Here is a 57671-nt window from a genome sequence, read left to right as displayed (position 1 = left end):
TGCGTCTGCATTCACAGCTTAAACAGAAGCAGATTAAACTGAAGCGGCTATACATTCACGACTATGCATTCACGGCTATGCATTAAGCACTTGCTGAACTTTCCTCAACCAGACACAGTTTTCACACTCGCAATTACGACGAGACAAGTGATGCGGTGTTAAACTCGAATCAATAAAATCTACCGCAACCAGAAGTTGCTGCTTCAGCTCTTCAGCTGATTTCTTCTCGACCGCAACGGTTTCGTCATTGTGGTTCATCCAGGTACATTCCATACCTTGGTGACAATTAATGCACTCCATATCCGTCGGGTTAAAAAAGCCTGCATGAGGGCAATAATTTAGCTCCATCGACTGTAAAATACGTCGACGTGGGTATTCAAGCAATTCAATTAGCTGGGATTTATCTAGTCCTGACATAAAGCCACCTTTAGTTGATATCTAAGCCTTTTCTTTGGCTTATACCATTTATACTAGTACTGACTTCAAGATTACCTTTCTCTTATTCCCGTAGATTTGATATGCATCAATATCTAACCCGAAAATATTGGTTAGGTGTGATTCAGATAACCTTTTTACAAGCTCGACATAAGTGCGATAATTCAATGAGCTTGGACTTTATTACAGCTTATTGATTTAATGGAACTCACTGAAGAAGGGGACGCCATTGCAAACACCAGAACTGCAACACTTTTACATCTCAGAAGAGCAATCTGTTTATCTGCTTGGTGCCAATGACGCCCGTAAACACAGAGCCTGGATCCGCCTGTGTAAACAGCAGTTAAGTAAGTTGGGATATAAAGATTTAGAACTCGTGGGTAAAGGCGCCTATGGTTTTGTGTTTGCAGGCGTTAATAAGCAGGGCGAGGCTCATGTGTTTAAGTTCTCTCGGTTAACTCTGCCTCAGCATATTCAAGATAGGCTTGAAGAAGAAGCCTTTATGCTTTCTCAGGTCATCCATCCTAACGTGCCACCAGCCATAAAGTTTGAACACGTAGGTAAGCAAGGGATTTTGGTCATGGCCCGTGCTCCAGGTGAGGACCTTGAACAACTTTGTGTAAGAGTAGGCGCATTACCGGTTGCCATGGTGATGAATATAGCCCGCCAACTCGCGGCTATCTTACAATATCTACACCATGGTAGACCGCTCATTCATGGCGATATCAAACCGTCAAATCTCGTCTATGACATTCATACTCAACATCTATCGCTGATTGACTGGGGCTCTGCTGTATTTGCACAGCGTGACACTCAAGGTAATCCCGTTAACGGCAATGTGATGGACTTAATGTCCAGCGATCAACAACATACCAATGCCCGTATGGGAGACGTGTATTTTATTGGCGAAGAGCAACTTAACGGCGCCCTCTCTAGCCCGAGGTTTGATGAACAAGGCGTTGCAGCCACCCTCTACGCTTTAGCGTCGGGCCAGGCCAGTCGCTTTGGTAGTAAAGTCATCCCCGCTACCAGTATCGGCTTGCCAGTAGAGCTAGCGCGCACCTTAGATGGCATGCTCAGCGATGACCCACTGCAACGAAAAAAAGCCGGTGACTACTTTTTAAAAAGCATGGCTCACAGTCACCGTATGCACTTACCAGAAATTGACACCACGCCGCTCGTTGCCGAGATCCCTGTCTGGATCCTCCCCAGAGACAAAGAAGTTGAGACCGTTAGCTACAGCTCGCGTAAGTCATTCTTGAAGGAGCATAATGGCGACGATCCAATAGCCAAAATGGATGACCTACAGTTAGAGAAATACTACCGTAATTTTATGGCTGGAATGGGCGATACCGAAAAAGGCTTTATTGCGGCAGTTGGCCGCTTAAGCCAATATGCCATTGTAGGTGGCTTAGCCATCCATTGGCGTGAAACCGGCGTATTTATCGACTCCAATTTGGCTATTTATAAGGCCGAGCAAAAACATGCCATTACGGTTGCCGTCAACAATATGGTGACACTCGCTCGTGGCATTCGTCGCATTGGCGTATTTAAAGCCTGCTTCTTTAATGCCCGCGACACCTTGCACATTGAACGCCAAGACAGCACGCAACCATTTGTGACGGGTTGCGATCAACAGCTCCCCTTTGAGGTGGGTAATGTGCCATCGCTTGAAGACAAATCACGGCTGCATTCTTATTTTGAAGATGGTCGCGATCCAGAAGAAAATTTAGAGTTGCCCAAAGAAATCATGACCGAACTTGGCTGGATAAATCAGATCCACCATACCGGCTGTATTATTTTTGAGGTGCTGCCTAATCATATGAAGATCCACAGCTACTTGCGATTACTTAATCCGAGAAAACAGGCAGCGTTTCGTGCCAGCTTGGATAGGATCTTAGCCCATGTGGATAAAATTCAGGGCAAAGGGGTGTCAGGCTTTATGAAGCTGCCCTATAAAAACACCCGTAAATTTAACCTAATAGAACGCCGCGGTGACCGCTTTTACCCCCGTAATCCTAAGCAGTTAGATCACTAGTAACTCACTAGCGTTCAATAACAATCTATGCCTTACTTATTAAGGTTTTGGCTGTGCTTTATCGTCAGATTCTTTATCACTGTCACTGGTAACCGTTTCACCTTCAAAGGTCGTTCCTTTTACTTGATGGCTTTCAGGTCGCTTATCACTTGGGTCGGTTTTACGTTCAAAGTCACCGTCGAAGGTATTACCTTGATCAAAAGGCGACTGACCGCCCTTATTTTCAAATGGATGTTCAAATGGGTTTTGCCCTTGAGGCCCCATTCCAGCACCAAATCCGGGGCCAAAACCTGACTGGAAGCCACCATTCGCCTGCACTTTGAGCTGCATACGTTTATAGAAGAACCTAGCGACAGGAATTCGCATAAATGGTGTGAGCAGTACTAGTCCAAGAAAGTCAGTTACAAAACCTGGGATCAGCAAGAGTAAACCAGCTACCGCTAACATCATGCCTTCAACAATTTCTTGACCTGGCGCCTCGCCACGGGCCAGCTTTTGCTGCACTTGCATCAAGGTGCTAATACCTTGACTGCGCACCAAAGACACCCCAACGACGGCTGTAAAAATAACTAATGCAACCGTTGTCCAACTACCTAACACCTCACCCACGCGGATCAGTACTGATAGCTCCATCACAGGAACTAAAACAAAAATTAATAACAAAATAAAAAACACACTGACCTCACATTTTTTGCTGGTGATGAAAACTAAATTGGGGTTACTCGGTCTATTTTCAAGTAGCTAGCTGTTGGGAGACCGTGATCACCTATTGTTAGTCTGTAATTAACGACCGTTAAACTGCTATATAGAGAGTATAAATCCTAACTGGTGCCGCAATTAGGCGAGTAATTGTAAGCAAAAACTACTGGCATCACTATTTTAGCGATGCCTTAATGCAAGCCTAAGGTAAAACACGTAAAGTATCGATTCGCTTTTTAAAGCCATTCGCCATATTGATAGCCAATGAACCTTGATTGGCATTATACAATAGTTGGCTTAATACAATTTTAATCTGTTGGACAATAGAAATAGTTTAATGCAAAACGAATTTTTGTTAGTGATCACCAGCTGCCCCAGCGAGGAGCAAGCAAAAACCCTTGCCCGTGAGCTGGTTAAAAATAAGCTTGCTGCCTGTGTACAGATCTCTCAAGGGATCACCTCCGTATATGAGTGGCAAGGAGACTTGTGTGAAGAGCAAGAGTTCAGTTTGCAAATTAAATGCTTAGCGCAGCATTACAATGCGATAGAGCACACACTCTCTAAGCTGCATCCCTATGATGTACCCGAGCTAATTGCAGTTCCTGTAACCCAAGGACTGCCAGCCTATTTTGATTGGATAAAAGAAACTACACAGCCATGAAAAGAATTATCAACCTGTTTTTAGCCTCACTACTACTGCTCACGCCATTGGCACACGCCGACGGTATTTTCAGTAGCAATAAGTTTGACTTTTTAAAGGGTGAGCCTGAGCTCATGCCTGTCGATCAAGCATTCGTGTTCGACTTTAAACAGCAAGGCGACAAAGTAAAAATTAGCTGGGTCATTGCCGACGGTTACTATATGTACCGTGACAAACTTAAATTTGAAACCGCTGACGGTGCCGTTTTAGGCGAAGTCGTGCTACCTCAGGGCAAACCCCACACCGATGAATACTTTGGCGAGCAAGAGGTTTACTACTCTTACGTCGAGATGCCTGTCGCGATTAAAGAAGCCACAGCTGGCAGTAAACTCAATGTCACTTTTATGGGCTGCGCCGAAGGTAAACTCTGTTTTCCGCCAACTAAAAAAACGGCTGAGCTAACTGAAGTCGCCGCTAATGACGGCTTGCTTAGTGATACAGATAAAGCACTTGGTGCCGCGCCATCAGCCAATGAAAGCGTAAAAGCCCCAATTACTCAACAAGATACCTTAAGCGCTATGCTGTCAGGTGATAGCCTTATGTGGACCTTAGTGATCTTCTTTGGTTTAGGTATCGGCCTTGCGCTTACGCCTTGCGTTTTTCCTATGTACCCCATTTTGTCGGGCATTATCGTTGGCCAAGGTAAGAAGCTTTCTACCGCAAAAGCCTTCAGCCTCTCTATGGTTTATGTTCAAGGTATGGCAATCACCTACTCGCTAGTAGGCCTTATCGTTGCCTCTGCGGGCATGAAGTATCAAGCAGCATTGCAGCACCCTGCAGTGCTAATTGTGTTAGCAATACTCTTCTTTGTTTTAAGTTTATCTATGTTTGGTCTATATGACCTGAAACTGCCTGCTAAGTGGCAGGAAAAGATGAACTCATTCTCTAACAACCAAAAAGGTGGCAATGTCATAGGCGTGTTCGTCATGGGCATTATTTCTGGCCTTGTGGCATCACCTTGTACCACGGCGCCACTGTCTGGTGCGCTTATTTATGTGGCGCAAACGGGCGATCTACTACAAGGCTTCTTAGCCCTGTACGTGTTGAGTATGGGTATGGGTCTGCCATTGCTGATTATTGGTACCTCTGGCGGAAAACTTCTACCAAGAGCTGGTCGCTGGATGGACATCATCAAGACTTTCTTTGGTTTCCTACTCATCGCGGTATCGATTGTAATGCTAGGTCGAATTTGGCCAGGCTTTATCTCAGATCTACTCTGGTCAATCTGGGGAATTACTTTAGTCGGTTATCTTATGCACCAGAACAAACTTACCGAGTTTAACTGGAAGCAAACCACTCGCTCAGTACTACTGATGTTAGCGCTACTAGCTAGCTTCTCATATGGCATGCAAGCGGTAATGACCAAGCTGGGTTTTAGCAGCAACACCAATGTTGCCACTAATAGCACAGCTGAAAATCACGGTTTTACCCGCATAAAGTCACTCCTAGACCTGCATACTGAAGTTGCTGCTGCAACAGCACAAGGCAAGACGGTAATGGTCGATTTCTATGCTGACTGGTGCGTGGCCTGTAAAGAGTTTGAAGCGATCACTTTTAAAGATCCACTCGTCATTGAACGCATGGATCAAATGGTATTGCTACAAGCTGATGTCACCAAAAACGATGCGGTTGATATTGAGCTGCTGGAGTACTACGACATACTCGGTTTACCGACTTTGTTAATGTTTGACGAAAACGGCGTAATTCGTGACGACCTGCGAGTTACAGGCTTTATGCGACCGAAAGCATTTGCAGAGCATTTAGATCACTTAGTTAACTAAGCCGTTAGCGCAAATTAAACCTTATCTTTAGAAGCCCCGTTTATCTTTAATAATCGGGGCTTCTTTTTAAGCTTCCCTAGCTCACAACACCGCAAATAACCATTAAATTTATTCACAATTTTCAGCTCAACTTCATAAATTTCTTATACAATGGTGCATCATTGTATCCAATGGCTTGGGTACATATTATAAAGAAAGGAGCATCATGGAACCCGCTATACTCATTATCACCTTAGCCTGCGGTATGTTAGTTAGCCGCGTGGGACTGCCCCCCTTAATTGGCTATCTTGTTGCGGGATTTGTGCTGTTTCTGTTTGGTATTGAAGAGTCCAGCTTGCCTATGTTGGAGCAACTTGCCAATCTAGGTGTCACCCTTCTACTGTTTGCCATTGGTCTTAAGTTAGATCTACGCAGCTTATTTAAAGCGGAGGTTTGGGCCGGCTCCAGCCTGCATCTAATCGGCTCTATGCTATTCTTTATCCCACTACTGAAACTGCTCGGCCTATTAGGGCTTGAGCAGCTCACAGGATTAGAGATAGAACAATTTGCGTTACTTGCCTTTGCATTAAGTTTTTCTAGTACCATTTTTGCGGTAAAAATATTGGAAGATAAAGGTGATATGCAGTCGCTTTATGGCCGAGTGGCTATTGGTATCTTGATTATGCAAGACATCTTCGCGGTTGCTTTCTTAACCATATCTAAAGGGGATATCCCCTCATATTGGGCGCTAGGTTTACTGTTACTGCCGCTGGCAAAACCCCTCATATATAAAGCATTCGATCGTGTTGGACACGGTGAACTACTAGTCCTATTTGGCTTGGTGATGGCACTCGTCATGGGCGCTGGCCTATTTGAGCTCGTCGGGTTAAAGCCAGATCTGGGTGCGCTGGTCATTGGTATTTTACTGGCGGGGCACCCTAAATCATCAGAGCTAGCTAAATCACTGTTTTACTTTAAAGAGTTATTCTTAGTCGCGTTCTTCTTAACGGTAGGCCTAAATGGTTTACCCACCTTTTCCGACATCGGTTTGGCCGCAATTTTAGTCCTTGTCGTGCCGATTAAAGTCGTCCTATTTATGTACTTGCTAACCCACTTTAAACTGCGTTCTCGTACCGCACTAATGAGCTCATTTACCTTAGGTAACTACAGCGAATTTGGTTTAATTGTCGCAGCGGTTGCGACCTCAAAGGGATGGCTACCGCCACAATGGATGGTTATTCTCGCCGTTGCACTCAGCTTTAGCTTCCTGTTTGCCGCGCCGCTCAATACCGCTTCTAGCCGTTTATATCAGAAGTTTCAAAGCAGGCTCAAGCCGTTAGAAAAACACCCTCTACACCCGGAAGATAGACCTATTCCTGTCGGCAATCCACGCTTTTTAATTTTAGGTATGGGGCGGATTGGTTCAGGTGCTTATGATGAGCTTCGAGCCCGTTACGATGGCGAAATATTAGGGGTTGAGCACAAACAAGAACTGGTAGACTTCCACATAAATGAAGGCCGAAACGTGGTGCAAGGTGATGCCTCTGATACTGACTTCTGGGAAAAATTAGACAGAGCGCCTAATCTCGAATTAGTCTTGCTAACCATGCCTCATCACGTGGGTAACCTGTTTGCGGTGGAGCAATTAAAGCTACATGATTACCAAGGTAAACTAAGCGCCATCGTTAAGTATAAAGAAGATGCTCAATCACTTAGCGAGTCTGGCGTACATAGCGTATATAACCTCTATGAGGCGGCAGGTGCGGGTTTAGTTGAACACCTGGTCAAAGAGCTACTCACTCCTGGCGGCGCAGCACCAGATAATCCAGATGCCATCAATCGTAAAAATGAAGCTGATAACCCTGATGCGGGAGATATTATTAAGCATGAAAACCAGGCTGAGTCAGTGGAAATGTCGCAAAAGAGCTGATTGTATACATTATCCGCATTATAGCGTATGTTATTTGTTATCGAGTATAAGATGACCACTAACATACAATGCCAAAAAATAATAATACTACTCTGGCGGGTTATGGGTTTTTAACAGCCCTACTTCTTGTCCCCAGCAGCGCCTTTGCCGCTGGGTTTGATATCTGGATCTACAAACTTAATTACCAAGATAATCAACAAGGGTGGACAGTATCAGAAGGTCGCCCAGTCACTGCGCGAGACGGTTACGATAATCAGCCAAGCTTTACACCAGATAGCTCACAGCTATTCTTCACCTCAGACAGGCAAGCCGCACCAAGTGAGGGCCCGCAAGCCTCTGCTCGCCACAATGATATTTATCAGTTCCAAATAGCCGACAATCGTATAACGCAGCTCACATTTACCCCGGAGCAAAGCGAGTTCTCTCCCCAAGCCTTTAAAACAGCTGCGGAAAACAACCAAGTTAATTATGTGGTCGAGCAAGGCGTGCCCCATCAAAGTGTATGGCAACAAACAGGCAGTACCCCACGCCAACGTGCTATCAACAGTTTAATTCCAGCTGGTTACTACGCAATTAAGCAAGATCTTGGCACGCTAATTTGGGCTCGATACGCCTACAGTCTCTACTTTGAACCCAATGGCGAAACCGCCGATGAACGTCATTTTGTGGTCGCAAATGTTGGCAGAAGTATCCATGCCATTCCTAATGATGAAGCCTTTAGTTATCTACATAAACAGCTAGATGGCGACCGAGTCATTAAGCGCTTCTCACCAAAAGATAACAGCCACACCCAATTGATCCCACTCTCGAATACTGCCAGTGAAGACTATGCCTGGAGTCAGAATAACTGGCTGTTTAACATCGATAATGGCCAGTTAGTTGCTTGGGATAAATCGAGCAATAAAAGCTGGCAATTGATTAGCCCAATCCCGCAACCCAATGCTGATTACCTAAGCGCCTCAAGGATAGCCATTAGCCCCGACAATCAGCATTTAGCGATAGTTTGGCAGCGAAAATAGCCTGCACATAACAAGAAAGACCCAAATACAAATACAATAACGACAATAGAATAATAAATAATGAAAAATCATCCCTTTATAAAGCCCTTACCATCGCCCCGTAATAACGCTGCAGCCCGCTCGCTATTGACCGCTCTGCTTGCGCTTTTAGTTTGCCCTGTGAGCTATGCCAGCGCGCCCCCTGAGCGCTGGCAAAACCATCAGATTTTTGAGCAAAACAAACAAGCAGCGCATGCCAGTTTTTTTGGTTATTCGAGCTTAGCCAACGCGCTAAAAGATCAGCCTAAAGACAGCAGTAACTTTTTCGATCTTAATGGTCGGTGGCAGTTCCATTACGCTAAAAATCCTTTTAGTGTTCCCAAGGATTTTGCTCAAGCTGATACTAATCTTGAGGGCTGGCAGAGCATTCAAGTGCCCGGTAACTGGGAGACCCAAGGATTTGGCCATGCCATCTATTTAGATGAGCGCTATCCATTTACTACGACTTGGCCCGATGCGCCAGAAGACCATAACCCGACGGGAAGCTATCGTCGTGAAATAAGCCTGCCTAACGGCTGGCAAGATAAGCAAGTATTCTTGCACATTGGCGCAGCGCGGTCGGCACTGACTGCGTTTGTTAACGGCACAGAAGTGGGTTATAGCCAAGGCGCCAAAACGCCAGCCGAATTTGATATCACTCCTTATTTGACCCAAGGAAAAAACTTACTGGCCTTACAAATTATCCGCTGGAGTGATGCGAGCTACTTAGAAAGCCAGGATATGCTCAGAGTCAGTGGTATTGAGCGCGATGTATACCTTTATGCCACCGAAAAGCAGCGTATAAGCGATATTGACGCGCAGTATCAACTTTCAAACGCTTTAGATAACGCCGAGGTTAACCTTAAGCTAACACTTGAAAACCATGCAAAAGCCAAAGATGTCAGCCTCAGCTATCGACTACTTTCCCCTCAAGGCGTTGAAGTCAGCAGCGGTGAACAAGATATCACTAAACTTAATAAACAGCAGCGCCAACAGTTCGACTTCTCCCTCAAGTCTCCCAAACTTTGGAGCGCAGAAACCCCAAACCTGTATCAGCTGATTGTTAGCCTTAACGACAGCCAGGGAAAACTGCTTCAAGCCAGCAGTCAACAGATAGGCTTTCGCCGTGTCGAGATAAAAGCGGGTCAGCTATTAGTCAACAACAAGGCCATTACTATTCGCGGCGTCGATAGGCACGAAACCGACCCCGATACCGGCCATGTAGTGAGCCGGGCAAGCATGGAAACCGATATCCGCTTGATGAAGCAAAACAACATCAACGCGGTGCGTTCAAGTCACTACCCAAACGATCCCTACTGGTTAAGTCTCACCGATAAATATGGTCTATATGTGATAGATGAGGCCAATATTGAGTCTCATCCATTAGCGATAGATAAGGAGACTCAACTTGGTAACGAGATGAGCTGGCTTCCCGCCCACAAGGCTCGCGTCGAACGCATGGTTGAGCGTGATAAAAACCATCCTTCTATCATCATCTGGTCACTCGGTAATGAAGCCGGAGAAGGCAAACTTTTTGCCGCCCTCTATGACTGGATAAAACAGCGCGATCCGAGCCGCCCAGTGCAATATGAACCCGCAGGGCAACATGCTTATACCGATATCGTTGCCCCGATGTACCCATCGATTGAGCGCATTGAAAAGTATGCGAAGGCGCATACGGATAGACCACTTATCATGATTGAATATGCTCACGCGATGGGCAACTCTGTCGGTAACCTACAAGACTACTGGGACGTGATAGACCAATATCCTCAGCTGCAAGGTGGCTTTATTTGGGATTGGGTCGACCAGTCTCTGGCCTTTACCAATGACAATGGCCAGCGCTATTGGGCTTACGGCAAAGACTACCACCCGGACATGCCTACCGACGGTAACTTTCTTAATAATGGCTTAGTGGATCCAGACAGAAATCCACACCCCCACCTATCTGAGGTAAAAAAAGTCTATCAGTCATTTAAGCTGACAGGATTGAGTACTAAGCAGCAAAACGTCGAATTCACCCTGAAAAATCGCTATGACTTTATCGACACGCAAGGGTTAAACTTAGTCTGGACAGTGCAGCAAGATGGTCAATCTGTGGCTGACGGCTTATTAGCACTTCCACACATCAAAGCCGACACCAGTAAAGCGATTCGTTTTAGCTTATCTAAGACCGCGATTGAGCTCATGCAGCAAAAACCAGAGTTCGAGTATCAGCTTTTACTAGAGGTAAAAGTCGATACACCGCAACCTATGTTGCCCACCGATCACCTTGTAGCCTTTGAGCAGTTTGAGCTGCACACGCCTAAAGCTGTGAGCGTAAAAACGATTGATGCTATTGAAGAGTCGGACGACAGCTGGGTATTAGGAAACGGTGACAGCCAGTATTTCATCGCTAAAAGCTATGGTTGGCTGAGCAAAGTTAAAGCCAATGATACAGTACTACTTGATAGCCCTCTCATGCCTAACTTCTGGCGCGCCCCAACAGATAACGACTTGGGTAACCAAATGCCTAAATGGGCCGATATGTGGCAAGATGCGGCTGCAGAGTTAACTCTAGCCTCCATCAACTATATCAGTGGCAACGCACCGGCTCTGGATGTTAGCCACCAGCACCCTACACTGGGTTTTACTTTAAAAACCCGTTATCGCGTGAGCCAGCAAGGTAAACTGTTAGTCAATAGTCAGTTTACCCCCGGTGATATAGAGCTTGCCGACCTGCCTCGATTTGGCTTCTCAGCTAAGCTGCCATTTGAGATGCGCTTTATGCACTACTTTGGCCGCGGCCCTGAAGAGACTTACGCCGATAGAAAAACGGGGAACCCTGTTGCTTGGTATGTTCTACCCATAGAGAAAACCTTCCATCGTTACTCTAGACCACAAGAAACAGGACAACGCACCGACGTACGTTATGTGGCAGTGACAAACAGTAAAGGTACAGGCTTGCTTGCCCAAACCACTATGGAAAAAGAATTACTGCAAACCAGCCTATGGCCATTTTCTCAAGCCGATATCGACTTTAGAGACGGCGATGCCGAAGGGTCAGCATCAGGACTCGTGCCAGTCACTGCCAACCATGGTGCAGAGATCCCCACACGCAACTTTGTCACCTGGAATATCGATTACAAGCAGATGGGAGTGGGGGGAGATACATCATGGGGGCGCCCCGTGCATACCCCCTATCGTATCGCGCCAGAGGCTATGTCTTTTGGCTTTAGCCTCGCGCCGACTCACGCTCAAAGCACGATAACCAAACAAGCCAGAGCTCAACCCTAAAGCAATGAGTTACACACGGATATTAAAACTAAAATAGCAGTGAAGGATCATCATGGAACAGACTATTCAACTCGTTATATTTTTTGGCTTAACCGCCTTGGTAGGCTTAATCACCTACCTAAAGTGCCGAAATATCACTCGCGACACCAGTGATAGCAAAGACTATTTTCTTGCTGGCGGCGGCTTAAGCTGGGTTGTCGTGGCAGGCTCATTGATGATGACCAACATCAGTGCCGAGCAGATTGTGGGAATGAATGGGGCGCAAACCTTAATCGTTGCTTGGTGGGAGATTGCTGCAGCAGTGGGTCTGATAATCCTAGCTAAGTGGTTAATCCCTATCTATTACAAATACAACTGCACCACAACCACTGAGCTGCTTGAGCGCAAATATCAAGACAAAGGGATCCGTGCCATGGTGTCGGTGCTGTTTATGCTTGGCTACGCCTTCATCTTACTCCCTGTAGTACTGTATACCGGCTCACTATTTATGAAGTCAATGTTTGGCTTATCTATTTCAGTGACAGTGTTGGCCGTGATCTTTGCTGTAGTCGGCGCTATCTATGCCATTTTTGGTGGCCTAAGAGCCATCGCGATTTCAGATAGCCTCAATGGTATTGGCTTATTATTCATGGGGGTCGTGGTCTCTTATCTAGCGCTTAATGCCGTCAACTGGGATCTATCAGGGATCCCGATTGAACGCCTTACCTTGATTGGTGACGCCCAATCAGATATTCCCTGGCCCACTTTACTAACAGGCATGATCTTTATTCAGATCTTCTACTGGGGAACCAATATGGTTATCACCCAAAGAGCCTTGGCTGCAAAGTCAGTTGAAGAAGCGCAAAAAGGCCTTTATGCCGCAGTCGTCATGAAGCTTATCATTCCTATTATCGTGGTATTGCCCGGACTTGTTGCCTATAAGCTGTATGGTGATGTGGGTGATGTGGCCTACGGAAAATTAGTCGGTGACATCTTACCAAGTTGGATGTCTGGCGCATTTGCTGCGGTGATGGCGGGGGCAGTATTAAGCTCATTTAACTCATGCTTAAACTCAGCAGCTGCACTTTATACCTGTGATATTCATCAAAACTACATCAACCCGAATGCTGATGTGCGTAAGATTGGTACCCGTGTGGCATTAGTCTTCACCCTTATTTCATTATGCTTAGTTCCAGTATTTGCCCAGTCAGCCAGCATCATCTCACTACTACAGCAATTAAACGGCCTCTATTCTATGCCGGTATTGGCAGCCTTTATCTGCGCGCTTGCCTTTAAAGATGTCAATGCAAAAGCGATTAAGATAGGTCTGGTATTTGGTGTGTTGGTATATGCCGTGTTTACGTTTGTATGGAGCCCGCTGCACTTCATCCACATGATGGCGATCACTCTTGCCGCCACCATATTGGTGACCCTAGCACTGAGCAAGTTTGTTTTTGGGCCGCAAAGCCTAAATAGCCAATTGGTAACCGACTAAAGGTTAGCGGAAACGTAATGGCCCTGCGTAACCGTAGGGCATTAGGGGCCTTTGCCTGCTGAGTTTTTGTGCTATAAAAAAACTCAGTTACACAATCTACAAAGTCATGATATAAAACTAGAGATAGATATTGAGCAAGGCAATATGACACCAGTATAAAAACCTGACGTCACTAAAAAAACAGGCCTCATTGCCGCTCAATAAAATGTAACTCATTAAGATTAAATTTTAATGTATGCCGCTGTTATTAAATTGGTCACCAGAATCAAACTCAGCAAACTAAACAGTTTATTGCAATGTTTTGTACTGAACGTAAATATTAACATTCGGAAATTTTGATTATGTCCAATCCCGCTCAGCGAGCAAACAAACTGTTTGTGCAAACTTTTGGCACCCAAGCTGATGAGCTTTATTGTGCCCCTGGACGCGTTAACCTCATTGGTGAACATACCGACTATAACGATGGATTTGTGCTACCCGCCGCCATCAACTTTCATACCGCCATAGTAGTCAAGCGCCGTGATGACCTTCGCTTTCGCGCCGTATCTGACGCCTTTCCCGGTGAAATTGAAGAGTGGGTATTTGGTGAAGAAGGAGTGCCAGTTAAAAACCATTGGTCGAACTACTTAAAAGGTTTCACTGCCGCTATGGCCACCTCGGGTCTTGCACCCAAAGGGCTCGATCTAGCCGTTGTCAGTAATGTGCCAATGGGCGCAGGCCTGTCGTCTTCTGCTGCCCTTGAGGTTGCTTTTGGCACCGCGGTTAACGACTGTAGTCAAATCAAGCTCTCACCTCTTGCCATCGCTCAGTTAGCACAACGCGGCGAAAACCAATTTGTTGGCTGCGCCTGCGGTATCATGGATCAGATGATCAGCGCGCTAGGTGAGCAGGACCATGCACTGCTTATCGACTGCCTCGATTTAGACAGTGAGGCGGTCAGTATTCCTGACAGTTTAAGCTTGATTATTATCAACTCTAATGTTCAACGCGGCCTCGTCGATTCGGAGTATAACCTTCGACGTGAGCAGTGTGAGCAAGCTGCTGCCCACTTTGGTCTTGAATCACTACGAGATCTGGATTTAGCCAGCCTTGAAGCGGGTAAATCTGAATTAACTGAAGCTTGTTATAAACGCGCAAAGCACGTGATCACTGAAAATCGACGCACCCAAAATGCAGCATGGGCACTAGAGTCTGCTGACATAGCGAAGGTCAGCCGTTTAATGGCAGAGTCCCATGCATCAATGCGGGATGATTTTGAAATCACCACAACAGAAATCGATTACCTCGTTGAAATCATCGCTAATGTTATTGGTGAGCATGGCGGCGTTCGCATGACTGGCGGAGGCTTTGGCGGCTGTGTTGTCGCCTTGGTCGATCACGCGCTCACCGACGCTGTTGTAGAAATTGTTGAACAGAAATATGCTGAAAAAACAGGTTTAGAAGCCGATATTTATCTGTGCAACGCTTGCGATGGCGCCAAGCGTATCGACGACTAGCTTAACCATTAACAGGACCTAATTATGGTACGTATTCGCCCCCTCGAGCCTTGGACTGATCCACGTGGTGGACAAATTGAGCGACTGCTCATCGACAACGGTACTATCGCCATTGAGGTGTTAAGCCTAGGCGGGATAATTCGCTCTTTATGGGCACCAGATCGAGATGGCGAGCGTGCCAATTTAGTTTTAGGCTGTGATAGCGCCGAAGATTATCTAGCACAAAATGCCTATCTGGGTGCCGTTGCAGGGCGGTATGCAAACCGCATCGCTAACGGCCAATTTAGTATTGGTCACAACCTGTATCAACTCGATGTCAATCAAGAGACTAACTGCTTACACGGTGGCAGCGAGGGATTTCATAAAAAAAACTGGCAGCTAGGCCCTTTACCAGACGGTGTGCGTCTCAGTCTAAGAAGCCCTGATGGAGATATGGGATTTCCGGGAAACTGCAATGTGCAGTTAGATTATCGTCTTGTTGGCAACAATCTTTATATCGAAATCTTAGCCAACTCAGATAAACCCTGCCCCATCAGCTTGACTCAACACAGTTATTTCAACTTAGATGCCAGCGACTCAAGTCTAGCGCACCAACTGCAAATCGATGCCACTGAGTATCTCGAAATGAATAATGTAGGAGTGCCTAGTGGGATCTGCGAAACCCGTGGCAGCGGTTTAGACTTATCTGTACCGACTCAACTGCAGTCGCTGATTGGTCGTGAGGAGTTAACTGCAACATCAGGTTTAGATCATTGCTTTTTATTACCGCAAAGTGAGTCGACATTACAGCGGTTTGGTAGGCTGAGCTCAGCCTACAGCGGTCGAAGCTTGACCCTATATACCAATCAGCCAGGCGTGCAGGTTTACGGTGCTAACCATTTACAAGGCATTACAGGTAAAAATCAAAAGACACTAAAACAGTACCAAGGTGTGTGCTTGGAGCCTCAGCAGATCCCCGATGCACCAAACCAAGCGGATATTGCAGGTGATGCTGTCATAGCTGCTGGTGAGATTTATCATCATATTAGCCGCTATCAATTTGAAAATGATGTTGCAGCTAATTAGTCACTTCTAATTACATTAAGCAAAAAAAAACAGCGCTAGCGCTGTTTTTTCATTAATTAATCATCGTAATCGTCTGACCAGTCATCATCATAGTCATCGTCACCGCCTGCCGACTCTAGTTCAGGCTCATCATCATCGACTGGTGCAGCCTTTGCCTTTTTAGGTGCAGCAGCAGCCTTAGGATTATTAGCCTCTACCCAGCCTTGATGTTTAGCCATAAACTCTTCTCTTGCTGCAAACCAAGCGGCGCCATAAGTTTTATCAACTTCAGCTATCGCCTGCTCATCAAGCTCATGTAAGTTAGGCTTAACGATATCTTCTGCATACTCAATAATTGACTCTCGAGTCGCGTTATAGAAGTAAACACGTCCAGCAGAAGCATCAGGAAACTGTTTATCATGAATTAGAATGGTATTGCCACGAGCTGTTCTTAGTTCGCCGTACCATACTGGTTTTTTTGTCGTCTTATACATATATGTTAATGCCCTTAAATCAACACATACAAAAATCAATAAGAGGCAAATTGCGCTAACATTTACCTCCGTTTTCCCTGTATTTCGTCATCAGGGACAGAAGCGGTATTTTTACAGATTTTTGCCGAATATCAATAGTTGTAAATACAAAATATCACTCTCAAAGATGAAATAAATCACATAAATTATTCAGCTCTTATCGAATTTAGTTCAAAGCAGCGGTTATTCAAGTTTTTCGTTATCAATAAATTCAAAAAACTATGAACTAGGTTAAGAACCCTCACAACATCAACCGTTTAAACAACAATCATCGACAAATAACAACAAGCGACTTTTATGACATAAAACAGCTACCACTATAGTGTAAGTACAATATGACAAGAGCATGTCAACCCGCTCATAAAGGAGTACCGCCTAAAAGAGAAATACTATTTTTCCCGCCCCCAATGACAAGCTTAGACCACTAAATAAGCTAAATATCCCCCTTTATCGGCATACTTTTGATAGACTAGTCTCGCCTTATAGAGTGACTAACAATAGGATTGTTTTGAAGTGTAGATTACTAATCGTATTAGCCGTAAGCTTCTCCTCCCACGCAGACGAGATCATCGTTGCATCAGATATATGGTGCCCCTATATCTGCACTGATGATTCAGGTTATGTGGTCGAGTTAACCCAACAAGCCTTTGCCTCGGTGAATATCAACGTCAAGTTTGAGCTCATCCCCTTTCAGCGCGCATTGAAGCTTGCAAGTCAGCATAAGATTGATGCTGTGCTGGCTGTCACGAGTGAGCATGTGGCCGCTTTTGAACTTTATAATAATCACCTTGTTATTGGGCAATATACCAATGACTTCTTTACCCACAGCAATGACGACTGGCAATTTACTGATCTCCCTAGCCTAGATGATAAACACCTAGCCTCTATCTTAGGGTATGACTATGGCAACGCATTGAACCAATACCTTAAACAACACCCAACTCATTTTCGAACTTCAGGGGAAACCCCGCTAAAAACGAACCTTCACTTAGTGATCAAAAACCGCGTAGATGTCATATTAGGCAATCGCTATGTTATCGATTACTCAGCCAAACAAAACGGTTATAGCGACCTTATTCGCTTTGCGGGCAGCGAAGGAGAAGCTACTCCACTCTATGTAGGCTTTAGCCACAATGTGCAAGGCCTGCAATATGCTGAAAAATTTGCAGAAGGCGTTAAAAACTTAAAACGCTCTGGTGCCTATCAAGCCATTCTCGATAAATACCACGTTAACTTTTAAACCTATGTGCTTAAAGCTGTAGCCCTCAAAATACAGACATAAAAAAAGCGACCATAAGGTCGCTTCATATAACTAAATAACAGTATTACTCACTAAGTAAACTTAGAAAGCTGCTGTTATCACATCAGAACAAAGACTGCTTGATGCTTCACATACCTTGTATTCTACCGATGCTGCAGCACCAGAGAAACGGTCACGGTAACGGCCATCATTGCTTGTAGTTGCTATCGCATTGCCATCACGATAAATCACCACGTTATCACCTGATGCACCATCCCAAGTTAAGTCGACCAGTGCACTGCCACGACGTGATAGCTTAGCGCGTGCGACACCCGCTGTAATGCTATGCTCAAAGACCTCTACATTCATCGTCGCGGTATCACTATTACCTTCAGCATCTGTAACCGTCATAGATACAGTGTAAGTTCCAGCAGCCGCGTAACTATGAGCTGGGCTCATCTCTGTCGATACACCACCATCACCCAGATCCCAGCTATAACCAACAATATCATCGTTCACATCACTACTTGAGTTAGTAAAGGCAACATTGAGACCATCTACAGCATAGCTAAAGCCAGCGACAGGTGCAGCTGGAGCCGCCTCACCCACACCAGAGATAATCATCCCCCAGCTATTGAGTGTTCCCGTATCCGAACCAACATTGTCATCAACTGACAATGTCCAAGTACCGGTTGCCATTTCACCATTAAAGGCACTCAAGTCCCAGCTCTTAACGATATCGTCTGCACTGCCACCTTCACGGTTATGTAGCACAACTTCAGTGCCAGCTGGCGAAGTTAAGGTGACGGCGAGATCGCCGCTCCAAGTATGAGAGATATCCACATTAGCGTTAACACCAAATACCTGAACATCATCGGCAATCACGATAGTGCTAACAATACCTGCCGGATCATTATCAGGGATCGCTGCAGAATCAGTATTTGAGTAAGTAAAGTCCTGAATACCTTCAGGTAGCACTGTGAGTGAAACCGCTTTGCTCTTAACAATGCTGCCGTCATCACCCGAAACCGTTATGGTGTAATCTCCCCAAGCAGCTGCAGCATCAGTTGCAACATCAACAGTAAAGCTATCACCTGCCATTACGCTGCTACTCGATAACGTTACACCAGCAAGAGTTGGCGTAACATCGACAGTTAATGCCACTGTACCGTCCCACCCCGCGACACTGCCGACACTAAAGTCATAACGAGTTGAGCTACCGGCTTCTACAGTTTGTGAAGTTGGCGTTACCGTAAAGCGATAAGCAGGATCGGGATCGGCAAGATCAAGCGCGTTGGCTACGTTCAATCGCGTCCCCGCAACGGTCTTACCTGCAAGTGCAGTATTGGCATCACCAGAATCCATCAGCAACTGCTTCATCTCTAACGGTGTTAAGTCTGGATTAATAGACCATACTAGCGCTGCAGCACCTGTCATATGAGGTGTCGCCATTGATGTACCAGAGTATGTCGAGTACGTGTTGCCCGGTGTAGTTGAAAGAATAGCTGAACCCGGCGCCCCCATATCAACGCTGGTTAAGCCCCACTGAGAAAAGCTAGACATGTCATCATTTCGATCTGTGCTGGCAATCGACATAACCGCATCAGAATCATAACTTGATGGATAGTGCGGATTCGCATCATTATCGACCGCACTGTTACCCGCTGCAGCAAAGAACAAAATCCCAGCATCACCACCGGCATCGATAGAGTCTTTCAACGCTTGGCTAAAGCCACCGCCGCCCCAAGAGTTATTCGTCGCCTTAATTTCTACGCCATGATTTAACTTTAAATCTGTCATATAGTCGATACAAGCAATCGCATTAGCCGTAGAGCCTGAGCCACTCGAATCTAAGAACTGACAACCCACAATACTCACGTCCCAGTTAACACCTACAACGCCAACACCATTGTTACCCGACGCACCAATCGTCCCTGCTACGTGAGTACCATGCCCGTTGCCGTCCATAGGATCGCCACTGTTATTCACAGCGTTAAAACCATGAATATCATCGATTACACCGTTACCATCATCATCGATGCCGTTACCAGCAATTTCATTCGGGTTGGTCCACATATTTGCCTGTAGATCTGGGTGGTTATAATCAACACCGGTATCAATTACACCAACCACAATAGCGCTATCACCAGTGGTGACATCCCAAGCTTCTACTGCATCAATATCGGCATCAGCTACACCGCCATCTTGGCCCGTGTTATTCATGCCCCATAAAGACACAAAGTCTGGATCATCAGGCGTACCAATCGCCTTAATCACATAGTTAGGTTCTGCATATTTTACTGCAGGATGACGACTGATCATCTTGATCGCCTGCCCAACATCTGAACCTGGACGAAGTGATAATCTAGCCAGCTTACCCTCAAGCAAGTTAGCAAAACGGTCATCAACACCATCGGCATTAACATCACGCATAGAAGCCCTAACCAGACGTTGAGCCGACGCGCGCTCGCTCTGAGTGGCATTGTCTTTATAAACAACGATTAGCGAGTCTTTAATATATTCGTGTTGAGTTACTACTTTCGCCTGCACTGGAGCAGACGAAACCGCGATAATTCCAGCGATAGCAGAGGCTAACGGTGTCAGTTTCTTAAACATAAACAGGTTCCCTATTAATCCTTTAAATTTCCCGAACCGGTACCCCAAACACTCCATTATCCAGCCCATAACAACGCTTGGCTTGTTGAAAACAAAAGTGAACATCCGGCATTTTTAACCCATCAAATTGTTGCCACAGCGCCTCAGCATTTGAAAGAGCTTGCCGACCAATTAGGACTAAACTACTAATCCCATTGCATTATAAAAAGTGATCCAAAAACAGTTAAAAAAACCAAAACCTCTTAGCATTCAACAGTAAAAAGATAATCTATCGTCAGATTGGTAGAATTTTCATCTACTCAAATAAGTAGACCTTTTTCTTATTGCAGCAAAAAAACAACAGGGTAACTTGAGGAACTTATCTGGCGAGCAACTTCTAGTAAAGAGACCTCACCAGCAAGCACAAAGTGAAGTGTGCTTCACCTTGTAATCTTAATGAAGGAGCGTTAAGTGTCGGTTTTTAAAACAGTTGGAGTCATCCTTGCCCTCTCACTCTATTCAGCCTCTAGCCTTGGCAATGAATCAGAGTTAGTTGCCAATGAACTCCCCATAACACTGCAAACACTTCTCGAAAGTTCAGGGCGAGACAACATTATTAACCTTGTGCAAGTCGGCGTACTTAACCAAGCCAGTCTGAGCCAGTCTGGCGAGGGAAATATCACTGACTTAATCCAAGTTGGCAGTAGTAATCAAGCAGAAGTCATTCAATTTGGACAAGATAATGAAGTTGATCTTTTACAAGCTGGGACGGATAACCAAGCCTATATCACCCAGATTGGCAATGACAATTTAGTACAAATAAATCAGCTGGGAAGTGCCAGTTTTTCAATTGAACAGATTGCAGACGGTGCCGCAATCACAATTACTCAATATTAAGCAGGGAGCCTCTAATGAGATCGCAAACAACTAAAACTATGATTGCGCTAGCGATTACAGCAAGTTTAGGCCTAAGCAGCAATGCATTAGCCGATTCAGCAAACAGTGCCACAATTATTCAAACCACTATCGCATCGGGTGACGTTGTTGGTCAGGACGCTACCATTCGCCAAACCGGTGATCTACATATTGCTAGCGTTAAACAGACCGGTGATGACCAAGCAGCGACTGTCACACAAGATGGCGAGTGGATTGAGGCCTACGTTGAGTCAACGGGTGAAGGCAATGTGATTGATATTAATCAAACTGAAGATTGGCACATTACAGATGCAAACATTGAAGGTGACGGCAACGAAGTGAATGTCAATCAATCAGGCTTTTTTAGCCAAATTGATATTGATGTGACGGGTAATAGCAACATGGTTGATGTCATGCAGACTGGTGAGCAAAACGAAGCTGTTGTTGAACTCGTGGGGGCTGAAAACACGAGCTATGTTGAGCAAGATGGTAACGGTAACTTTGCCACGTTCCGTGTTGAAGGTAACGGCAACGACGGTGATATCACTCAGTACGGCGACAACAACGTTGCAGGTATGGTATCACTGGATATTAGCGCCAATGTTGGTGACAACAACGACGTTGAGGTTTACCAAGAAGGCAATGATAACCTAGGTGCAGTTAAAGGCGTTGAGGGCGATAACAATAATTTTGTTGTCTCTCAAGCAGGCGATAGCAACACAGGTTTTGTATATGCGCTGGCCGGTTCTGATAATGAAATTGAAATTGAACAAGTTGGTACCAGTAACACGGCTTACTTAGCCTTTACCGCTGGTGACGACAATGACATCGAGATTGAGCAAGATGGTAGCTCGAACACCATTGGCGATACATTAGTTGCCGAAATTCAAGGTGGTGATAATACGATTCGTATTGAGCAAGATGGTGATAATAATGGCGCTGAGTTTCAAGTATTTGGTGACGAAAACAGTGTGAATCTAGATCAAGAAGGCAATGGTAACTTTGCGACATTCGCTCAGTATGGTGACGACAATGATATCTCAATCATATCTGACGGTGACGCCAATACTGCAGTAGCCTTCACTGAACTCGACGATAACAGCATCGAAATCGCTCAAGAAGGTAATGAGAACTTCGGTTATGCCGACGTACTAGGCTTCGGTAATGATGTTGATATCGAGCAAGATGGCAACCAAAATGAAGCCCTTGTTACAGTCGTCGGTTTTGATAACACTGAAGTAGAAATGACGCAAGAAGGTGATCTTAACCTGATTGACCTCATTATTGTAGGCGATGAAAATATCGCGACTATCTATCAAACAGGCAATGGCAACTGGGTTGGCGCTGAAGATGACGGTGGCTTTATGGTTGAAGGCGTAGAAAACACGCTGACTATTGCCCAAACTGGTAACGATAACCTCGTAATGGGTTCTCAGTCAGGTTCTGGTAACGCTATTTCAGTTACGCAAACTGGTGACTTTAATACAGCAACGGTAATGCAAAACTAAAATATAACTTCAAAGTGAGATCAAAAAAGGGAGCTTAGGCTCCCTTTCTTTTTATATATTACTTCAGTGTTAATTTAAGCCAGAAGTAACATTCCACTATCTAAGCATTAAGAGCAGAGTTCGAATTGGCTTTGGTAGGTTTGCGCCCAACGTAATAACTCAACCCTATTGCGTGACTGAGTCTTTCTAAAAATCGATGAAATATGTGCCTTAACCGTATGCTCACTAATGCAAAGCTGATGAGCAATCTCTTTATTACGTGCTCCACTTGATACGAGCTGAATAATGGTTCTTTCACGCCCAGTTAGCATTTGTAGCATTACCACCGTGTCTTGCAAAGATTCAGAGCCACTATCTAAACGCTTAACTAAGTGATTAAACATTTCACTGAGTAATTTTCTGTCGTACCACAGCTCATTGGCGACCATTTTGCGCAAGCCAGTTAATAGTAGATCCATTCCCTGATCCGCATACAACAAGCCCTTAATTCCCAACAGCATTGCAGCTTTAGGATCTAATGAGTCGCGCTCAACTTGGTATAAAGCGATGGGATACTGAGATACGAGCCTAGCAGCAACTAAAGGGATCCCTTTACTATCAAGGGCTGTACCTTTTTGAGCAACAAGATAGAAGCGATTACATTCTTTAGCCACCACAAGATCTGACGGCTTTTTGATTACTCTGGTTTTTAAACCAATCGATTCGGCTAAAATAGCCAAGTGACAGGGCGATGCGACCTGATGAATAAATACTAACTCATCGATTTTACTCATTGAATTCTCTCCGTGAATTTGCCAGTTCCCTGCACTATAGACAGTCAGTAAAGTAGACCCCTAACATGACCAACCCCTATATCAGCAACAAGATTGCAACATTAATACCGCACAACGAAATAAATAGCCACAAAAACAGGTACGCACAAGCATTTAGCCTGTAAATAAAATCATACACGGAAGATTAAACTGAATATTGGATATTAAATATGAAATATGAAATATGAAATATGAAATATTGATAGGCAAGATGAGCAAGAAAAATGTTTTCTTGCTCACTTAGCAGTGCATTTATTAACAAAATATAAAATACTTATGCGGCCGTCCAGTAGCCCATCTTAACGCCTTTATCAACAAGCTCCGATACCGCTAATTCAATCGCTTGTAGCACACAAAATTGTACCGGCTCATTGGTTGTAAAGCCGACTTCCGCTTCAGCTAAGCGGTTAAGGCTGGTAAAGCGGATCAATCCTGCACGCATTTCCTGAGAAAAGACTCGTTTTGTTGTCGACACTGACATCATGACTTTACCCGTATGTACATCAACAGCACGTAGATAAATGGTCACTTGATCTTCACGATACATTTCTGATGCGCCAATCCCGTAATACTCGACTCCAGCACCACCAGTACTGATATTAGTTTCATAACTAATAATGCCGCCCTCTAATAAAAGTCGAGCATTGGTTAGCTGAGGCACCTCGTCTTTTTTCGTCTTTACAGGTTGTTTTTTAGTAATTTTTCTCTCGGTTAATAGGTTTTGTAGCCCCTCTCTTTCAACCGGAGTGAACCACTTTGAATCAAGCAATGTTTGCACCAGCATAGACGTGGCACCTTGGGTGACAGCTGTCGAGAATGAGCTGACATTTTGCTGAGGCTTATACTGACCCGTTTGATCCCTAAAAGAATAGACCGCAACCGGGATTGGATACTTTGGCCCAGGCTTTGCCATTAAAGCCTGCATGGTTTCGCTAGTTGGATTAAGTTTAGCTTCGGTAATATTCAGTTCAGGCTTTGGAATAAGACTACAGCCCACCAAACCGAGTGCAACAATCAACGTGGTTAACGACTTCATCAGTTACCCTCCATATGTCGGCATTTCAATAACGGTCACTTCACCCGTAAGCAAGTTAGTTATCGTCAACATAACGCCACCACCAATTGATGCAACTTCAATTCTAAAATCGCCCGTGTCATAGGTGCCATCTGTGATTTCACCACTGGCCACACCACGCGTGATGGTGTTCATGATGTTACGTTCAAGGGACTCCTTAAAGCGGGTGACAAAATCTTTTTCGCTCGTACCGGCCGTATGGTCATTTTGCGCATTGGCCTTGTTGAGTAGATAAGAACCGTTCAGCGCAGAGCCACCAAAACTGGGATTAATTGGTGTATAAACCAGCTCTGTTGCTTGGCTAGGGCTCGCTAATAGCAGCCCTATGAGAATTAACATCCTGTTATTCATTATCGTTATCCTAGTATCCGTCAGAACCGTCTGCCAACTCTCCTGTAATCGCATTTGCCCTAACCCGAGCTAAATGATCGATTGTGAGTAAAATAGCCTGCTCTGCTCTTTCTTTTATTGGACTCGCTCTACGTCCAAAATGGGTTTTGTAGATGGTTATCCCATTCACCTCTAGAGTGAGTAAGGTACCCGCTTGTGGGAAGACCGTTTCATATAAAGTGACGTTAAAACCTTGAGTAAAAGGCAGGTCTCGCCAATAGCTTGAATAATAGAAGCTAAAATCTTTCCCAAAACGGGTGAGCGTTCTATCGATAACTAAGCCACTAATTTCAATATCGTTATCTTCAGCAGCGACAGGGAAAGTACAGCAGAAAATCAGTATAAGAATTGAAATTGTTTTCCGCATAACCAGTGCAACCCTTGGGTAGAATTTCTCATTTGAAAACCTGATAACAACACTTAGTCGTACTTAGTCGTCGCCATCCCGCTGCTATAATTTTGAGTTTTCTACACTAGCAGCTATTCCATCTATTTTGATGCCCAAAACGAGACTGTTTGCCACTGGAATATCAAAGGTAGAAAAAAGGCGTAGTACTTTTAGGTACGTTTGTAGAAACGCGAGGTATTAAATCAATGATAAAGGTTCAAAAAAAAGCCCAGCATTTCTGCTGGGCTCAGGGATATTTATCTATATAAAAGCGTCTATTTTTACACTTTTAAAAAATAAGGGATCTAGAACGGGATATCGTCGTCCCAGCCATCATCCAAATCTGGAGTGAAGTTCTGCTGTGGCTGCGGTGCTGGGCGCTGTTGTGGCGCTTGCTGAGGAGCCGGAGTAGACTGTGGCTTAGGTGCATAACCACCTTGCTGTGGAGCTTGTTGTTGCGGCGCAGCCTGCTGGTAACCACTCTGCTGAACAGGTGCTTGTTGTGGCTTAGGTGCATAACCGCCCTGCTGTGGAGCTTGTTGTTGCGGCGCAGGTGCGTATCCACCTTGCTGCTGTGATTGCTGCTGGCCATAACCAGAGTTACCACCTTGTGCCGGAGCGCCACCGCTTTGGTTGCGACTACCTAGCATCTGCATGCTACCACTTTGATCGACAACAACTTCAGTGCTGTAACGATCTTGTCCGCTTTGGTCTTTCCACTTACGTGTTTGTAGCTTGCCTTCAAGATAAACTTGAGAGCCTTTACGTAAATATTCACCAGTGATTTCAGCTAACTTGCCGAACATCACAACACGGTGCCATTCAGTACGCTCCTGCTGTTGACCTTGTTGGTCTTTCCAAGACTCACTTGTCGCCACGGTAATATTGGCTACGGCATTGCCATTCGGCATATAACGTACTTCAGGATCTTGTCCTAAATTGCCCACCAAAATTACTTTATTGACACCACGACTAGCCATTGAAATCTCCTGCGACATTCATTAAATTTTTACTAATTGACAGAGCCTAACACAGCTCTGGCTTCTCTCAAATCGAAATGGTCATCTACTTTTAAATAAGCCACTTTCTCTTCGAGTACAACGATAGCTTCTGACACACCGGCCAATGCCGACAGCTCAGTAGCCATCACCACTGCACTCTGTTTATCGCTCACATTGGCTTCTAATGTGTAACTCTTGAGTAGCACTGGATTTTTCATTCCGAAGGTCAACAAAAACCACAGGCACATTAAGCCTAATGCGACCGCAAATACTCCAGATGCACCGACCAGCTGATAGGCGCCGCCGCCTAATAAACCACCACAAAATGCACCTAAGAATTGACTCGTCGAATAAACCCCCATTGCAGAGCCTTTATCACCAACAGGACAAAACTTGGCAATTAAACTAGGTAGCGATGCCTCAAGGTAGTTAAAACCAGTAAAGAACAACACCACAGCAATGCTTAATACCACTAAATTATTGGCAAACATCGCCATAGAGCCCAGTGCAACCATCATGATAATGAGGGCGACTTGGAACATGCCTTTAGTATTATTGCGCTTAACCCCAATAATAATCAGCGGCACCATCAAGAAAAATGCCCCCATAAAGGCTGGAAAATAGAGCATCCAGTGCTCTTCTTTGGCTAAGCCCGCATCAACCAAGTCTAGCGGCAGCGCCACAAACACAGCGGTTAATACCAGGTGCAAAATAAAAATACCGGCATCGAGTCTAAATAACTGCGGATCAAATAGCATACGCTTCAGCTTTTCAGGCGCGGCAACCGTATCCCCTTTTGGGGCCTGCGAAATCGGGTTAGGCACTAAAAGCTGCACGATAAGCATACCTAACAGCGCAAGCCCAGCCGTCATAAAGAATAAGCCTGACAAGCCTAAATGCTGCGCCACAATGGGCCCAACTAATAAAGACAAGGCAAACGAGAAGCCGATACACATGCCGATAATCGCCATCACCTTGGTGCGTTGCTCATCTCGGGTTAAATCTGCAGCCAAGGCTAAAACAGCGGCGGCAATCGCCCCCATGCCTTGCAAGGCTCGCCCGGCCACTACGCCATAGATAGTGTCGGCATTGGCTGCCACTAGACTGCCAAGAGCAAAGATCAGTAGTCCGATTAAAATAATCGGTTTACGACCAAATTTATCAGATAAGATCCCCATCGGGATTTGCAAAATCGCTTGTGTTAAACCGTATGCGCCAATGGCAATACCCACCCATAAAGGCGAAAAACCTTCTAAGTGTTGTCCATAAAGTGCAAATACAGGCATGATCATAAACAAGCCCATCATTCGCAATCCAAACACACTGGCTAAAGAAAACGCGACTTTTTTCTCTGTTTTGGAAAGTCCGTTGTTGGCCATGGCCCCGCCCTGATCAGTGACTTTAAATTGGTCGCGCAGTTTATCACGAAGTTTTTCAATAGCCCAAAAGTAAAAAGCAAAGATGCAAAGTCAAACCATCTTTTAAACACAGACTTCAGAAAGCTTTGATACCTAATGCCTTTATCTCGGTTTCTTAGAGAGATCTTGGTTCACTCCTACAATTGATAGCCAGTTCTGTCTATTTCCTGTGGCAATTTTGTGAGATACTTAACCACTTTTTTCGGCTTTGAGATCTGAACGCTAGATGGAAAATATTGAAGTACGTGGTGCTCGTACCCACAATCTTAAAAACATCAACCTAACTATTCCTCGCGACAAACTAATTGTCATCACGGGGTTGTCAGGTTCGGGCAAATCTTCTCTTGCTTTTGACACGCTTTATGCAGAAGGCCAACGACGTTATGTCGAGTCATTATCAGCCTATGCACGTCAATTCTTGAGCTTGATGGAAAAGCCTGATGTTGATCATATTGAAGGCTTAAGCCCTGCCATTTCCATCGAACAAAAATCAACGTCTCATAACCCACGCTCAACGGTGGGTACCATTACCGAAATCTACGATTATTTAAGACTGTTGTTTGCCCGCGTAGGTGAACCGCGCTGCCCAACTCATGGCAAGCCTCTAGCGGCTCAAACCGTTAGCCAGATGGTTGATAAAGTGCTTGAGTTACCTGAAGACAGCCGTCAAATGCTGCTTGCGCCGGTAATTAATAACCGCAAGGGTGAACACGTAAAGCTATTAGAGAGCCTATCAGCACAAGGTTATATTCGCGCTCGCATCGACGGCGAAGTCTGTGACTTAAGCGATCCACCAGAGCTTGATCTTCATGTTAAGCACACCATCGAAGTGGTCGTTGACCGCTTTAAAGTCCGCGGTGATATTAAGCAACGTTTAGCCGAGTCGTTTGAAACGGCACTTGAGTTATCTGGTGGCATAGCAAAAATTGCCTGCATGGATCCTGTTGAAGGTAAAGCTAAGCCTGAAGAGCAAGTTTTCTCGGCTAACTTCGCCTGCCCAGTATGTGGTTACTCAATGGCCGAGCTTGAGCCAAGGATCTTCTCGTTTAATAATCCCGCAGGCGCCTGCCAAACATGTGATGGCCTTGGGGTACAACAGTTCTTCGATCCTGAACGCGTGATCACCAACACTGAACTGTCACTTGCTGGCGGAGCGATTAGAGGCTGGGATAGACGTAATTTCTATTACTTCCAAATGCTCACCTCATTAGCCGACCATTATAAGTTTGATATCGAAAAGCCGTTTGAGCAGCTCAGCGATGATGTGCGTAAAATCGTGCTTTATGGTTCAGGTAATCAGAGCATTGCTTTTAGGTACATTAACGATCGCGGCGATGTTGTTGTTAGAAATCATCCTTTCGAAGGGATTTTAAACAATATGGACAGGCGCTACCGTGAGACTGAGTCAAACGCGGTTCGCGATGAACTAACCAAGTTCATTAATACTCAATCGTGCCAAAGTTGTGGTGGTTCACGCCTGCGTGAAGAAGCGCGTAACGTGTTTATTGAAGACTTGAATTTACCGGTGTTAACTCAATGGTCTATTGGCGAAGCCATGAACTATTTTGAAAACCTAGAACTTACCGGTCAGCGCGCACAGATTGCCGATAAAATCTTAAAAGAAGTCCGTGACCGCTTAGGCTTCTTGGTCAATGTGGGCTTGAATTACTTAAGCCTTTCACGCTCTGCCGATACACTTTCAGGTGGTGAAGCGCAGCGTATTCGTCTGGCTAGCCAAATTGGTGCAGGCCTTGTGGGCGTAATGTACGTACTCGATGAACCTTCGATTGGCTTACATCAGCGTGATAACGAGCGTCTATTGCAAACCCTTATTCACCTGCGTGATTTAGGTAATACCGTTATCGTGGTTGAGCATGATGAAGATGCGATTCGTATGGCTGACCATGTTATTGATATCGGCCCAGGTGCTGGTGTGCATGGCGGCCAGGTGATTGGCGAAGGTACGCTGCAAGATCTGCTCAACTGTAAAGAATCTATCACTGGTCAGTACCTTTCTGGTGAAAAGACGATTCACATAAAGACCGAACGCACTCAATACGATCCTGAAAAATTGATTGAGCTATTTGGTGCATCGGGTAACAACCTTAAAGATGTCGATCTGCAAATTCCAGTCGGCTTGTTTACCTGTATCACTGGCGTGTCAGGTTCGGGTAAGTCGACTCTGATTAATGATACTTTTTATAAGATTGCGCACATGCAACTTAATGGTGCAACGGTCGATGAGCCCGCTCCCTATAAAAGCATTGTCGGCATGGATCACTGCGATAAAGTCGTCGATATCGACCAAAGCCCTATCGGCCGCACACCGCGCTCAAATCCTGCCACTTACACGGGTATTTTCACCCCTATTCGTGAACTGTTTGCTGCAACACAGGAATCACGTACTCGCGGTTACCAACCGGGTCGATTCTCTTTCAACGTCAAAGGTGGTCGCTGTGAAGCTTGCCAGGGTGACGGCTTAATTAAAGTTGAAATGCACTTCTTACCCGATGTGTATGTGCCATGTGACAACTGTAAGGGGCAGCGTTATAACCGCGAAACCTTAGATGTGCGCTTTAAAGGTAAAAACATTCACGAAGTGCTGCAGATGACAGTTGAAGAGGCGCGTCCGTTCTTCGATGCGATCCCAGCCGTAGCCCGTAAATTACAAACCTTGATGGATGTGGGCTTGTCTTATATTCGTCTTGGCCAAAGCGCCACCACCCTGTCAGGTGGTGAGGCTCAGCGCGTTAAACTCGCCAAAGAGTTATCTAAACGTGATACCGGTAAAACCTTGTACATTCTTGATGAACCCACTACAGGACTGCACTTTGCCGACATCCAACTTTTATTGGATGTTTTGCATAGACTCAAATCTCATGGCAACACTATCGTGGTGATTGAGCATAATCTCGATGTGATTAAAACTGCAGACTGGATTATCGATCTTGGCCCCGAAGGCGGCTCTGGCGGTGGTACCATCTTAGTTGCCGGTACACCTGAAGAGGTTGCTGAACATACAGAGTCCCATACCGCGCGCTTTTTGAAGCCATTGCTTCAAAAGTCATAAGAACTACAGACTCGCTAAATGCATTTTAGACTTGTTTTTTTAAGCTTAGGCCTAGTGTTTACACTTGGCCTACTGCTTATCGCGGTTATTGATCCCCTATTTGGTAACTGCACTTTACATAAGGCACGAGTGATAAGTAGCGATCAAGAATCCAGTACTATAGCACTGCCGGACGGCAGCGTTGCTCGTGTGCCCGTAGGTAACCTAAAAGAGGAGTCTCTGGTTAACGTTGGCGCAAAACATCGCTTGTTCTCCCAAGTACCTGTTTACAAAATTAAAGCTATCGACCTACCTCAAACCAATAATAATGTCGTCCAGCAACTAAAAATCTAGTCGCTAGTTGCGCCCTTAAAAGCTAATCTCAATATATTGGTTTAATACTTAAGGGCAAATGGATGTTGCGTTTACTGTTATTAATAGCGATTTCAATCACGCTTATCTCTTGTGCTAACCAGCCAAGTTGCAATAAAGCACCAATAATCGATTGGGCCGATACCGCAACGATTTCCGCCGATATCAACACTCTGACCAGCTCAGCGATGTCTGGGCGTAAAACCGGAACACAAGGCGCGGCATTAAGCAGAGCCTTTATTCAAAACCGCTACCAACAGATTGGCCTTAGCCCCTGGCAAGGTCAGTATCAACATCCATTTCACTACCGCCGCTCCTTCAGCGATAAATTAGGTATCAACATGATAGGCTTCGTTGCGGCCAATAATGGCAGTAAGCAATGGCGGATTATTATTGCTCATTACGATCACTTAGGTGGCGATGCTAATCGCTATCACCCTGGCGCCGATGACAATGCATCAGGTGTTGCAGGCTTACTACAGCTTGCACAACAAGCAAAGAGCCAAGGCAGTGAGGTGAACTTGCTATTTGTCGCAACAGATGCAGAAGAGCCAGGGCTTTATGGTGGCTATGCCTTGGTCGAAGCGCTAAAATTGCCCGATACCACACCACAAATTAATCAGATTGAGCTAGCAATTAATTTGGATATGATAGGTCGTCCAAACAGGCATGATGCCATCTATATTGAAGGCTCTCGCCGCTTCGAATCATTCTCTAAGATGCGTAGCGCAATTACACAATATAACCAGATGTGCATTAGAACCCAGCACCCGAGAGCCTTCGACGGTTCGACTATTGCCTTCGACTTCTTAAGAGCCTCTGATCATTACCCACTGCATAAAGCTGGAATACCTTGGCTATATTTTGGTGTACCGGCACACCGCGATTACCATCAAACCACCGATACTGCCGATAATTTAGATGTTAACTTTATTGCATCTGTTAGTGAATCAGCCTACCAACTGCTAAAAATTGATAGCTTACTGCTAAGAAATGCTCACTAATGTGAACAAAGAATGATTTATTGGTTAACACAAGTACTTAATTGGCCTACTATTTGCTATGGAATTAGATAAAGAACTAAGGATTAATTGGTATTACCAATTGTAGCCTGCTATACTAGTCGGCTTACTGATACGTTTTCAGTGCGGGAAGTCGACACGGGGTTGATTTTCTGTCTTAAACATCGGCACATTCCAAGTGCTCTGCTATTCCACAAGGCTACAACCCATGTCATCCAATGAAAAAACTTTCCGCGAACTCGGTCTAAACGAGTCTTTAGTGCGTGCTCTTGACGATCTTGGTTATGAAAAACCAACACCGATCCAAGCCGCAAGTATCGAGCCTCTTATGGCGAGTAAAGATATTTTAGGTCAAGCGCAAACTGGTACTGGTAAAACAGGTGCTTTCGCACTTCCTTTGCTAAACAGCATTGATCCAAATACTAATGCACCACAAATTCTAGTGCTAGCACCAACACGTGAACTTGCCGTTCAGGTTGCTGAAGCATTCGCTAGCTACGCAAAATACATGAAAGGCCTACACGTTCTGCCAATTTACGGTGGACAAAGCATGCAACAGCAGTTAAATGCATTGCGTCGTGGCCCTCAAATCATCGTTGGTACTCCAGGCCGTGTTATGGACCATATGCGTCGTGGCACACTAAAGCTTGATACATTAAAAGCAATGGTACTTGACGAAGCTGACGAAATGTTAAAAATGGGCTTCATCGATGATATCGAATGGATCCTTGAGCACACGCCTAAGACTCGCCAACTAGCGCTATTCTCGGCAACTATGCCTGAGCAAATTAAGCGTGTTGCGAACAAATATTTAGATAACCCTGTTCACGTTAAAATCGCGGCAACAACTTCTACAGTTGAAACCATCGAGCAACGTTTTGTTCAGGTTTCTCAACACAACAAACTTGAAGCACTAGTACGTGTTTTAGAAGTTGAAAAAACTGAAGGTATTATTATCTTCGTACGTACTCGTAATAGCTGTGTTGAACTAGCTGAAAAGTTAGAAGCACGCGGTTATGCATCTTCACCACTACACGGTGACATGAATCAGCAAGCACGTGAGCGAGCTATTGACCAACTTAAACGTGGCCAACTAGACATCATTATTGCTACTGACGTTGCTGCACGTGGTCTTGACGTTGAGCGTATTGGACACGTAGTTAACTACGACATCCCATATGATACTGAAGCTTATGTTCACCGTATTGGCCGTACTGGCCGTGCTGGTCGTACAGGTATGGCGATTCTTTTTGTTACACACCGTGAAATGCGTATGCTACGCACTATCGAGCGTGCAACTAACAGCCGTATCGCTCCAATGGACGTACCAAGCCCTGAGACAGTAACTGAGCGTCGTCTTTCTCGCCTAGGTGAGCAAGTAGCTGAAATTATCTCTCAAGATTTAGAGTTCATGAAAGGCGCAGTGGCAACACTTTGTCAGCAATTAGAAGTCGATACAGACATACTTGCTGCAGCACTACTTAAGCAAGTGCAAAAAGATCGTCCATTGCAACTCCATACAATGAACGAGCGTCAACGTGATAGCCGTGATGACCGTAATTCACGTGACCGTGATGACCGTGGTTCTCGTGATCGCAATGACCGTGGTCCACGTGATCGCAGTGACCGTCCACGTCGTGAGTCTCGCCCAACACCTTCAAACCTAGGTGCAGCGGATTCATTGAAGGACAACCCAGATGTTAAGATGTGTCGTTACATCATCGATGTGGGTCGTGACAATGGTGTTGGTGTAGGTAACATTGTTGGCGCTGTTGCTAACGAAGCGAACATCGACAGCCGTTACATTGGTCAAATCCAATTGTTCGACCAAGTGACTGCAATTGACTTGCCAGATGGCATGCCAAAAGAAGTGTTACAGCACCTTAAGAAAGTGCGTGTTTGTGGTCGTCCACTAAACATCCGTGAAGCTGCTGGTGAGAAGTTTGAAAACACTTCAGGTGGCGATAGCCGTCCACCACGTCGCCCACGTACTTCATCAAGCGACCGTCGTCCTTCTGGTGACAGAAAGCCGCACCGTAAAGGTCCAAAAGACGCTGAATAAGTCTAACGAGCTGCAACCTCTGTTGCAGCCAAACTAGACATAAAGAAAAGGAGCCATTAGGCTCCTTTTTTGTTTTTAAACCCTAACGTCTCTAGGTAGCACAAATAACCCAAGCCCGTTATAAAGAGCAAAAAAAGCCACACCCATTAAATTAGCTTAATTATTTCAATAACTTAAGCTCTTGCTTGAACTTGCCTTAACGCCCTGTGTTTTTGCCAGATGGGAGACAGCTGCACCGCAATCACCGATACGACAATCATGACTATCCCAGTAAACGATAACGGGTCGATAAATGCCCCTTTTATCAAATCGCTCCACCAACCTAAACTCACTACCACCGCCGTTAAGCCTAAGCTGAGTACTGGAGTTAGTGCCAACATGGCGCTCACCTGCCCTGTAGGCCAGTACTTCATCGATTGCCCAAAACAGCCATAGGCTATCAAAGTGTTGATGGCACAGAAGATGGCTATCGCCCATTCGCTAGAGTTCATGCGAGCAAACTGGCTTAAGTCACTAAAAGGAGCCATGGCAAAAATACCAAAGAGGTAGATAAACAAGAGAATGTTATTCGGCGATAAGCGTTTAATCATCGACTTTTGAATTAGCGCATAGCTAGCCCAAGACAGCACTGAAAACTGAACAATCAATACCCCTTTCCATACTTCTGACGACCCAGATCCTGACAAGTCAGAGTTTGAAAAGCCTAAATAGGGATGAAAGAACATCAACATGCCTAAAGCCAGTGTGGCAAAGCAGCTAAGTTGTATCGCATTTAGGCGCTCTTTAAAAAATAACACACCACCAAATGCGAGAAAGAAAGGCGCAGTTTGAAAGTTAAGTTGAGCTGAACCAGGCGCCAGATACTTAAGCGAGTAAACAAAAGAGACGTAGTTAAAAATTAACAACACACCAGCCAGAACCAGCTTGAGCCAAGACCGCTTATCGAGCCCCTTAAATTGTTTGATGCTGCCACTGAAGTATTGAATGGCAAAACTGACCACTAGGGCAACCAAAAAGCGGAACCACGTTAAGGTAACGGCATCAATAAATTGACCAGATAACTTAAGTGCTATCGGCAAAATGCCCCAAAAAAGTACGGCGACTGAAATAAAGATAAAACCGAGTTTAAACTCTGAGCGCTGAGTTAGCGGATCCATGGGATATGGCTCGTTGCAGGAATAGAAGATCGCAAATAGTGCCTCATTGATCCCTATCGGTCTAGTGGGCTAATCGATTCTCTTATAGAGATGACTGTCTTTGTCTTGCAGCGCTTTAAGCTTCAGCAGACAAGACTCACAAATACAATCAGTTCCAGTTAAACTTGCCAGCTCATCCGCGGCTAAAATATGCGTTAATAAACGCTTATCTGGAAACTCTTGTTTACTGCACCAACATTGCTCTATACCTGTACCAGTTTGCGCAGCACAATGATTAAATCCCTGACATAGAGGGCAGCGGTTATCGCTATCGAGTGGGGCTTGATGACTCATTGAGGTGAACTCACTAGTGTTAACGGTCTGCAGGATGGTTAATTCCATCCATTAGCGGGATATCGCCAAGATTATAGGGGTTAATCCCCTCAATACAAGCCACGTTCACACCAAATTGCTTAGGGTTTGAGCGGCGTTGGTGATGAGTATAGATCCCACAGATCCGACAAAAATAATGCTTCGCCGTTAACGTATTAAACTGGTAGAGCGATAATTTCTCAGCCCCCTTAATAATCGTTATACCGTCGAGTGATGCTGACGTAACCACCGCTCCCCTTCTGCGGCACATAGAACAATCACAACGGCGCAAGTCTACAAGGCCATCCGGTAAATTCAGTTCTAGTTCTACTTCGCCGCAATGGCAACTGACTTTATATTGCATCGTGCTCTCCCTATAATACAAAGTCAAAGCGGGCTCAAATCTCGAGCCCTGCAATGCTGAAGGTGAGTATTATTCGCCTTTTTTAGGGTTATTGATAAAAGATTTGCTACCTAGTACCGCTTGCCCATCAACACTCTGACCATAGTAACCTTGGTGCATATGGTACTCTTGTTTCAGCTTGCCAATATCGCCTTTAAAACGTGGATCTTGTGGCCGCTCATGAGAGTTAATATAGGCCGCGACATCCCAGGCTTGTTGATTGGTGAGCTGAATACTCTTACCAAACGGCATATTTTCGTAGATGAAGTAAGCCGCAGTATTTACTCTATGCATGCCAGCGCCCCAATTAAAGCTCTGCGGCCCCCATATTGGCGGTAGAGAATACACTCCTGCAGTCTCATAGCCTTGACCATCTACATTGTGGCAAGACTGACAGTGAGCCTGGTAAACCGCTTTTCCACGCTCGGGCGAGTAAGCTTGCTCTGGTGCCGGAATTTTAGGATAGGCTCTGCCTGGCAAATTGGCGCGCTGCTCAAGTGTCATCGCATTTTTGACCGCCGCAGGGAATGGAAAATCATCGCGCTTACCTCCCTTTAATAGCTCAGCATCACTTAACTCTGGTACCTTAGCAGAAAGACCCGCCATATCCATTAGCCCCCCCATCCCCAACCAATAAGAATACGCAGACAAGGCAACTAAGTCTTCGCTGCCCGAAGCTGGCGGCTTGCCATTCATAGAATAAGTAAAGCAGCCTTGGAGACGATCTTGATAGGTTTTCACTTTGTCGTTTTTCTTACGATAGGCAGGATAGGCAAAGTAAGCTGCCCATATGGGAGCGGCGTTCGCTTTACGACCCGCATCCATATGACAGTTTGAGCAATTAAGCTCATTACCTACATATTGGCCGCGCATCTGTTGTGAATTAACAAAAAGCTGATAACCTCGGCGAACTTTGTCGCCAAATGCGCCTTGTGGAATACTCGTCAAAGGACGTGGAACCAGGTATTGCTGGCCCTCTTTTTTGGCTGAGGCATCAAGCTCTGCTTGCTTATCGGGTAAAGTTTCAGCTTGAGCAGCAAAATTAAAGGCGAGTAAAAGCAAACTTAATTGAGCTATTTTCATGGTTTGCTCCTATTTCAATGTGGCAAAATATTGTGCTAATGCGTCAATTTCGGCAGCTGTGAGCTTATCAGCAACGGTGCCCATCACGTTATCCTGATCGCCACTACGCGTACCATTTTGCCAGGCTAACAGCTGACTTTTAAGGTAAGAAGCCTGTTGACCAGCTAAACGTGGAAACTCAGCAATGCCTAGACCTGATGGCCCATGACAAGTCACGCAAGCTGGAATAGTACGACTCCAATCCCCTTGGTAAACGAGCCTCTCGGTAGGGTCCGTATAACTCACTATCTCCCCTCTAATGTGCGGAGTTACTACAGGAGCATCTTGCGCTGCAAAGTAATCGGCAACCTCTTTAATCGCTGGGCCTTGAACTGTCATCGCCATCGGTGCCATAGTCGTATTTTGTCTTTTACCAGATTGAAACAGTACTATTTGGTTCACAATATAGTCTGCTGAAAGGCCGGCTAGCCTCGGCCCTAGTGGCTCAACGCCTTGACCTTGCGGGCCGTGGCAGCTACCACATAACGCTGCCGAAGGCGGCATAGCAGCGTAAGTTGATGAGCTCAGCATCAGTAAAGATGCCATTATTAATCCACTTTTCATTATCATACCTCACTGTTTTTTATATAAATAACAGTAGCAGCTTTAGCTAAGATTACTCACTGTAGATTGAAAAATATCATAATAATATGACAGCGAGGCTCTAGAGTGCGGCAATATGCTGCGCCACCGCCTCTTATCACCAGTAAGTGATAGCGAGCAGACAGCTTTCATATGCATGAATAACAAAGCTCAGAGAAAGCTTGCTGTAAAACTTAACGCTCTAATACCATCCATAAACAGCATAAAAAAACCAACAGCCTAGGCTATTGGTTCAGTTTATTGCTCTAATTAATTATCTGTTTATTGACCTGGACGAACCCCTAACGTGTGGCAAATTGCGTAGGTGAGTTCGGCACGGTTTAATGTATAGAAGTGGAAGTCTTTAACGCCTTCACGAGATAAGACTTTAACCATATCAATCGCCACGTTAGCACCAACCATCTGACGAGTGGTTGCATCATCTTCTAGGCCTTCAAACTGACGGTGTAACCAGCTTGGAATTGAAACGTTAGTCATCGCCGCAAAGCGTTTAGTTTGATTGAAATTAGTGACAGGTAATATGCCTGGGACGATTTCAGCGTCGATGCCTGCCGCCGCGCAGCGGTCACGAAAACGCAAATATGACTCTACATCGAAGAAAAACTGAGTAATGGCACGGTTAGCTCCGGCATCAATTTTCTTTTTCAAGTGGATCAAGTCGGCTTGAGCATTGCTCGCATCAGGGTGCACCTCAGGGTACGCAGCAACTGAAATATCAAAGTCAGCAACTGAGCGCAGTAAGCGAACAAGATCGTTAGCAAAGCGCGTTGGCTTTGCGCTTCCCTCTGGCAAGTCACCGCGAAGGGCTACAATGTCACGAATACCGCTGTTCCAGTAATGCTTAGCCAGTTCTTTTAACTCTTCGTCACTCGCGTCAACTAACGTTAAATGCGGTGCAGCCACTAAGTCGGTTTCTTTTTGAATACGTTCTATCACGCCGTGGGTTCTATCACGAACGCCAGAGTTGGCACCGTAAGTTACAGAAACAAACTTAGGGTTTAATGGCTCTAAACGACGAATAGAGTTCCAAAGTAACTTTTCCATCTCTGGAGTTGAAGGCGGGAAAAATTCAAAAGAAACGTTAATGTCACCATTTAGCTCAGATAGGCTCTGGTTTAATGATGTTGCATGTTGTGCGTGATGAAAACCCATTTCTACTTCCTCAACTTCAGCATTAGATTGCAATCCGAAACAGACGTTTGGACGTCTATATGTCCATATACTAGAGAAACTGAGAGTGAAGTCAAGCGCAAAAAGCAGGCAAGTGAGTTTTTTTCTTGAGACAGTAAAAAATCCGCCTTTTGAACAAGATGGTTTAGAGCTGAAAATAAAAAAGGACTCAAACGAGTCCTTTGTAACAGCAAAAATGTGAACATTATTCTTGCAGCAAATCTCTGCAAATATGCGCTAGGTCCGACTGCACGGCAGCAGCTGTGACTAAGCGACCCGCACCCGGCCCACGAATTATCAATGGGTTATCTTGGTAGAACTCGCTACGGATCACGAACACGTTATCGCCTGGTGTTAGGTTAGCGTAAGGGTGACTATTATCAACCCATTGTAAGCTCACCTCAGCCTTTAGCTTGCCATCCACCTTATCTAAAGAAGCCACATATCTCAGAACTTTATCTTGCTCTGCTGCAGCCTCAAACTGTTGCTGCATATCTTCATCTAACTCGCAAATTCGCGACAAAAACTGCTCTAGCGGCAATTCAGCCAAGTTAGCAGGTACCAAAGACTTAAGTTCGATATCTTCTAGCTCAATCTCAAAGCCTATTTCACGGGCTAAGATCAGTAGTTTACGTTGCATATCACGGCCAGATAAATCATCCCTAGGGTCTGGTTCAGTGATCCCTAAGCCCCTCGCCTCAATAACCAATTCCGAGAAAGGTTTCTTCGCATCAAAGTTTTCAAATAACCAACAAAGTGTGCCAGAGAAGATCCCACCAACCGCCTCTATGCTGTCACCACTATTATGCAGATCGTTTAAGGCATGTTGCACAGGTAAACCTGCACCACAACTGGCGTTATAACGCCAAAACAGGCGACGATTATCCAGTTGCTGCTTAAGCTCTCGGTAAAAAGGTAATGGACCTGATCCTGCAAGTTTATTAGCACTTACAACATGTATTCCGCGGGCAAAAAACTCTGGATATTGCAGAGTTAAATCAGCGCTGGCACTAATATCGAGCGCAATAACTTCATCACACTCCAGCTCATGTACCTCATCAAATAAGTGACTATATTGCCAAGGCGTCGCATGCTCTTCAAAAACCTGTTTCCAAGTATCAAGCTCAATACCTTCATCGCTAATTAGTGCCTTGCGTGAGCTCACTAAACCAACAAGCTCAACACTGGCTTCTAACTCTTTATTAAGCGCCGCCTGGGCATTGCTAAACAGATCGACCCAAGCTTCACCAATATTGCCCACCCCTAGCAATAGCACACCAATGCGCTTACGTGGACCGGCGCAGCGACGATGAACTTTTTGCGTTAGCAGGTTAACTTGCCCTTGCGGCACTAATGTCACGAGACTCATGCCATCGTTAAATAGTGGTCTGGCGTTACGGCTCAATAATCTGGCAAATCCACGACGGTAAAGGTTTGCATCGGCGCTGACTAACGCAACTAGGCCTAAGTCTTCGGTGATCTTAATATTACTCACAGCTAATGCTTCACGATTAACATCAAGCAAAGCTAACACTTGCTTCTGGTTTTCAAGCGTTACGGTCAACTCAATTCGGTTTTGCCCAAGCTCCCAATGAGCAAGTGGGCTCAAGCCTGTTTCTTCAAGCAAGGCGATAAACTGTTTAAAATCGCTCTTCAGCTCAAGATTAAACGAGGCAACGCTACTTAAGTTTGTCACCACTGGCGCACTTGCCGAAGAACTCTTAGGTGCAATCAAGGTAAAGTCTGTGTGGGAGGCGTAACTTGAACGCACAGCCAGACTCACTTGGGTATCAAATAGTGGCTGCAAAGTACGATTATGCAGTACCGGTGAGCCTAAATGGGCTAAACGGTTTGCCTCAGCAAGTGAAAGACTACTCAGCAACTTTGCATCGTTGATCTTATTCGGATCGGCGTTAAATACCCCTTCAACGTCGGTCCAAATCGTGACCCGCTCAATATCCGCTAAGCTAGCAATCAAGGTGGCACTAAAATCAGAGCCATTACGCCCTAACAGTAAGGTATCACCACGCTCATTAGCGCAGATAAACCCCGTAATAATTAGCCGCTCATTTGGGTGTGCTTCGGTCATCAGATGCACACGCTCGCGAGACTCTTGCAAGCGAATTTGCGGCACTGCGCCCTCATCAGCAATCAGTAAGGTGCGAGCATCGACATCCGACGCCGCAACCCCTGACTCGCGCAGCAATGCAGCTAATAGGCGCGCTGACCAACGCTCACCAAAGCTGACTACCTGGCTGCTCTGATAGTCATTAATTGACTCTATCGACAATAGACTGATCAGCTGAGATTTATCGGTAGATAAACGCTCTCTTAAAGAACGTGCCTGCTCATTTGAGAGCAATTGCTCAATCAAATTTTGCTGGAAGCTAATGAGTGTCTGCAGCTCTTCTTGCCACAACTGTTTAGTGCTACTTAATTCGAGCAACTTATACAGGAAATTAGTACTTTTACCGGCAGCTGACACCACAACTAAATCGTCGCTGTGGCCATGCGTCAGCAAAATATGAGCAACGCGACGGTAACAGTCTGCATCCGCTAGACTTGAGCCACCAAATTTATGTAAGTGACAGCGTGCCATCGTATACCCCTTTAATTAACAAGCGGCTGCAGCATTAAGCGCAGCTTCAATATCGGCAACAAGATCGTCAGCATCTTCGATACCAACAGAAAGACGGATAAGCGTATCTTTTACGCCAGCTTCAGCGCGAGCCTCTGGCTCCATCGCCCTATGTGTCATGGTCGCAGGAACGGCCACTAAACTTTCAACGCCGCCAAGACTTTCTGCAACTGAAAAATAATTAAGATTTTTTAAGAACTCCACCAACTGGGGCTCCCCACCTTGGAGCTCAAAGCTCAACATGGCGCCAAAACCTTTTTGCTGCTTGGCCGCAATCTCATGCCCCGGGTGATCTTTAAGCCCTGGGTAATAAATTTTGGATACAGCTTTATGATTGACTAGGGTATCAAGAATTCGTTGCGCATTCGCCTGATGTTCGCGAATTCGTACTGCAAGTGTGCGAATTCCGCGCAAAGTGAGATAACTATCAAATGCTGAACCCGTTAGCCCTAATGTATTTGACCACCAATGCAGCAACTCTCCGACTTCAGGATCTTTAGCCACAACAGCGCCGCCCACCACATCACTATGACCATTAATATATTTTGTCGTAGAATGGATCACGATATCGGCGCCAAGTAATAACGGCTGTTGCAAAATAGGTGACAGAAAAGTGTTATCGACGACGACTAACGCGCCGACTTCATGGCTAGCCGAACTGATAGCTTCAATATCGACCACGCGAAGTAAGGGGTTCGACGGTGTTTCTAACCATACCATCTTAGGTTTTTGCGCTATCGCCTGATTAAGTGCCTGTGAGTCAGTCTGATCCACTACTAGCAACTTAAACTGACCTTTCTTGGCAAGGTTAGTAAATAAACGGTAACTGCCGCCATAACAGTCATGTGGCACGACAAGTAAATCATCTGGCCCGAGTAGATTTGTCGCCAAGGTGATTGCCGCCATACCAGTGCAAGTCACCACTCCCGTCGCACCTTTTTCAAGTTCGGCAATCGCATCGCCAAGAATGGAGCGAGTTGGGTTACCCGAGCGGCTATAATCGAAGTCTCTTGGATTTTTATGACCATCAAAAGAGTAGTTAGTTGACAGGTATATTGGCGGTACAACAGCGCCATGTTGGCTATCGGACTCAATGCCTTGACGCACTGCCGCGGTGGCAAGTTTACGCTCGGTCATGTACTACTCCTTAGTTACTGATTTTCTTATTAGAGATGTCTGGACGTCTAAATGTACCTAAGCACATCCTCCTCGTCAACCACTTTAGACGTTTAGACGTCCATGCATATAGAAATCTATTTGCATTTATCATAAATAAGAGGCAATAATTTGACTGCACAATTTAAAGGGTTAAAATCTGCCCCGAATTTTGAAATTACAGGTGAGTCAATGACTGAGTGGAATGGCGATTATATCAGCCCATATGCTGAACACGGCAAAAAGAATGAACAAGTGAAAAAAATTACTGTGTCCATTCCTTTGAAAGTACTTAAAGTACTTACCGATGAACGCACACGCCGCCAGGTGAATAACTTGCGTCACGCCACAAACAGTGAACTGTTGTGCGAAGCATTCCTGCATGCATACACAGGCCAGCCACTGCCAAACGATGCCGATCTAACTAAAGATAAACCCGACAGCATGCCTGCAGAGGTTAAACGTCTAATGGATGAAATGGGCATTGAGTGGGAAGAACTTGAATAATCTTCATTGATTATCGACAAACATGATCTCCAGATAAGGACTGCTTAGCAGTCCTTATCTGCTTCTATACCACTATAAACGTGTAGCAGACTGATAGTTTGCCTGTAAATCGATTCACGCCATCGTCACTGATAGGCCAACCTATATTCGTTCCCATATAAGCCGTCTTGGCTGGATAAACAGATGATCGAACCCATTACATTACTACTTGCCTCACTGATTATCTTTTGTGGCGCACTAACCCAAAGTCTTATCGGCTTTGGCCTAGCCGTCGTTGCAAGCCCCTTGCTGTATATCGTCGATCCGAGCCTAGTACCTGCACCTGTTATCATGATGGGATTCTCTATTGCACTGCTGACCCTATTTAGAGAGCGAGGTCAGCTTGAGTTTAATGGCCTGCAATATGCACTCTTAGGTCGTATTCCTGGCGGCATACTCGGCGCGACGTTGATTTTAATTGCGCCGCAACCGATTTTAGGTCTGGCGATAGCCGCGATTGTGGCATTGGCGGTTGGTTTAAGCTTGATGAAGTTTAGTATTCCAGTGAATCGATTTAGCTTATTTATCGCAGGCATTTTATCCGGTATTTTTGGCAACATAGCCGCAATTGGCGGTCCGCCACTGGCCATCTTGCTTTCAGGTAAAGATGCAGGCCAATTTCGCGCCGCTCTATCGGCCTTTTTTATCTTTAGCTCGATGATTGCTTTGATCATTTTGGCATTTGCAGGCTTGCTGACCTTGCATCACTTTTATATCTCTTTAATGCTATTACCCTCTGTGATTTTGGGATATATCGTGGCAGGGCGATTAGTAGGACGAGTCGACAAACAAAAAACCAGAGCGTTAACTCTGGCTTTATGTGGCGGCAGTGCGCTTATCCTAACCATTAAATCAACGATAGAGTTAATGGGTTAACGTTACTCGTTAGAAATGGTAGGAGGTTTGCAGCACGCCTCCTACCGCATTGTCATCACCAAACATACCGGTGAAGTCTAAGAAAAAAGAATCACCGAAGGCAAAGCCTGAACCCAATGAATAGAGATTAGCTGTAGAGTCTTTCATATCATGGCGATAACCCACTCGTAGCGACATCCAATCAAAGGCTCTAACTTCCCCCCCTAAGCGCCAATATTGAGTACCATCGAGCTCTTTAAACTTCTTATTTTCAATCAGATCGATATCTGTGGTTACCGATAAAATACTCCAGTCATAAGCCACTCCAGCGGTTACTAAGGGCTCTACGCGGTAGGTAAACTTTTGCCCTTCAACTTCTATGGTATCCACATCTTGGCTAATCAAGTTTCTCCCCGACAGACCTAGCGTCAGCCCTTCAAATGGTTGCAAGGCGACACCGATATCGAGGTTAAAGTTAGTCTCATCATTACGGTACTTAACGTCGTCAAAATCACTGGCATCAAAGTTATTCGCATTGGCAATATAGTTATAGGTGTCAACGCGCTGAAACTTTGGCGATATACCCACTGCAATCGGCATATTGACGATAGAAAGTGGAAAACTCAATGCAATACCTAAATCTGATACTGCGCCGCCTACTACTTGCCCTTGAGAGTCTAAATCAGAAATTTGTGGTGGATTATTAGGATCTAAATTATTGAGGGTATTGATATCTGACTGCGCGATATTAGCAACGCCGACGGCGTTGACATAAGTCTTATAGAAGATTGCCATCGGCATTCTTTGATGTGGAATGGCCACGCTGAAACCAAGCCCTGCACTCGCATAGGTTGAAGTGCCCTTTAACGACTCTAAATCAGCTACTAAATCATCACGAAATTGATTAATATCACCACTATTGCCCGTATCAATCGCATCAGCTAAGCCATCGTATGCGTCAATCAGCGAATCAAACTTATCTATCATGTCATCGCTATCAGCCATATCGATTCCAAGAACAGGCATCAGCAGTACTGCAGAATTGTCTTTATGCGCATTAATCGCGAGTAAGGCAGGATTAACAAAAGCCGCCCCCTCTTTATTTGAAGCTGCAACGCCCGCTCCCCCCATAGCATCGCTTCGAGCCTCATAATATTCTTGCCCTGCATAGGCTGAAAAGCAATGTAACAAGGCACAAGCTAGTGCTATTTTCTTTAGGTTCATCCATTCCACCTTTTAATGTCCTTAACGCTCTAAGCAGCAATACGACTCAAATCGAAAAAAGGTTATTTTTGTTCTTAAGATATTCTAAGACAAAATCGACTAAAATGGATGACAAATTTAACTTTAAATAAACATTTATATAGCAAAATGTTTGCCACCCCAATCATCAGTAACAAACCGATTAAAGGGGGCTCAACCTTATTTCAATTCAATTTTTTGGCAACGCCACATATTCCATAAAGTGCTGTGTAGTGAAATCAATAAACTGCCTTAATCGAGCTGGTTGAAACTGATCTTTGTTATAAAGCAGATAAAGCGGTGTATCCGATATGGTCCAATCTTCAAATACATGCACTAATTCACCGCTATCTAACTCCGTGCTACAGTAAATTTCAGGTAATCTGACAATACCATTTCCTGCCAACGCACTACTTTTCATCACGCGGCCATTTTTACATAAGAAAGTGCCAGCAATCGTGACCTCTGCCTTTTGGTTTTTATCGCTACGAGAGTGATAATTCCAGTGGTATACCGACCCGGTAATACAGGCATGGCTCTTCAACTCTTTTGGATGTTGAGGACGACCGCGCTTAGCAATATAAGCCGGCGATGCCAGTGTACAATTGGCAATGTCCATCAACTTTCTCGCCACCAAGCCTGAGTCTTCAAGCTCTCCCATTCTGAAGACCAAATCAAACTCATCAAGCACTAAGTCTACTCGCTGGCTACTAAAATCAAGATGGATCTGAATGTTCGGATGTTGGCTCATAAAGTCGTTCACCAGTTGGTTGACGATCTCTTCACCGATATAACCACCAACGCAGTTAATATTGATTTTTCCCTGCAAGTTATGGGCGTTATCAACCGTCTTGGCGACGGCTTGCTCCATAACATCTAAGGCATGTTGGCAGCGCTCATAAAAAAAGCTGCCCTGCTCTGTTAATCGCTGCGCCCTTGTTGTGCGAGTAATTAGGGTCACTCCCAGGTAGCGTTCTAATTGCGTTAACTGCTTTGAAAGGTGAGAACGAGAGCAACCTAGCTTTTCAGCCGCAAGGGTAAAACTGCCTTTCTCTGCAATCACGGTAAAGGCGCGAACATCTGCTAAATTTAGGTCTTGATACATGAACGGCAATCCATTTTATCTCGGTATGTTGACGAGCATTAGAAGTCATATGTAAACAATCATATTCTCTATAGATTATATATCAACAATATTGGTTTATATAAAATACTCATCAATCGAGATCCTACCCCCTTATTGAGGCTGATATGAAACAATTAATCGTTATTACAGGTGCATCTTCTGGTATTGGTGCGGCAATGGCTAGAGCCTTTAGCGCTAAGGGTCACCCACTGCTTTTACTGGCACGCCGCATTGAACCTATGCAAGCTCTGGCACTTGAAAATAGCTTATGCGTCAGTGTTGACGTAACTGATGCAGATGCAATGAAAAGCGCTATTGCTGCAGTCGAAGCCAAGTTTGGCCCTGTAGGTTGCTTAATCAATAACGCTGGAGTCATGCTACTGGGCGCAGCGGATGTTCAAGATCCTGCCGAATGGAGCCGTATGCTTAACATCAACGTGATGGGTGTACTCAATGGTATTCACGCGGTTCTTGCCGATATGAAAGCGCGCAAAACAGGCACCATCATCAACGTGAGCTCAATAGCAGGCCGCAAAACATTCCCGAACCATGCGGCATACTGTGCCACTAAGTTTGCTGTACATGCACTCACAGAAAATATCCGTGAAGAAGTCGCCTTAGATGATGTGCGTATGGTGACGATTGCGCCTGGGGCAGTTGAAACCGAATTATTAAGCCACACCACCAGCGAAGAGATCAAAGCGGGTTACAACGAGTGGAAAGAGTTCATGGGCGGAGTGATTGAGCCAACAGCGGTTGCTGATGCAGCCGTGTTCGCCTTCGAGCAACCACAAAATGTATGTGTGCGTGAAATCGTATTAGCACCTACGCGTCAACAGCCTTAATCTTCCCTCACACAAGTTAATGCCCTTCCAGTCTTTCTGCTAGGGCTTTTTATTAACAGCAAGTCAACCTAGTTATCACTTTAGGGATAGCTAAAACCCAAAAACGTGACACAGACCTCGCACCAAAAACACTCCGCAAGACAAAAACAGATAATCAAAATCACACTCAAAACCATAAAATCCTTTAAAAACAAAAGCAAGCACACACACGCCAACCTCCATTAGATTTTATTCAATGATCTTTTTATCAATTAGATTTTTATCATGAACATGATCAAGCTCAATATTTAACCCAACAACACCCGCTAAATTTAGTAACAACACGGAAGCATTTTTAAAGCATTTAATTAACCACGCAAAGGACGGCATCAAACCTATAAAAAAGTAAGGAATTGATGATGAAAACAATCTCAAAAATCGGAATAGGCCTTGTCCTTGCGCTGTCTTTGGGGCTTCAAGCCCAGGCTGCAGACGGCGGTAACCCTAAAAAGGGTAAGCACCTTTATAAAAAAGAGTGTAAAGCCTGCCATAGCAAAGGTGATGTGGGGGGAGAGATCACTCCAATGACAAAAACCATGAGCCAGTGGGATCGCTTCTTTAAACGTATGAAGCACAAAGGTGATCAAGAAGCCTTTAATGCGCTATCTGAAAAGGACTTAAAAGATATTCAACAGTTCCTTTATGACCATGCGGCTGACTCAGATCAACCGCAAACCTGTGGCTAAGACGCGGTAAGCCGACTTACCACCATTCTTAGATTCTCAGAGTAACCAACAGATAAATTAAAAATGGGGAAAGCCTCAGGGCCTCGTGCTGCCAAAAATCAGCCAAGTCCAGGTTGCCCCTCAACATCAATCGAGACAAGACAACAGCAAGATAAGTCAAACCTCGAAAGGAGAGATGTTATGCGTACCCTTATATCACTACTCGTTGCCAATGCTATCGCCTTATCTGGCAGTGTATATGCCAATGAAAACGACGCTCAAAAAATTTCAGATCTAAAGCAACAGCTAGAGGACATCACCAGCGAGATTGACGATCTCAATGATCGCGTCGATAACAATGAGCGCCACTCCGCCCTCGACAGAATTTTGATCACTGGCGACTTTCGTACCAAAGCTCACTCACTTCACTATCAAAACGTGACCTGGAACCCTGCAATAAAGGTCAATTTTAGTGACTTTGGTGCCAAAGCGATGTCCGGCGTATTTGGCATGCCAAATGATCCAAGCTCACCTTTAGGCAAGATGATGGCAGCAGATCCGAATTTAGCGGCGGCATTCCAAAGTGGTCAGCTTCAGGGGATCATGCCTTATGTTTTAGCTCAAAAAACCACTCAAGATATCGATAACGATATTTTTTACACCACAAGGTTACGCCTCAATTTAAAAGCCAAAGTCTGGGACAACGTCAGTTTTGCGGGCCGGCTCTCTATGTATAAAAACTGGGGCGACTCTACCGGAGTGCAAGTATTCGATTCTTGGCGCTCATTTACCATGGATGGCACCAGCAGCGGTAACACCAGTGGCGACTGGCTAAGAGTCGAGCGCGCTTATTTCGACTGGAAGAACATCAACGGTTCACCATTCTATCTCTCCATTGGACGTCGGCCTTCAACCTATGGCCCCCCAACCCAATATCGTGAAAATGAGCAACGAGGCGGAACGCCATCAGGTCACTTAGTCAACTTTAACTTCGATGGTGCCACATTAGGATACAAGCTCGGAGAATTGACCGGAGTCGATGGCCAAGTTGTGCGTATCTGTTATGGCCAAGGCTTTGAATCCCAGTGGGGTAATGGCGAAATGTTTGGCGATATCGTCACCAAAGATACTCACTTAGGTGGCTTTAATATTGATGCGATAAATGATGGCAAAAACTTTCTTCAATTCACCCTCTTTGGCGCCAAAGATGTCAATGATGGCTTTAAAGGCACCATGGCCTTCCCGACTCAGCTAGCGGGCATTTTTGCGCCAACTATGTATCAAGATATGCAGAAGTTCAGCAACTTTAACTTTGAAACTCGAGTACAGCCCAGCGGTGTTATTGGCGATATGTTCTTAGGTGGGATCGGCTTTGCACGTGAAGAAGATAATGACGTGAAATGGTTTATCTCTGGTGGTTGGACACGCGCTGATGGTAACGGCAACGCAGGCATGTTCGGTGGCATGTTAAGTGATGCCGTTTTTGAAGCTCAGCTTAACGCCGATGGCACTGAGATCATCATGATGCCAAGTGCCGCTGACGACAGTGGTCCAAAAGAGGGTTACGGTGCCTATGTCGGTATTCAGATCCCTGCCCCATACGGAAAATTTGGTCTCGAATATAACTATGGGTCTAAATACTGGACCCCATTCACGCAAGCGCAAGACGACCCTATCGGCAGTAAGCTAGCGACTCGTGGCCATGTCGGCGAAGCCTATTACATGTTTGATATCAATCCACGTATGTTTATCAAGCTTGCAGGTCTCTACTATGACTTTGAATATACGGGTAGCGGCACCCCTGTGGGAGCACCTCAAGATATCGATGAGGTTATCGCAGGCACGGCTTACTCAATGTTACCCGTCGTCGACACCGCCTTTGATATTAACGCCTCTCTCACCGTCAACTTCTAACAAAAATGGATTCCCCCTCGGCTAATTACCGAGGGGATGGAGATTCGTCATGAAAACCATAGCTATCACACTCAGCCTGCTCACTATACTCCTACACTGCACTAGCTCCTGGGCAGCCCAAGACCATAGTGAGTTTATCCAAGGGCCATTTGCAACGGGTTCAGACGTTACAACTCAGTGCATAGAATGTCATGAAGATCATGCCGCAGACTTTATGAAATCATCACACTGGACCTGGGAACTAGAGCAGTCTCTTCCTGGGCGCAGCGTAAAGCGTGGCAAGAAAAATACCATTAATAATTTCTGTGTTGCGATCTCCAGTAACGAGCCCCGCTGCACAAGCTGTCATGCGGGTTACGGCTGGAAAGACAATAACTTCGACTTTACCGATATGACCAAGGTCGACTGTCTTATCTGCCACGACACCACCGGCACCTACGTCAAAGACCCTGCTGGCGCGGGTGAAGTCTCAAAGAAAGTCAACCTTGAACGGGTGGCGCAAAATGTAGGAACACCTGTGCGAGACAACTGCGGAACCTGCCACTTCTATGGTGGCGGGGGCGATGGCGTCAAACACGGCGATCTTGATTCTTCTATGTCTTACCCAGACAAACGTACCGATGTGCATATGGATACTGACGGTAATGACTTTCAGTGCCAAGACTGTCACGCCACGCTCAATCACCAAATAACAGGTAATGCCATGGGCGTCTCACCTGGAGGTAATAACCCAATCGGCTGCGTAAACTGTCACGAGAGTACGCCCCATGAAAACAGCAAGCTTAATGAGCACAGCCAAGCGGTTGCCTGCCAAACCTGTCATATTCCTGAATTTGCTAAAAACGAACCAACAAAAATGAGTTGGGACTGGTCAACCGCGGGCTCTGACCGGGAACAAACCCGAGATGAATATGGCAAGCACAACTACATGAAAAAGAAAGGTGACTTCGTATGGGCTAAGAATGTTATACCTCAATACGCCTGGTATAACGGTAAAGCCGATGCTTATATGGCTGGCGATAAAATACAGCCTAACGCTGTCACTAAGCTGACTCATCCTTTAGGCAACATCAAGGATCCTAAAGCCAAAATCGCACCTTTTAAAGTACATACGGGTAAACAGATCTACGACAAGAAGTTAAATATCTTCATCACCCCAAAAGTCTTTGGTAAAGATGGCTACTGGAAAACTTTTGACTGGGATAAAGCTGCTCAACTGGGCATGGCGCAAAATCAAACTATGGCCGAAAAAGGACTTAAGTACAGTGGTGAATATGATTTTGCTGCCACAGAGATGTGGTGGCCAATCAACCATATGGTTTCACCTAAGGAGGATGCCCTCAAGTGTAAGGATTGTCATAGCAAACAAGGCAGACTCGATTGGCAAGCCTTAGGCTATGACGGAGATCCGATGAAAGTTAAAGCAGGCCAAAAACACGCAAAATATCATTAACAGCAACGGATAATCATCAGTAATAACGACCCATAATCCTGCCAACTGACCTTGCAGAGACTCCAGTAGTAAGGTGATTCGTCAGCCAGCATTATCGACATCCGCTGGCTGACTCTTTTTCATTATGCCTTTTAGTTAACCGCCTCTCCCCCTTGTGCACCCATAAAGAAAACTCTTCTAATGCTTCTTTTTGACTATATCCATGCTGTTAAATTTAAGTTAAGTTACTGTAAACACCCATTTGTGGGCTATCATTTAAACACTGTTTTACTCCGTCTAGGATGAGGTCAGCAAATGAGAAAAAATTTAAGCTTAATAAACAGTAATCGGGCTTGGGCCGAACTGTTTCTTTCCTCAATCTTCATCAATTTGCTCTCACTTGCCCTCCCCTTTACCATGCTGCAAATCTACGACCGTATTTTACCGAATCAAGGCTACGGCACCGCAAGTGTGCTGGTCTCTGCCGTTGCTGTCGCTATCTTGCTGGAGTTACTACTACGCTATGCTCGTAGCTGGATGTTGGCGTCATCCGCGGCTAACTTTGAGCTCAAAACGACCACTAACCTTGTTAGCGCCCTGATGCGTTCTGATTACCATCATGTGGAAAATCTCGGAGCGGGTAAGGTTTCTAATGGACTGGCAAGCATTGCTGCCATTCGTGAACTCTATTCAGGCCAAGCCTTAGTTGCCTTGATGGATTTTCCATTTGTCCTGATCTTTTTAGCACTCGTCGCCTATATAGGTGGCCCACTCGTGTTTATTCCCATTATCGTTTGGGCGCTTATTGGGGCCTTGGTGCTAGTGATAGGCCAAAAATTAACCCGAGTCACTGAAGCGTTAGCGCTAACAGATAATGAACGCTCTCGTATGCTGATATTGGTATTGTCGGGGTTAACCACGGCAAAAGCCTTAGCAATGGAGACGCGACTATCGACAACGTACAATGAGATCAATTACCGCCGTCTTGCACTGCAACAACAGGTCGACTGGCTTTCATCCAAGCTACAAGAACTTATTCAAGGCGCATCCCAAGGTACGACCTTATTAATCGTACTGATTGGTTGCTTAGAAGTGCTAGATGGAGATTTAACGACTGGTGGCCTAGCCGCTTGTTCAATTTTAGCTGGACGCGCAATCGCTCCTCTTAGCGCAATCATCAGTTTACGATCTCGACTCGTATCAGCTAAAACGGCCATGTCTCATGTCGATGATTTAGCCAAGCTACCTCTAGAATCCTTTAACGGTCACACTCAGTATCATCAAAAACTCCCCCTTGGGCCGATTACCTTTGAAGCTGCAGCAAGTCACCAAGTAGGCGCAAAACTCGCGAACTTTAACCTGAATATTCCTTCGGGTAGCTTAGTGACTATCACATCAGATCCACTAACCCACGCCAGTTTATTATTGAGTGTTGTTGGCGCATTTCACCATTTAGAGCAAGGAACAATTTATATCGCAGGCATTGCACAGCTAGAGCATAACGCCAACGAATATCGCCAATCAGTCACCTATGTATCCCCCTGGCCCACTCTTTTTGCAGGCAGCCTACTAGAAAATATGACCATGTTTAGACCGGAGCGAGAATCAAGAGCGATGGAGATAGCCGAAGCTTTAGGTTTGACGGTGAGTATCGCGAAACTCCCCGCAGGTTACCAAACCGAAGTCGGCGTGAATGACAGTCAAATGCTTAATAAGGGGGCGATTAAGCTCATTGCATTGGTAAGAGCGTTAGTGCAGTCACCTTCTATTTTATTACTCGATGAGCCATTGATCTCATTAGATACCGACTCACAGGTGCGCTTGCTGACAGTACTTAAACAGTACCAAGGCAAGATGACCATATTGTGCGCCTCTCACTTTGACACCCTTAACAGTCAAAGTGATTTGCGGGTCAATGTCAGCGCAAATGGCGAGTGTGAAATACTGCCAACAACATCACCGGCACAAGGATGAATATGATGACGACAGATCCCGTAAGTGTTCATTCTGAAAAGCAGCCTGACAAGCCAGAGCTAAAACCCATACTCATCAGTTTATTTCAACAGCTTGGACTTTTTGCTCAAGCGACCAACTTAATCAATGACCAAACGTTCCAAGATATTGATACCTCTCAGTTAGCAGGCTTACTCAAGAAGCACCATATCGGCTTTTCAGTGTACAAGTTACACCAGCAAGCCATCGCTCAATCGATCCATCCATTTATTGTGGTACCCGAAACTGAGCCCGCCTTTATTGCTCGCCGCCGTGACGAGCTATTTGAAGCTTTCGATATCGCTACAGATCAATGGCAAAGCATTCAAGAAAGTGCCATCCCCAAACCTGCACACCTGTTTGTTATCGAATACCTGCCAAGCAGTAAACAAAATATTCGCGCCTTTGCCGCGCACATGAGCAAAAGGGCTAAATGGTATCGTCCAGTATTTTGGCTTAGTTTGCTTTCAAGCCTGACAGGCCTGGCTGTTCCCCTGTTTACCATGGCGGTTTACGATAAAGTCATTGGTGGGCAAGCTCCCAATGTACTCCCCAGCATTGCACTCGGCGCAGCGCTCGCATTGGGAATATTAGTCGCCAGCCGATTAACTCGCGCCAATGTATTAGCCACCACCAGCAACCGTTTCGCCAGAGATCTTTCCGATCTGACCTTTAGACGACTACTCAGCATGCCTTTGATGGTGCTCTCTCGAGTGGGGATCTCCAATCATATGGCAAGAATGCGCAACGCTGAAAAAGTACGAACTTTGTTAGCCGGTCCCGGCGGCGCAGGCTTGGTCGATCTGCCATTTACCCTCATCGCCTTTGTGACCATCGCCCTACTAAGTGGTTGGTTAGTCATCGTCCCCATTGTGATGCTATTGCTTTTTTACCTCGTAATGAAAGCTGTTAATAGATATGCACAATCGGCTTCACCGACGATTAGTGGTGATTATCAAAACTCGATTAATGAGCTAGCAAAGAACCTATTACAATTAAAAACCAGTGGAGAAACTGACGGCTGGAATACTAAATTTGCTCGTCAATGCAAAGAGAACTGTCGACAAAACTTTTTATACGCAAAACGCAATGGCCTTAATGCCGCCGTCGCTCATGCAATGAGCCTGCTTACTGCGTTAGTCACCGTATTTACAGGGATTTTCTTGGTGTTAAACCAGAGCATCAGTCCGGGAGCACTCATCGCTTGCGTCATGCTGATTTGGCGGATCACGGGGCCGGCTCAACTGGCTTTTTCCTCCAGCCAAAAAATCACCATGATGGGCTCTGCAATTACTCAGTTTGATCGTTTTATGCAAGCAAGCACTGAACAAAACGAGCTTAGGCTCGATACACCCGATACACATCAAGCACCCGGCATCAGCTTTCAACATGTAACGTTACGCTATTCTGCAGACTTAGAGCCATCCCTAGCCGGTGTTACCGTCGATATTGAGCCTGGAGAAAACGTTGCGATTATCGGTCCAAATGCTTGCGGTAAAACCTCAATGCTATTGGCGGCGATCGGTGTTGTTGAAGCCCAAGCTGGCTATGTCACAGTCAACAGTAAGAATCTTAAGCAATATGATCCTGAAGCTTTTAGACAGTGGGCCGCTTTTTGTCCTGCAGAACCGGACCTATTTCCTGGCACCTTAGCCGAGAACCTGCGCATAGCAAAACCTGAAGCGACAGATGCGGAGCTGACTAAAGCCTTAAAAGACGCAGGAGCAAACTCACTGCTCAATGCACTTGGAAATGACTTAAACATCAACCTATTTAATCGCGGTCACACGCTTCTCTCTGCCGTTGAAGGTAGCTATATTAGTCTGGCTCGCGCCTTACTTAAGCAGTCCAGATTTATCGTACTAGACGAACCCATTGCTAACCGTAACCCTATAGCTAAGGCGCAACTCCTCAAAACCTTTAGTGAACTTAAAGGACAGGCAACGGTGCTATTTACCAGTCATGACCAAGAGTTGATCCAGCAAGCCGACAAAGTCGTAATTTTAGATAAAGGTGCTGTGGTTTACGCCGGCCCCATTCCAGAACAAGCACCTCAGCAACCACCCGCTGCGTCATCTCAGGAGAACCTCTCTAATGGATAATCGACAACTAGCAAATCGAGTCTGGCCTGAGCACGAGTTTACCGATGCGATTGAGGCGCCAGCGGAGCGAAAGCTGATCAAGCGTATTATTTTGCTTATCACAGGCTCTATCCTGATCATGCTGCTGTGGTCTATTTTTACCCATGTTGAAGAGATCTCTAAGTCCAAAGGCCAAGTGGTACCGCTAGGACATAGACAGGTTATTCAAAGCCGTACAGGAGGCACCATTGCTTCTGTTGAAGTCGAAGAAGGCGATGTCGTTAAAGAGGGCGATATACTTGCCACCTTTGTCTCGATTGACAGTCAATCGGCAGAGGAGGAGCTCGCCAGTAAACGCGCTAATTTACTACTCAAAATTGAACGTTACGATGCCTTTATCGATAAGCGTGACGCCGACTTTACTGAGTTTGCCATTGAGTATCCACAACTGGTCAAGCTACATACCGCCTCACTAAAGCGTATGAATGAGGAGCGCATTGCGGTAGAAAGACTTTCTGAGTCTGGTATTGCTAAGTCCCAAGCTGAAATTGACGGCTTGCAAGCAGAAATTCCACCGTTAAGCGATCAGATTAAAACCGCAGAGCAAACACTTAAGATGATGCAATCGGTCACCGAGGTGCAAGCTGTGTCTAAGCTACGTATTTTAGAGTCTCAGCAAAAACTTGATGCCTATATCCGTGAGCTAAAAAGCATGGAAAGTAAGCAACAAGTGCTGGCCAAAAACTTGCTCAATTTAGAGCAACAACTGAAACAGAAACAAGCAACCTTGCTCAAAGAAGTTGGGGAAAAACGTACCGATGCTCAGGCTGAACTGCTGGGTATTATTGCCCGCTTAAAATCATCTGGATCTCTGGTCTCTGAAAATACCATGACCGCCCCCGTCGATGGCATTATTCAATCCATCCCCTCCACGTCATCTGGCAGTGTTATCCAACCAGGTGGAACGGTTGCCGTAATTGTACCTATGACCAAAACCGGCTTAATGGAAGCTAAACTCTCTCCGCGAGATATCGGCTTCGTTCGTGTTGGTCAACCTGTACGGATCAAAATTGATGCCTTTGACTACAGTCGCTACGGCGCCCTTGATGGCATAGTCAAACGGATATCTCCGAGCACCGATGCCGATGAAAAAGGCGGCGTATTTTACAAGGTGCAAATTGCCATCGATAAACCCTATTTTTCCGATAAACCGGGTCAGTTTGATCTAATCCCTGGCATGACTGGTGAAGCAGACATCGTCACTGGAGACAAAACGGTATTTCAATATCTATGGAAGCCTGTATTTACTAACGTAACCGAAGCTTTTGGTGAGCGATAAAGAGGATGTAAATAATGAGTCATGACGAGAATAAGCACACATCAGCCTCTAAAACACCTAATAACGCCACCGATAGCGAACACGCGCAGCAAAAAAAACGCGATCAAAAATCGAAGTTAAAAGCCAAACAACTCGACAAAGATGTTGCTCGCTTAAAAGCAAAAGAGCTTCGAGATACCGAGAAAGCGACAAGCATTGGTAATAAAGATCTCGTTGCCGATAAATCTTGGAGCGCCGCCACTCCCATAGCAGATGTAGACACTAGCCCCTCAAACAAGGCAGCCACCGCAAGCGAAGATCCTCTAGCATCCACACGTTCAAATAATGACAATGTACAAGCTCAAGCATCAGCTATCCAGCCCAGTAAAGACGAGCAAGTTACCCCTCCAGCATCACAAGATAGCCAAGCTCAACAAGCAACAGGAACACGTCCGCATAGCGCTATCCAAACTTCAGGTTTCAGAGCCGGAGCACATTTTCATGCCACTTCAGATAAAAGCCCCGAGTTAAGCACGATTGCACAACCGCTGACCTTTAGCGCAAATGAGCATAATCAGCCTCATTTTACGGTAGCGATGACAACTGATACTAATGCTCAGCAAGTCAGCACCCTGCAAAATAAACCCACTTTAACAACTACCGAGACTGGCACTGGCACTGGCACTGGCACTGGCACTGGCACTGGCACTGGCACTGGCACTGGCACTGGCACTGGCACTGGCACTGG

Annotated in this window: 46 protein-coding genes; 26 read left to right on the top strand and 20 right to left on the bottom strand. The window is 45.4% G+C overall.

Annotated elements, in window-relative coordinates; genetic code table 11:
* Nucleotides 1-75: 75 nt before the first annotated feature.
* The gene (locus tag ACVBIO_RS10220) at nt 76-417 is read right to left on the bottom strand and encodes a hypothetical protein (protein ID WP_447161513.1); all 342 of its coding nucleotides are present in this window, start codon (nt 415-417) and stop codon (nt 76-78) included.
* Nucleotides 418-664: 247 nt separating this feature from the next.
* On the opposite strand from ACVBIO_RS10220, the gene ACVBIO_RS10215 reads away from it, so the two are divergent.
* A complete protein-coding gene (locus ACVBIO_RS10215; RefSeq protein WP_447172518.1) occupies nt 665-2473 on the top strand; it encodes a protein kinase domain-containing protein in 1809 nt (602 codons plus the stop codon).
* Nucleotides 2474-2512: 39 nt separating this feature from the next.
* On the opposite strand, the gene ACVBIO_RS10210 is transcribed toward ACVBIO_RS10215, so the two are convergent.
* Nucleotides 2513-3148, bottom strand: a complete 636-nt coding sequence (locus ACVBIO_RS10210; protein WP_447169757.1) for an FxsA family protein — start codon at nt 3146-3148, stop codon at nt 2513-2515.
* A gap of 361 nt (nt 3149-3509) precedes the next feature.
* Between ACVBIO_RS10210 and cutA the strand changes: the two genes are divergently transcribed.
* The 8 genes from cutA (at nt 3510) to ACVBIO_RS10170 (ending at nt 15910) form a co-directional block, all read left to right on the top strand.
* Nucleotides 3510-3833: a divalent-cation tolerance protein CutA gene (cutA, locus tag ACVBIO_RS10205; RefSeq protein WP_447172517.1), complete on the top strand. Its 324-nt coding sequence runs from the start codon at nt 3510-3512 to the stop codon at nt 3831-3833.
* Nucleotides 3830-5653, top strand: coding sequence for a protein-disulfide reductase DsbD (locus ACVBIO_RS10200; protein ID WP_447161509.1), 1824 nt, complete (start codon nt 3830-3832; stop codon nt 5651-5653). The genes cutA and ACVBIO_RS10200 overlap by 4 nt, the downstream gene beginning before the upstream one ends.
* 205 nt (nt 5654-5858) lie before the next feature.
* Nucleotides 5859-7562, top strand: a complete 1704-nt coding sequence (locus ACVBIO_RS10195; RefSeq protein WP_447161508.1) for a cation:proton antiporter domain-containing protein — start codon at nt 5859-5861, stop codon at nt 7560-7562.
* Between the two features lie 68 nt (nt 7563-7630).
* Nucleotides 7631-8581, top strand: a complete 951-nt coding sequence (locus tag ACVBIO_RS10190; RefSeq protein WP_447169759.1) for a TolB family protein — start codon at nt 7631-7633, stop codon at nt 8579-8581.
* Between the two features lie 60 nt (nt 8582-8641).
* Nucleotides 8642-11875 carry a glycoside hydrolase family 2 TIM barrel-domain containing protein gene (locus tag ACVBIO_RS10185; RefSeq protein ID WP_447172516.1) on the top strand — a complete coding sequence of 1078 codons (3234 nt, stop codon included), beginning with the start codon at nt 8642-8644 and terminating at the stop codon, nt 11873-11875.
* Between the two features lie 52 nt (nt 11876-11927).
* Entirely contained in the window at nt 11928-13349 is a 1422-nt protein-coding gene (locus ACVBIO_RS10180; protein ID WP_447161505.1) for a solute:sodium symporter family transporter, read from the top strand.
* A gap of 341 nt (nt 13350-13690) precedes the next feature.
* On the top strand, nt 13691-14845 hold the full coding sequence (galK, locus tag ACVBIO_RS10175; RefSeq protein ID WP_447161504.1) for a galactokinase: 1155 nt from the start codon (nt 13691-13693) through the stop codon (nt 14843-14845).
* Between the two features lie 24 nt (nt 14846-14869).
* A complete protein-coding gene (locus ACVBIO_RS10170; RefSeq protein ID WP_447161503.1) occupies nt 14870-15910 on the top strand; it encodes an aldose epimerase family protein in 1041 nt (346 codons plus the stop codon).
* Between the two features lie 56 nt (nt 15911-15966).
* Here the strand turns inward: ACVBIO_RS10170 and ACVBIO_RS10165 are convergent, their stop codons facing one another.
* Nucleotides 15967-16383 carry a hypothetical protein gene (locus ACVBIO_RS10165; protein WP_447161502.1) on the bottom strand — a complete coding sequence of 139 codons (417 nt, stop codon included), beginning with the start codon at nt 16381-16383 and terminating at the stop codon, nt 15967-15969.
* 547 nt (nt 16384-16930) lie between these two features.
* On the opposite strand from ACVBIO_RS10165, the gene ACVBIO_RS10160 reads away from it, so the two are divergent.
* A complete protein-coding gene (locus ACVBIO_RS10160) occupies nt 16931-17662 on the top strand; it encodes a substrate-binding periplasmic protein (RefSeq protein WP_447161501.1) in 732 nt (243 codons plus the stop codon).
* 102 nt (nt 17663-17764) lie between these two features.
* On the opposite strand, the gene ACVBIO_RS10155 is transcribed toward ACVBIO_RS10160, so the two are convergent.
* Nucleotides 17765-20278, bottom strand: coding sequence for a S8 family serine peptidase (locus ACVBIO_RS10155; protein ID WP_447161500.1), 2514 nt, complete (start codon nt 20276-20278; stop codon nt 17765-17767).
* 450 nt (nt 20279-20728) lie between these two features.
* On the opposite strand from ACVBIO_RS10155, the gene ACVBIO_RS10150 reads away from it, so the two are divergent.
* Together ACVBIO_RS10150 and ACVBIO_RS10145 are read left to right on the top strand one after the other, a co-directional pair.
* The gene (locus ACVBIO_RS10150) at nt 20729-21154 is read left to right on the top strand and encodes a curlin (RefSeq protein WP_447161499.1); all 426 of its coding nucleotides are present in this window, start codon (nt 20729-20731) and stop codon (nt 21152-21154) included.
* Nucleotides 21155-21168: 14 nt separating this feature from the next.
* Nucleotides 21169-22680, top strand: a complete 1512-nt coding sequence (locus tag ACVBIO_RS10145; protein WP_447172515.1) for a curlin — start codon at nt 21169-21171, stop codon at nt 22678-22680.
* Between the two features lie 107 nt (nt 22681-22787).
* On the opposite strand, the gene ACVBIO_RS10140 is transcribed toward ACVBIO_RS10145, so the two are convergent.
* From ACVBIO_RS10140 to ACVBIO_RS10115, 6 genes are all read right to left on the bottom strand, one after another.
* Nucleotides 22788-23453: a response regulator transcription factor gene (locus ACVBIO_RS10140; protein ID WP_447161497.1), complete on the bottom strand. Its 666-nt coding sequence runs from the start codon at nt 23451-23453 to the stop codon at nt 22788-22790.
* Between the two features lie 313 nt (nt 23454-23766).
* Nucleotides 23767-24528, bottom strand: coding sequence for a CsgG/HfaB family protein (locus tag ACVBIO_RS10135; RefSeq protein ID WP_447161496.1), 762 nt, complete (start codon nt 24526-24528; stop codon nt 23767-23769).
* Nucleotides 24529-24531: 3 nt separating this feature from the next.
* Nucleotides 24532-24918 (bottom strand): curli assembly protein CsgF, encoded by a 387-nt coding sequence (locus ACVBIO_RS10130; RefSeq protein WP_447161495.1) that lies wholly within the window; start codon nt 24916-24918, stop codon nt 24532-24534.
* Between the two features lie 10 nt (nt 24919-24928).
* Complete coding sequence (locus ACVBIO_RS10125; protein ID WP_447161494.1) at nt 24929-25324, bottom strand: curli production assembly/transport protein CsgE; 396 nt, start codon at nt 25322-25324, stop codon at nt 24929-24931.
* A 326-nt stretch (nt 25325-25650) separates the two neighbouring features.
* Nucleotides 25651-26325, bottom strand: a complete 675-nt coding sequence (gene ssb / locus ACVBIO_RS10120; protein WP_447172514.1) for a single-stranded DNA-binding protein — start codon at nt 26323-26325, stop codon at nt 25651-25653.
* 32 nt (nt 26326-26357) lie between these two features.
* Nucleotides 26358-27725: an MFS transporter gene (locus ACVBIO_RS10115; protein ID WP_447161492.1), complete on the bottom strand. Its 1368-nt coding sequence runs from the start codon at nt 27723-27725 to the stop codon at nt 26358-26360.
* Nucleotides 27726-27990: 265 nt separating this feature from the next.
* Between ACVBIO_RS10115 and uvrA the strand changes: the two genes are divergently transcribed.
* The 4 genes from uvrA (at nt 27991) to ACVBIO_RS10095 (ending at nt 34269) form a co-directional block, all read left to right on the top strand.
* Nucleotides 27991-30834 carry an excinuclease ABC subunit UvrA gene (uvrA, locus tag ACVBIO_RS10110; protein ID WP_447164250.1) on the top strand — a complete coding sequence of 948 codons (2844 nt, stop codon included), beginning with the start codon at nt 27991-27993 and terminating at the stop codon, nt 30832-30834.
* Nucleotides 30835-30852: 18 nt separating this feature from the next.
* Nucleotides 30853-31167: a hypothetical protein gene (locus ACVBIO_RS10105; RefSeq protein WP_447161490.1), complete on the top strand. Its 315-nt coding sequence runs from the start codon at nt 30853-30855 to the stop codon at nt 31165-31167.
* A gap of 62 nt (nt 31168-31229) precedes the next feature.
* A complete protein-coding gene (locus tag ACVBIO_RS10100) occupies nt 31230-32189 on the top strand; it encodes a M28 family peptidase (protein ID WP_447172513.1) in 960 nt (319 codons plus the stop codon).
* A 226-nt stretch (nt 32190-32415) separates the two neighbouring features.
* On the top strand, nt 32416-34269 hold the full coding sequence (locus tag ACVBIO_RS10095; RefSeq protein WP_447172512.1) for a DEAD/DEAH box helicase: 1854 nt from the start codon (nt 32416-32418) through the stop codon (nt 34267-34269).
* Between the two features lie 173 nt (nt 34270-34442).
* On the opposite strand, the gene ACVBIO_RS10090 is transcribed toward ACVBIO_RS10095, so the two are convergent.
* From ACVBIO_RS10090 to metB, 8 genes are all read right to left on the bottom strand, one after another.
* A complete protein-coding gene (locus tag ACVBIO_RS10090) occupies nt 34443-35426 on the bottom strand; it encodes a DMT family transporter (protein ID WP_447172511.1) in 984 nt (327 codons plus the stop codon).
* A gap of 69 nt (nt 35427-35495) precedes the next feature.
* A complete protein-coding gene (locus tag ACVBIO_RS10085) occupies nt 35496-35759 on the bottom strand; it encodes a cysteine-rich CWC family protein (RefSeq protein WP_447161486.1) in 264 nt (87 codons plus the stop codon).
* A 19-nt stretch (nt 35760-35778) separates the two neighbouring features.
* Nucleotides 35779-36141: a GFA family protein gene (locus tag ACVBIO_RS10080; protein WP_447161485.1), complete on the bottom strand. Its 363-nt coding sequence runs from the start codon at nt 36139-36141 to the stop codon at nt 35779-35781.
* A gap of 69 nt (nt 36142-36210) precedes the next feature.
* Complete coding sequence (locus ACVBIO_RS10075) at nt 36211-37263, bottom strand: c-type cytochrome (RefSeq protein WP_447172510.1); 1053 nt, start codon at nt 37261-37263, stop codon at nt 36211-36213.
* A gap of 9 nt (nt 37264-37272) precedes the next feature.
* Nucleotides 37273-37848: a c-type cytochrome gene (locus tag ACVBIO_RS10070; RefSeq protein WP_447164247.1), complete on the bottom strand. Its 576-nt coding sequence runs from the start codon at nt 37846-37848 to the stop codon at nt 37273-37275.
* Nucleotides 37849-38166: 318 nt separating this feature from the next.
* Nucleotides 38167-39057 (bottom strand): methylenetetrahydrofolate reductase, encoded by an 891-nt coding sequence (gene metF / locus ACVBIO_RS10065; protein WP_447161482.1) that lies wholly within the window; start codon nt 39055-39057, stop codon nt 38167-38169.
* A 223-nt stretch (nt 39058-39280) separates the two neighbouring features.
* Entirely contained in the window at nt 39281-41674 is a 2394-nt protein-coding gene (locus tag ACVBIO_RS10060) for a bifunctional aspartate kinase/homoserine dehydrogenase II (protein WP_447172509.1), read from the bottom strand.
* 15 nt (nt 41675-41689) lie between these two features.
* Nucleotides 41690-42850 (bottom strand): cystathionine gamma-synthase, encoded by a 1161-nt coding sequence (metB, locus tag ACVBIO_RS10055; RefSeq protein ID WP_447161480.1) that lies wholly within the window; start codon nt 42848-42850, stop codon nt 41690-41692.
* 210 nt (nt 42851-43060) lie between these two features.
* Between metB and metJ the strand changes: the two genes are divergently transcribed.
* Nucleotides 43061-43375 carry a met regulon transcriptional regulator MetJ gene (gene metJ / locus ACVBIO_RS10050; protein WP_012153825.1) on the top strand — a complete coding sequence of 105 codons (315 nt, stop codon included), beginning with the start codon at nt 43061-43063 and terminating at the stop codon, nt 43373-43375.
* Between the two features lie 183 nt (nt 43376-43558).
* Nucleotides 43559-44290 carry a sulfite exporter TauE/SafE family protein gene (locus ACVBIO_RS10045; RefSeq protein ID WP_447161479.1) on the top strand — a complete coding sequence of 244 codons (732 nt, stop codon included), beginning with the start codon at nt 43559-43561 and terminating at the stop codon, nt 44288-44290.
* Between the two features lie 9 nt (nt 44291-44299).
* On the opposite strand, the gene ACVBIO_RS10040 is transcribed toward ACVBIO_RS10045, so the two are convergent.
* Both ACVBIO_RS10040 and ACVBIO_RS10035 read right to left on the bottom strand, forming a co-directional pair.
* The gene (locus tag ACVBIO_RS10040; RefSeq protein WP_447172508.1) at nt 44300-45493 is read right to left on the bottom strand and encodes a conjugal transfer protein TraF; all 1194 of its coding nucleotides are present in this window, start codon (nt 45491-45493) and stop codon (nt 44300-44302) included.
* A gap of 208 nt (nt 45494-45701) precedes the next feature.
* Complete coding sequence (locus tag ACVBIO_RS10035) at nt 45702-46616, bottom strand: LysR family transcriptional regulator (protein ID WP_447170172.1); 915 nt, start codon at nt 46614-46616, stop codon at nt 45702-45704.
* 146 nt (nt 46617-46762) lie between these two features.
* Here ACVBIO_RS10035 and ACVBIO_RS10030 point away from each other — a divergent pair, with 146 nt between their 5' ends.
* The 8 genes from ACVBIO_RS10030 to ACVBIO_RS09995 form a co-directional block, all read left to right on the top strand.
* Nucleotides 46763-47482, top strand: a complete 720-nt coding sequence (locus ACVBIO_RS10030) for an SDR family oxidoreductase (protein WP_447172507.1) — start codon at nt 46763-46765, stop codon at nt 47480-47482.
* A gap of 395 nt (nt 47483-47877) precedes the next feature.
* Entirely contained in the window at nt 47878-48207 is a 330-nt protein-coding gene (locus ACVBIO_RS10025; protein ID WP_447172506.1) for a c-type cytochrome, read from the top strand.
* A gap of 180 nt (nt 48208-48387) precedes the next feature.
* A complete protein-coding gene (locus tag ACVBIO_RS10020; RefSeq protein ID WP_447172505.1) occupies nt 48388-50100 on the top strand; it encodes a DUF3373 domain-containing protein in 1713 nt (570 codons plus the stop codon).
* A gap of 49 nt (nt 50101-50149) precedes the next feature.
* Nucleotides 50150-51553, top strand: a complete 1404-nt coding sequence (locus tag ACVBIO_RS10015; protein WP_447172504.1) for a tetrathionate reductase family octaheme c-type cytochrome — start codon at nt 50150-50152, stop codon at nt 51551-51553.
* Between the two features lie 294 nt (nt 51554-51847).
* Nucleotides 51848-53506: an ABC transporter transmembrane domain-containing protein gene (locus tag ACVBIO_RS10010; protein WP_447161472.1), complete on the top strand. Its 1659-nt coding sequence runs from the start codon at nt 51848-51850 to the stop codon at nt 53504-53506.
* Between the two features lie 2 nt (nt 53507-53508).
* Entirely contained in the window at nt 53509-55626 is a 2118-nt protein-coding gene (locus tag ACVBIO_RS10005; RefSeq protein WP_447172503.1) for a peptidase domain-containing ABC transporter, read from the top strand.
* Entirely contained in the window at nt 55619-56944 is a 1326-nt protein-coding gene (locus ACVBIO_RS10000) for an HlyD family type I secretion periplasmic adaptor subunit (protein WP_447167182.1), read from the top strand. The genes ACVBIO_RS10005 and ACVBIO_RS10000 overlap by 8 nt, the downstream gene beginning before the upstream one ends.
* A gap of 14 nt (nt 56945-56958) precedes the next feature.
* On the top strand, nt 56959-57671 hold a 713-nt coding region (locus ACVBIO_RS09995; RefSeq protein WP_447161469.1), incomplete at its 3' end, for a hypothetical protein.

It is taken from the genome of Shewanella sp. 0m-8 (assembly GCF_052977265.1).
Note: the sequence above shows the minus strand (reverse complement) of the source record. Positions and strands in the feature narration are given on the sequence as shown.

Excerpts from the sequence above, each read along its gene's own strand:
- ACVBIO_RS10220 (WP_447161513.1), bottom strand. The coding sequence starts at position 417 with ATGTCAGGACTAGATAAATCCCAGCTAATTGAATTGCTTGAATACCCA.
- cutA (WP_447172517.1), top strand. The coding sequence starts at position 3,510 with ATGCAAAACGAATTTTTGTTAGTGATCACCAGCTGCCCCAGCGAGGAG.
- ACVBIO_RS10200 (WP_447161509.1), top strand. The coding sequence starts at position 3,830 with ATGAAAAGAATTATCAACCTGTTTTTAGCCTCACTACTACTGCTCACG.
- ACVBIO_RS10195 (WP_447161508.1), top strand. The coding sequence starts at position 5,859 with ATGGAACCCGCTATACTCATTATCACCTTAGCCTGCGGTATGTTAGTT.
- ACVBIO_RS10190 (WP_447169759.1), top strand. The coding sequence starts at position 7,631 with ATGCCAAAAAATAATAATACTACTCTGGCGGGTTATGGGTTTTTAACA.
- ACVBIO_RS10185 (WP_447172516.1), top strand. The coding sequence starts at position 8,642 with ATGAAAAATCATCCCTTTATAAAGCCCTTACCATCGCCCCGTAATAAC.
- ACVBIO_RS10180 (WP_447161505.1), top strand. The coding sequence starts at position 11,928 with ATGGAACAGACTATTCAACTCGTTATATTTTTTGGCTTAACCGCCTTG.
- galK (WP_447161504.1), top strand. The coding sequence starts at position 13,691 with ATGTCCAATCCCGCTCAGCGAGCAAACAAACTGTTTGTGCAAACTTTT.
- ACVBIO_RS10170 (WP_447161503.1), top strand. The coding sequence starts at position 14,870 with ATGGTACGTATTCGCCCCCTCGAGCCTTGGACTGATCCACGTGGTGGA.
- ACVBIO_RS10165 (WP_447161502.1), bottom strand. The coding sequence starts at position 16,383 with ATGTATAAGACGACAAAAAAACCAGTATGGTACGGCGAACTAAGAACA.
- ACVBIO_RS10155 (WP_447161500.1), bottom strand. The coding sequence starts at position 20,278 with ATGTTTAAGAAACTGACACCGTTAGCCTCTGCTATCGCTGGAATTATC.
- ACVBIO_RS10145 (WP_447172515.1), top strand. The coding sequence starts at position 21,169 with ATGAGATCGCAAACAACTAAAACTATGATTGCGCTAGCGATTACAGCA.
- ACVBIO_RS10140 (WP_447161497.1), bottom strand. The coding sequence starts at position 23,453 with ATGAGTAAAATCGATGAGTTAGTATTTATTCATCAGGTCGCATCGCCC.
- ACVBIO_RS10135 (WP_447161496.1), bottom strand. The coding sequence starts at position 24,528 with ATGAAGTCGTTAACCACGTTGATTGTTGCACTCGGTTTGGTGGGCTGT.
- ACVBIO_RS10130 (WP_447161495.1), bottom strand. The coding sequence starts at position 24,918 with ATGAATAACAGGATGTTAATTCTCATAGGGCTGCTATTAGCGAGCCCT.
- ACVBIO_RS10125 (WP_447161494.1), bottom strand. The coding sequence starts at position 25,324 with ATGCGGAAAACAATTTCAATTCTTATACTGATTTTCTGCTGTACTTTC.
- ssb (WP_447172514.1), bottom strand. The coding sequence starts at position 26,325 with ATGGCTAGTCGTGGTGTCAATAAAGTAATTTTGGTGGGCAATTTAGGA.
- ACVBIO_RS10115 (WP_447161492.1), bottom strand. The coding sequence starts at position 27,725 with ATGGCCAACAACGGACTTTCCAAAACAGAGAAAAAAGTCGCGTTTTCT.
- uvrA (WP_447164250.1), top strand. The coding sequence starts at position 27,991 with ATGGAAAATATTGAAGTACGTGGTGCTCGTACCCACAATCTTAAAAAC.
- ACVBIO_RS10105 (WP_447161490.1), top strand. The coding sequence starts at position 30,853 with ATGCATTTTAGACTTGTTTTTTTAAGCTTAGGCCTAGTGTTTACACTT.
- ACVBIO_RS10100 (WP_447172513.1), top strand. The coding sequence starts at position 31,230 with ATGTTGCGTTTACTGTTATTAATAGCGATTTCAATCACGCTTATCTCT.
- ACVBIO_RS10095 (WP_447172512.1), top strand. The coding sequence starts at position 32,416 with ATGTCATCCAATGAAAAAACTTTCCGCGAACTCGGTCTAAACGAGTCT.
- ACVBIO_RS10090 (WP_447172511.1), bottom strand. The coding sequence starts at position 35,426 with ATGGATCCGCTAACTCAGCGCTCAGAGTTTAAACTCGGTTTTATCTTT.
- ACVBIO_RS10085 (WP_447161486.1), bottom strand. The coding sequence starts at position 35,759 with ATGAGTCATCAAGCCCCACTCGATAGCGATAACCGCTGCCCTCTATGT.
- ACVBIO_RS10080 (WP_447161485.1), bottom strand. The coding sequence starts at position 36,141 with ATGCAATATAAAGTCAGTTGCCATTGCGGCGAAGTAGAACTAGAACTG.
- ACVBIO_RS10075 (WP_447172510.1), bottom strand. The coding sequence starts at position 37,263 with ATGAAAATAGCTCAATTAAGTTTGCTTTTACTCGCCTTTAATTTTGCT.
- ACVBIO_RS10070 (WP_447164247.1), bottom strand. The coding sequence starts at position 37,848 with ATGGCATCTTTACTGATGCTGAGCTCATCAACTTACGCTGCTATGCCG.
- metF (WP_447161482.1), bottom strand. The coding sequence starts at position 39,057 with ATGGGTTTTCATCACGCACAACATGCAACATCATTAAACCAGAGCCTA.
- ACVBIO_RS10060 (WP_447172509.1), bottom strand. The coding sequence starts at position 41,674 with ATGGCACGCTGTCACTTACATAAATTTGGTGGCTCAAGTCTAGCGGAT.
- metB (WP_447161480.1), bottom strand. The coding sequence starts at position 42,850 with ATGACCGAGCGTAAACTTGCCACCGCGGCAGTGCGTCAAGGCATTGAG.
- metJ (WP_012153825.1), top strand. The coding sequence starts at position 43,061 with ATGACTGAGTGGAATGGCGATTATATCAGCCCATATGCTGAACACGGC.
- ACVBIO_RS10045 (WP_447161479.1), top strand. The coding sequence starts at position 43,559 with ATGATCGAACCCATTACATTACTACTTGCCTCACTGATTATCTTTTGT.
- ACVBIO_RS10040 (WP_447172508.1), bottom strand. The coding sequence starts at position 45,493 with ATGAACCTAAAGAAAATAGCACTAGCTTGTGCCTTGTTACATTGCTTT.
- ACVBIO_RS10035 (WP_447170172.1), bottom strand. The coding sequence starts at position 46,616 with ATGTATCAAGACCTAAATTTAGCAGATGTTCGCGCCTTTACCGTGATT.
- ACVBIO_RS10030 (WP_447172507.1), top strand. The coding sequence starts at position 46,763 with ATGAAACAATTAATCGTTATTACAGGTGCATCTTCTGGTATTGGTGCG.
- ACVBIO_RS10025 (WP_447172506.1), top strand. The coding sequence starts at position 47,878 with ATGATGAAAACAATCTCAAAAATCGGAATAGGCCTTGTCCTTGCGCTG.
- ACVBIO_RS10020 (WP_447172505.1), top strand. The coding sequence starts at position 48,388 with ATGCGTACCCTTATATCACTACTCGTTGCCAATGCTATCGCCTTATCT.
- ACVBIO_RS10015 (WP_447172504.1), top strand. The coding sequence starts at position 50,150 with ATGAAAACCATAGCTATCACACTCAGCCTGCTCACTATACTCCTACAC.
- ACVBIO_RS10010 (WP_447161472.1), top strand. The coding sequence starts at position 51,848 with ATGAGAAAAAATTTAAGCTTAATAAACAGTAATCGGGCTTGGGCCGAA.
- ACVBIO_RS10005 (WP_447172503.1), top strand. The coding sequence starts at position 53,509 with ATGATGACGACAGATCCCGTAAGTGTTCATTCTGAAAAGCAGCCTGAC.
- ACVBIO_RS10000 (WP_447167182.1), top strand. The coding sequence starts at position 55,619 with ATGGATAATCGACAACTAGCAAATCGAGTCTGGCCTGAGCACGAGTTT.